Genomic DNA, 57,671 nt, shown 5'->3' on the forward strand with positions numbered 1-57,671 from the left:
ATGATATTAGCTGGACGCTGGATTATATCCTGGGCCAGGTGCTGTTATTTGGCCCTGTGGCCGGCTGGCTGCTGCTGTACTATGCTTTCATCTGCCCCATACAAAGCAGTTTTGAGCGTACTTTAAAGGTTACCCTCATAGGCGTATTGGTATTCTTCCTTTTCAGCACCTATAAGGGTAGGGTAGAGGCCAACTGGACGGTGATGGTATTTACACCCACGGCTATACTGGCCCACCAGGCTATCATCCGCCGCAGGGGCTCCTGGAAGCTGCTGCAATACCTGGGCATTGCCACCCTGGTAGTGGTGCTGGTGGCCAGGGTATACCTGGTATGGGATTTTGCGCCGGGCGTAGAGATCCGGCCGGAGATCCATCATAACAAGGAATGGGCGGCTGCCCTGCAGGAAAAAGCCGGCGACCGGCCCGTGGTATTCCTGAACAGCTACCAGCTCCCATCCAAATACATGTTTTACAGTAAGGATGGAGTGGCGTATAGCGTTAACAGCCGCTATTCCCGGCGCAGCCAGTATAATTTCTGGGATACGGAAACGCAATTATGGGGTAAACCCGTGATGATCGCTTTCCAGTCACCCTGGGAGCAACTACCGGTTACAGACAGTATCCATACCGCCAAAGGCACTTGGGAATACTATATACAACCGCAGTATTATTCCTATTCCCTGCTGCGCTTAATACCCGCTATGACCAAAGTAAAGGCCCGCCCCGGGGAGCATATGGCTTTTATACTGAAGGTACGTAACGGGTATGACCGCCCGCTGCCGGTAGATACCATGCATGAAGCGGTGCTGGGCTACGCGTTTGTAAATAAACGGGAGGGATTGCCGGCGGTAAAATCAAATGTGAGCGTGTTCAAAGCGCTGGAGCGCCATATTATCCGTATGGAAGTGGTAATGCCTGAAAAGCCGGGTACCTATCACCTTAAATTCTGTGTAATGGCGGGCGTATTACCGCCTACGCATAACAGCGATGCGATAAAAGTAGAGGTAAAACAATAACCGCAATAGTTATACAACAGAAAGGTGAATAGCGAAAGGAAATGTTCCTTCACTATTCACCTTTTTTATGTGGATGATGTTATTTATTGCTCAAACGCATTCCATCCCTGCGCAACCAGTTTAAACTTGTTGCCGCCTTTAGTCAGGATGTGCGCGCCCTCGCTGATATCCGTCATGTAACCAATAACGCTGATCTGTTCATTCAGCACCAGCTTATCATAGTCTTCCTGTTTAATGGTAAACAGCAGCTCATAATCCTCCCCGCCGCTTAATGCGCAGGCGGTAGGATCTAAACTGAACTTCAACGCCTGCTGGCGGCTTTGATCTGCGATAGGCAGCTTCTCTTCATACAGGACACAACCCAGGTTGCTTTGTTTGCAGATATGCAGCACCTCTGAGCTAAGCCCGTCGCTTACGTCCATCATGGCCGTAGGTTTTACTTCCTGTTCTTCCAGGAATTCAACGATGTCTTTGCGGGCTTCCGGTTTCAGGAGGCGGCCCAATATATAGGTCTGATCTTCCAGGTCTGGCTGCAGCTGCGGGTTTTCCTTGTAGATCTGCTTTTCGCGTTCCAGCAGGGTAAGGCCCAGGAAAGCGCCGCCCAGGTCGCCGGATACGCAGATCAGGTCTCCTTTTTGCGCGGTAGAGCGTTTTACGAACTGGTCCGGCGTTACCTCGCCCAATGCCGTTACGCTGATCACGAAACCTTTCTGGGAGGAGGAGGTATCCCCGCCTATCAGATCCACGCCGTACTTCTCACAGGCGGCATATACGCCTTCATAAAACTCATTCAGCGCCTCTACGGAAAAGCGGTTGCTAAAGGCTATGCTCATGGTGATATGCGTAGGTGTGGCATTCATGGCATAGATATCTGACAGGTTCACCACTACAGATTTATACCCCAGGTGTTTAAGCGGGGTATAGCTCAGGTCAAAATGGATGCCCTCCACCAGCATATCGGTGGTGATCACGGTCTGTTTGCCGAAATGATCTATCACGGCAGCGTCGTCTCCTACGCCTAACACGGTGCTGGCCTGCTGTATCTCGATATTGCGGGTCAGGAACTCAATCAGGCCAAACTCCCCCAGGGAGTTGATCTCTGTCCTTTCTTCACTCATAATATTGTATTTGGCGTATTATTTGCCGTTTACGGCCTGTATTAAATCGTTGTGTATAATGCCGTTGGTGGCAATGATCTTTTTCTGGTGGGGGGAGAAGCGGTTGCCTTTAAAATCGGTCACTTTACCGCCTGCTTCCTCTACGATGATGAACCCGGCGGCAGAATCCCAGGCGTTCAGTTTATGCTCATAAAACCCATCAAACCGGCCGGCTGCTACCCAGCAAAGGTCTATAGCGGCAGAGCCCAGGCGGCGCAGCGGTAAACCTTCCTTTATAAAACGGCCAAATACGGCAATGGGATCATTTTCTTCCTCTTCCCAGGTATAAGGGAAACCGGTTACCAGGCAGGCTTTGGCCAGCTCGCTTTTGGCAGATACCCGGATGGGTTTGTCGTTAAGGGTAGCGCCCGCGCCTTTCTCCGCAAAGAAGAATTCGTTCATAAAAGGATTGTATACCGCGCCCATCACTACTTCGCCATCTACTTCCACGCCAATGGATACACAGCATAAAGGGATACCGTGCGCAAAGTTCACCGTGCCATCCAGCGGATCAATGATCCATTTGGTATTGGAGGCGGTAGAAAGCTCGCCGGCTTCCTCGCTCAGGATATAATGATCCGGGAAACTGGCCCGGATGGTATCCAGGATCGCGGTTTCCGCTTTTTTATCCGCTTCCGTTACCAGGTCATTCACGGAGCTTTTGCTGTCTATCTGGAAGCTGCCATTGAAATATTCCTGTAAGATTTTTCCTCCGGCTTGCGTAGCTTTGAGTAATGTGGCTTTTAACATGCCGCAAAGTTAGGAATTTAGTCGTTAGTTGCGAGCCGCCGCCAATTGACGGATCAAATAGGAAAAATAGTTAATTCTCAATCATTTATAGGTAATAACTATCCGCTTACAACTAACAACTAATTACCGTATTTTTGCATTTCAAATAATGTGAAAGGAAATTAATGGCCATCATCGGTAATCTTATATCCAGGTCACTGCGGATCCGTAAACAGTTCACGGTTAAATTAGGGACACCACGCCAATACCAGCTCCAGGTACTGCACCGCCTGCTGGAAAAAGCCAAGAACACGCAGTTTGGCCGCCATTATAAGTTTCAGGACATCTTAGATAGTCCTAACTTTATGGCACAATACCGGGCCCGGATACCGGTACATAACTACAACAAAATGCACGGGGAGTGGTGGCATAAATGCCTCGAAGGGGACGATAACGTTAGCTGGCCCGAAAAGATCAAATATTTTGCCCTCAGCTCCGGCACCTCAGAATCCGCCAGCAAACACATCCCTGTTACCCGCGACATGCTGCGCACGGTGAAGAAAGTAGGCGTAAAGCAGCTGTACTCCATGGTTAACTTTAATATACCGCCTAAATCCTTTGAGAAAGGGATCCTGATGCTGGGTGGTACCACCTCCCTGTACGAAAAAGGCGATTATTACGAGGGCGACATGAGCGGTATACAGGCCAAGAACATACCCCGCTGGTTCCGCCGTTTCTACAAACCCGGCGGCCGCATCTCCAAAAAGCCCAATTGGGAACAGCGGATCAAACTCATTGTACGTAAAGCCCCCCAATGGGATGTGGGCACCGTATGCGGTGTGCCTGCCTGGGTACAGATCGTACTGGAAGAGATCATCAAATACCACGGCGTAAAGAACATACACGAAATATGGCCCAACCTGGCTATCTATATCCACGGGGGCGTATCGTTTGAGCCTTACCGCGAAAGCTTCCAGAAAGTGCTGGGTAAACCCATCACTTTCATAGAGACCTATATGGCCTCTGAAGGTTCTTTTGGCTTCCAGGCCCGGCCCGGTACCAAAGGCATTAAGCTGGTGCTGAATGCGGGTATCTTCTTTGAATTCATACCTTTTACAGAAGACAATTTTGATGCGGATGGGGAAGTAAAACCCAATCCGAAATCATACATGATACATGAGGTGGTGGAAGATGTGGAATATGCCGTAATGCTAAGCACCTGCGCAGGCGCCTGGCGTTATCTCATTGGCGATGTAGTGAAATTCACCTCCGTAAAGGAACACGAGATCATTATCGTAGGCCGTACCAAACAGTTCCTGAGCCTGTGCGGGGAGCATATGAGCATTGATAATATGAACAAGGCCATAGATACGGTACAGCGTAAACTGGGCATTACGGTAAAGGAATTTACCATTGCCGGTTTCCCGTATGAGAACCTGTTTGCGCACCGTTGGTATATTGGCACAGATGATGTACATGTAGATACCAATAAGGTACGTGAGATCATAGATCAAACGCTGGCAGAAGTGAATGACGACTATGCGGTGGAAAGAACAGCTGCCTTAAAGGAGATCTTTGTAGAGATATTGCCCAATGACGTGTTTATTGAGTACCTGCGTGGCAAAGGCAAGGAAGGCGCTATGAACAAATTCCCCCGTGTAATGAAAGGCGAGAAGCTGAAAGATTGGGAGCGATTCCTGCAAACCAGGACCGTAGCAAACGGCAAGTGATAGACGATACTATCCCGCCCTGGCGGGATATTTAACAATACTTAATTAAAAAAGGTGGGTAACTTTAGCGATTTAGTTACCCTTTTTTTATTACATGATAGCAGCAATCGTAGCAGGTTTAGGGCTGGGCGTATTTCTATCATTATCGGTGGGGCCGGTAATATTTGCCATCATAAAGCACAGTATCAACAATGGTTTTAAGGCGGGCATCAGCTTTGTGCTGGGCGTGTCTTTCAGCGATATTATGTTTGTATTGGTAGGTAACCTGGCCACCTCTTTTATTGAAGGGCTGGAAGATTACAAGCGCAGCATTGGCGTAGCCGGCGGTATCATGCTGGTATGTATGGGCCTGTACGGGCTGTTCCTTAAACGCGTAAAGATCAGTACCGGCGAAGAGAAACCGGAAATGTTCCGCACCCATGACTATCTGAAAATATGGCTGGCCGGTTTCCTGATGAACACCCTGAACCCCGGCGTGATCATCTTCTGGCTGGGGGTATGCGTAGCTAACAGCGCCACGCCGGCTTCTCACCGGCTTATTATGTTCACCCTCTGTCTCTCCTTTGTTTTATCCATGGATATCTTAAAAGTGTTTGTGAGTGATAAGATCCGGCATAAGCTTACCCTTAATAATGTGGAGCTCTTAAACCGTATAGCCGGCGTGAGTATGGTGATATTTGGGGTAGTGTTGTTGTATAAGGTGTTGTTTGATGTGGCGGGGCTGGTGGCGCATTGACCATCAATTTTACTAAATAAAAAGTGCTAATGAAATACCGCAATATTCCATTAGCACTTTTTATTTAGAGACATTATATACAGTCTACTATATTCATCCGCACATTACCTGATCGTCCAGGTTTCATTGCCAGACAGCAGCTTATCCAGGTTACCCGGGCCTCTTTTGGCGATCGCATCTTCGATCTGGCGGGCCATACCTTCTTCATAAGTAGGCCTGCTGGTCTGGTAAAATACGCCAAAGGGGCGGGGCAGGTGGCCTTCGATCCGCGGATCGTCAAAGATGCGGGTCAGCAGCTGCGCTTTATAGAAATCACTTTCATCATGGATCCAGAGGTCGCTGGCGCTGTATTCGCTGCCTAACTCCACTACTACCGGTTTCAGGCCATCCAGGCGGATGCCTTTGTTCTTTTGCGCGCCAAATACCAGCGGCTGACCGTTTTCCACGAAAATGGTCTCTTCCATCTTGGAGCCTTTTTCAGTAAATACCTCAAAAGCGCCATCGTTAAAGATGTTACAGTTCTGGTATATTTCCAGGAAGGAAGCGCCTTTATGGGCATGACTGCGTTTCAGCAGTTCCTGCAGGTGTTTGGGATCACGGTCCATGCTGCGGGCAATAAAAGTAGCATCCGCACCCAGGGCCAGGGCCAGGGGATTAAACGGATGGTCTATACTGCCAAACGGAGTGGATTTGGTGATCTTGTTCTCCTCAGAGGTAGGGGAGTACTGGCCTTTGGTTAACCCGTAGATCTGGTTGTTGAACAACATGATATTCAGGTCAAAATTACGGCGCAGCAGGTGAATGGTATGGTTACCGCCTATGGACAGGCCGTCCCCATCGCCCGTTACTACCCAAACGCTCAGCTCAGGCCGGGTAGCCTTTAAGCCGGAGGCAATGGCGGTAGCACGGCCATGGATAGAGTGCATGCCGTAGGTGTTCATATAATAAGGGAAACGGGAAGAACACCCGATACCTGAAACGATCACTATATTCTCCCGGGGAATTCCCAGTCCGGGCATAATGGTCTGCACCTGTTTTAATATGGAATAGTCCCCGCAGCCCGGGCACCAGCGTACTTCCTGGTCCGTTGCAAAATCCTTGGCTGTAAGCGCCTGCGGAGCGATGGTGGTTGTTGACATTGTATTATATTAAATAGTCTGCAAAATTAACTAATAATGAAGAATGTATGGCGAATAATCCCCCGGATGACTTATTATCAATTTTTGTCATCACTGCCCGTCAGCAGTTCCCAGTATTCTGCGGCCCGGCGGGTATGCGGGATCACGATGGTGCCGCCTACAATATTGGCTACGGCAAAGATCTCATACATTTCTGCGGTGGTAATGCCCTGCTCATGGCATTTACCCAGGTGATATTTGATACAGTCATCGCAGCGCAGTACCATAGAAGATACTAAGCCCAGCATTTCCTTTACTTTGGTGCTCAGCGCGCCTTCTGCATAGGTATTGGTGTCCAGGTTAAACAGGCGGTTGATCACCTTGTTCTGTTGCCCCAGGATCACTTCGTTCATCTTAGCCCGGTATTCATTGAATTCTTGGATCTGATCTGACATCTTGCTATTATTTCACTGCTAAAGCTATGAAAGGATTCGCAAATATATATTAATCTACTTTATCAGTGGACTACTGCCCGGTACTTGGGCGATAATAATAGGTTATAGGTGATAACATTTAATTATGCTTACCGGCCTGCTCCAGGAAATCCTTTAGCCCCTGTACGATCTTATCCGCCATCAGTTGCCGGAATTGTGGGTCCAGCACTTTAGCCTCATCGCCGGGGTTGCTGAGGAACAGGGTCTCTATCAGCGCATCCGGGAATTCTGTTGGATTGTTAAGGATGAAGTTAAAATTGCCATTGCAGCCAAAACCGCTAAGACCGGTTTCCAGCATGCGGTTATAGATGGCGCGGGCCAGCGGCTCGCAGAAGCGATGGCGGTAATAAGTGGCGGTACCCTTTATATCTACCGGGTTTACGGAAGAATTGAGGTGGATACTTAGTAGCAGGTCCGGGTCCTTACGGCGGTAATCGGAGAGGCGGTCTTCATTGGCTACAAACTGGTCGCGGGTACGGGAGGGCAGTACGGTAGCGCCTTCTTTTTCCAGGGCAGCCTTTAACAGCATGGCCACAGACAGGCTCAGCTCTTTTTCATAGATGCCCATATTACCCACCGCGCCTACATTGTTGCCGCCATGGCCGGCGTCCAGGCCAATGGTCAGGTTGCGTAGCTGTAAGCTGGCGGGTTGCCGTTTTACCTGTACGACAAGGGTATCTTCCTTGTAATATACGCGGTAGCCCCAGGGATAGCCATGCTGCAGGGATATGACCATGCGGAACACTTCCGGGTCTATCTGTTGCCAGGCTACCCGTTCTATTTCGCGGGTGCTGCCCAGCTGGGTTTGGAGACCCTGTTCCGCATAAGCGCCAAATACGTCTACAATGATCTTGCCTGGCTCCACTTCCTGGGTGGAGATATAAGGCAGTTTATCCGCCAGCGGTACGGCTACATAATCGTAATCATCATTCGCCCATACCCGGGCATTATTTATTATGCTGATGGGCACCAGTTCTTCCAGCGTAGCGGTGTCTACCAGCGGTTCCGGTATATAGGCGTAACGTTTGGGCGCCAGTTGTACTTTATAATAATTGCCCTCGCGGCCGGTAATGTAGAGTAGCACGCCCTCGTCCAGGTAACCCAGCTTTTCCGGGCCCAGGCGGTCGCCATGGGGGGAGATGGTCAGGTAGGTGAGGTTATCTATGGTACGCCCCACAAACCGGCCCCGGTTACGAAGGTAGGAGTAGTAGTTAGGGCTTTCCTTAATGGCGGTTTGCCCGCTGCCGTTCTGCATGGTGATCCGGATGCGGCCATTCAGCAGGCTATCGCTGTCCTGTACCACATATATGCCCTCGTAAAAGCCGGCCACGCCTTCGTTATCAGCAGCGGGTATCTCCTTCATGGGCGCATTATTGATCCAATTAGCTTTACAGCCGGGAAAGGCCTTCATGCGTATACGCAGGGTATCGCCTTCAGACACCTGTAGGTTGCCTTGCGGGCTGATGGTAAAATAATCTATACGGAAAACGGGCGTAGGGCTGGGAGGGGGCAGGGGACGGTAATAGTACATTACCTGTTTGCTTACAAACCGGCCGGTGCTGTCAGTGGCGGTGAGCACCAACCGGGTATTGCCAACGGGCAGCTCCTGTTTAATGGCAAATGCGCCGGTAGCATATACGTAAACACTGTCGTTATTGAGCTGCAGGCGGCAACCTGCACAGGTACGGCCTGAGAGGAATTGTTTGGCGCTGCTTACGTTATTCTGTTCTCTGACAGGCTGGTTCAATCGTAAAAAAGCCTGTGCCATTATCTGCTGCTGTACAAAACACAAAGTTATGATCAACAGCCCGCGGTGCATAAATCTATCTATCATGGAATAGTACGATAATGTGCTAATAGATCAATGTGCTGATGTGCTGATGAAAATGCAGCGGAATTATCCGTGTTAATCATCAGCACATCAGCATATTAGCACATTAGCACATCACCAAAGATATTTGTTTTCTGCAATCATTTTATCAGCTATCCGGCGACGGGCGTCTTTTGTATTATACGGAGCTGTTTTAGTAAAGCGTTTAAGGCCCAGCAGCATCATGCGTTGTTCATCGCCTTCTGCAAAGCTGTTAATAGCGTCTTTACCATACTTGTGAATACGGTCTGCCGTATCGGTAAGATAGGTACGCACCATATCTGCCTGCAGGGAGGCCGCAGCTTCGCCCTGGGTATCGATGATCTTTAACAGGCGTAACAGGCCGCTTTCTGCGGTAAAGGTCTCAATGGCCATATCGGCAATATTCATCAGCACTTCCTGCTCCTGGTCCAGCTTCATGCCCAGCTTTTGCACGGCGGCGCCGGCTACCAGCAGGATGGCTTTTTTCAGGCTGACGATCAGTTTTCTTTCTGTGCTGAAAGGCGTTTCATCATCGCTGCCAAACTCCGGTATGCTCATCAGTTCCTTCATTACATTCATGGCGGGCGTCATCAGGTCCAGCTTGCCTTTCATGGCGCGTTTCAGGGTCATATCCAGCGTAAGCAGGCGGTTAATTTCGTTGGTGCCTTCAAAGATGCGGTTAATACGCGCATCCCGGTAGGATTTGGAAATTACATACTCATCGCTGAAACCATTACCGCCATGGATCTGCACGCCTTCGTCCACTACATAGTCTAATACTTCTGAGCCGTTCACTTTCAGGATGGCGCATTCCACGGCATATTCTTCCGCAGCGCCTAATACCGCTTCGTTAAAAGGTTTGCCGGCGGCCAGCAGTTCCTGCTCCTGCAGTTCTATCAGCTGCGCGGTGCGGAACAGGGAAGATTCGCACATCCAGGTACGGATGGCCATTTCTGCCAGCTTATGTTTGATAGCGCCAAAATTGGCAATGGGTTGTTTGAATTGCTCACGTGTGGTGGCATACTGCACTACGCCGGTGGTAGAGCGTTTGCACGCGCCCAGGGCGGCTGCGCACAGCTTTAAACGGCCAATGTTCAGGATATTGAAGGCGATCAGGTGGCCTTTACCAATAGTGCCCAGTACATTTTCCGCAGGCACCTTAGCATCCTGGAAATAGATCTGCCGGGTGCTGGAGCCTTTGATGCCCATTTTATGCTCTTCCGCACCCAGCGTAAAGCCCGGGGTGTCTTTATCTACGATGAAGGCGGTGAATTTATCGCCGTCTATCTTGGCAAAAACGGTAAACACATCTGCAAAGCCGGAGTTGGTGATCCAGCATTTCTGGCCGTTAAGCAGGTAGAACTTGCCATCGTCAGAGAGTTTGGCGGTAGTTTTAGCACTCAGCGCATCAGAACCGGAGTTGGGCTCTGTAAGGGCATAAGCGCCCTTCATTTCGCCGGAGGCCAGTTTGGGAACATATTTCTGCTTCTGTTCTTCAGTACCAAAATACAGGATGGGTAGGGAACCTATGCCCGTATGGGCTGCCATGGCTACGGAAAAGGAGTGACCGGAGCCCAGCGCTTCGTTGATAAGGGTGGCCGTCACAAAATCTTTACCCAGGCCGCCATAGGCTTCGGGGAAAGAGGCGCCCAGCAGGCCCTGTTCGCCGGCTTTATCCAGCAGGGAAGGCATCAGCCCTTCTTCCAGCTTATCCAGGCGGTCAAGTACCGGCGTTACTTCCTTCTCTACAAACTGCTCTGCCATTTCCTTGATCATCCGTTGCTCTTCCGTAAAATCTTCGGGGGTGAACACGTCATAGGGTGTGCTTTCTTTCACCAGGAATTCGGCGCCTTTTAAAGCGGCCTTTTTATCAACTGTTGTGTCCATATATAAAACTGTTTGATGGTTAATGGTTAAAAAGTTTATAGGACCTGCCGGGTTTTTTATAACGGGGAGGTCCTAGTAATTTACTTAGTTTGGGGCAAATGGCAAAAGTTGATTAAAATTGTTGCGCTGAAGATATATGCCGTCTTTTTACCTCTCATACGCTAATAGCCGTTTTCATGGTATCCGGGAGGGTACCGGGCCGCAGTTACTGTTTTGCCTGCACGGGTTTGGCGAAAGCGCCGCTCATTTTTTACCCCTGGTAAAACATATGGGGGAACGCTTTACCCTTATTGCGCTGGATATGCCCCGGCACGGATTTACGGAGTGGAAGGAGGAACGCCCTTTTGCCCCGGCAGATCTGAAAGCATTGGTAACCATGCTGCTGGAGCAGGAGGGGCTGCAACAGTTTTCCCTGCTGGGCTATAGCATGGGAGGCCGCCTGGCCCTGAGCCTGCTCATGGAAATGGCAGCCCGTTTGCAACACCTGGTGCTGCTGGCGCCGGATGGTATCAAAAATAACCCCTGGCATTATTTTGTTACCCAAACCAGTTTGGGTAACCGGCTGTTTAAACATGTTACCTATCACCCGGAGTTCCTGTTCAAACTAATGCAATTTGTACGCAAACTGGGAGGCCTGAACGAAAGCGTATACAAGTTTGCTTTTCATAGCATGGATACGCTGGATAAACGCCTCAAGGTATACGAGGTATGGACAGATATGCGCCGCATGATGCCCAACCTTAAACGCTGCAAACAATTGCTGGCGCAGTATCATATCCCCACCTTGCTTATATATGGCAAATACGACCGTATCATCCCCGCGGTGCTGGGGCCACGGCTGGTGGATGGTTCTTTTGACGGTGAGATCCTGGTGCTGGAAAAAGGCCATCAGCTGCTATCAGAAGACCTGGGCGCGGTGATCACATCAAAAATCTAACAGAAAGCTATACTTTTGACCGCCGTTTACAGCGGAAACGTATATGACTATCTTCCTTATTATAACAGGTGTGCTGGGCGGGGCGTATGCCCTGTTGCTGATATGGTATGCAGCCGGCTGGAAACAAACGCCTTTTTTTACGCCCTCCCAACCTGTAAGCGGCCAAACCCGTGTAACGGTCATCATTCCCGCCAGGGATGAGGAACTGCACCTGCCGCCATTATTACAGGCTTTACAACAACAAACTTATCCCGCCGCATTACTACAGGTAATTGTAATAGACGATTTCTCTACGGATGCCACTGCGCAGATCGTGCAAACATTCCCCGCGCCCAATATACAATTGCTGCGGATGAGCGATCACCTGGACGCCACACAACGGCTGAACTCCTATAAGAAAAAAGCCATTGAGCTGGCTGTAGGCCAGGCTACCGGACAGCTGATCGTTACCACAGATGCGGATTGTATCATGGGGCCGCGCTGGATAGAAACCGTTGTGCAGTTCTACGAAACGCGTAAACCTAAATTCATAGCTGCGCCGGTAAGTTTTCACCAGGAGAATAATTTCTTTAAAGTGCTGCAGTCCCTGGATTTTATGAACATGCAGGGTATTACCGGCTCTGTAGCGCAGCTAAAGATCGGTACCATGTGTAACGGGGCTAACCTGGCTTATGAAAAGGAGGCCTTTTATGAAGTAGGCGGTTTTAAAGGCATTGATAATATTGCTTCCGGTGATGATATGCTGCTGATGTATAAAATATACCGGCATTTTCCTGGCAGCATCGGTTACCTGAAAAACCAGGCAGCTATTGTGAACACGGCCCCGGTAGATACATTGAGCGCTTTTATGCACCAGCGTATCCGCTGGTCTTCCAAAGCAGATAAATATGATGATAAACGCCTTACCTGGATGCTGGCCATCGTATACCTGTGGAATGCCGCTTTATTGATCATGGGTATAGTGGCCATATTTTGTCCGGTGTTATGGAGCTGGCTCCTGTATTACATGTTGTTTAAGATAGCGGTAGAATTGTATTTTATGATACCGGTGGCCCGTTTCTTTCATAAAAGCCATTTACTGGGATGGGTGATACCCGGGCAGTTTTTTCATGTGCCCTATATAGTGATAGCAGGTTGGTTGGGCAAGTTTGGGAGCTATCAATGGAAAGGAAGGAAAGTTAACTGATCGTAATAGAAAGTAAATGGGCTGGCGTAAGATAATACACCAGCCCATTTGCTATTTATGTAGCTGTGGCCTGGCTGCATCTGTCATCAGGTCAAAGATCAGCTTAAACCATATCAGGGAACAGAATACCGCTTTTACTGCATAGGGCTCCACATAAGTGCGGGCCAGCTTGTACGGAAAAATAAGGTCTGTAGAGGAGAACGAAGTACATACCAATGCCAGCAACAGCAATACCAGGTTAATGCCTTTACGCTCCTGCGCAAAATACCAGATGGCAACACCGGCCATTGCAATAATATAAGTAGGCGATTCTCCTTTATGATTAAAGATCACGATCCACAGCAGCACAGAAGCCAGTATATGCAACCGGAACAGGGGCTGGTTCCACATCTTAAAGCGTAACAACGGCAAACAGAACAACGCCGCGCCTATGAGCACAAACATATTTTTATTCATGGTAAAACCAAACCAGGTATGCCACCAGCCGTACAGGGATACGCCTACAGAGGCACTATGGTCCTGGCTCAGCAGGTTGCCCCAGCTTTTGTACAGGAACAGCAGCTGATCGGGCGAGATCACCAGCAGTGGCATAAGGCCTAATACTACCATCCAGCAGATGGTAGCAATAGCGCTGCGCCAGCGGGAGGGGTACAGCAGGCATAATGCTAAGGCCACAATACCAAAGATCTTGATGTAAAAAGTGAGTACTATGAACAGGGTGGCCCACCAGGGTTTGTCCTTTTCCAGGAAATGCCAGGCCAGTATCAGCAAACCGGTGATAAGCACATTGGTTTGTGAGCTGGTGAGCGAGATCATGGTCTCTATCAGGATAAAGAAAAGGAACACATTTAACCGCTCTTTTGAAAGCGGCAGCGTACGCAGTGCCAGCAGCAGCACTACCATATTCAGCAGGTTAAAAAGGATCAGGCCGGGCAGGTCCGGCAGCCAGGCAAAAAGCCCCATCCACATGGAAAAAGAGGGGCTGTATTTATATACGTCGTAATGTTTTTCCGGCAAGATGGTATAGATGTCCTGGTAATGCAGCAGGCGAAAAAAAGACTGTTTAAAGATCACGTAGTTGTTATACCGTGTCCACTGCGCCATATCCTGCGAGCTGCCCCAGGAAACACAGGCAATCACAGCCGCCATCAGCAGAAAGAAGATGTACATGTAGCGCACCGGTATGGATGAAAACTTTTGTCCGGTACGCTGCAGGAAATTAAGTCGCGGTGCCTGTGTATTCATAGGAATAATTATGCCTTTAGTCCGCAATGATACCCAATTGTTGCTATTTTTGAAAGGTAACGCATCCAAATTTTGACAGTCACTACCACAGTTAACATACGCTCCTCCTTTGGCCGGCAGGCCTGGAAACGGCTACAACGCAATAAAGGCGCTGTAGCAGCCCTTTGCATTATTGCATTGGCTATCCTGGTTGGCATAGCGGCCTACTGGATAGCGCCGGACGCCACGCCCTATGCCAACCGGATGACGTTGGAAATAAGCGGTCAGCGGCCGGGTTTCCGGGTTACCATGCTGGCCATGCAAAAAGAACGGCCGCCGCAACGGGCGGGCTTTTTTAGCCGTATGCTGTATGGGCAGGGGGATGGCGTAACCTATGTACCTATACGCCAATGGAAGTTTGAGGGCACAGATATCGTAGTACAAAAATATGTAGATGAGGAAACCTCCCTGCCGGAGCGTTACCCCCTGGCGGAGGTCTGGTATGGCCGTAAAGGCGCGCTGCAACAGCCTTTGCCTGTTTTACAACGCCAAACAGCAACACAGCGTATCATTACCAAAACCTACTGGCTGGGCACGGACCGTTTTGGCCGTGATATTCTGAGCCGCCTGCTCATCGGCACCCGCGTAAGCCTGAGCGTAGGCTGTATTGCCGTATTGATCTCCCTGACCATTGGCGTACTGCTGGGCGCTGTAGCCGGTTATTTCCGCGGCCGGGCAGATGATGTGGTGATGTGGCTGATCAATGTGATCTGGTCAGTGCCCACCTTGTTACTGGTGTTTGCGATCACGCTGGCGCTGGGTAAGGGGTTCTGGCAAATATTCATTGCCGTAGGGCTTACCATGTGGGTAAGCGTAGCCCGTATTATCCGCGGTCAGGTAATGAGCCTGCGGGAGCTGCAGTTTGTGGAGGCCGCCCGTGCATTGGGCTACGGTCATATGCGGATCATTGTACGGCATATACTGCCCAATATCCTGGGGCCGGTAATGGTGGTGGCAGCCAGTAATTTTGCTTCCGCCATTGTGGTAGAGGCGGGCCTTAGCTTTTTAGGCGTGGGTGTACAGCCGCCCCAGCCTTCCTGGGGATTGATGATCAAAGAGAATTATAATTTTATTATCACCCATAACCCGTTATTAGCCCTGGCGCCCGGTGTAGCCATTATGCTGATGGTGCTGGCTTTCAATCTGTTAGGAAATGGCCTGCGGGATGCGATGGATGTAAGATAAAACAGCTTATTCCGCCCTTTTTTATATGCCGTTATGTTATATCCCAACGGCCTCTTGCGTGGTATTATAAAATAATATAATTTTATGCAAATCCTTATCAACGACTATGCCTGTCAAATCATATCTTTTAGCTGGCTGCGCAATGCTGATGCTCATCTTTACAGGTTGCGGAAAAAAAAATAACCCTGGTGGCGACAATCCTCCCCCACAGGAGAAAGCAATTGAGGTAACCCTGGATGGAGTAGCGGAGAAAGCTTATACAGCCTCTCCCGGCGAAACGTATCCTTTTAAAGTGAACATCACCTCTGAGCTGCCCAAAAGCGGCGTAAGTATTACCGTTACAGCGGTAACAGACCCGGGCGGTGTTTCCGTTCCGCAGGATGAGATCCCCTCCCCGGTAACTGCCAGCACTACGATCACCATCAAGGGGCTGGAACCTATCCGTACCGTAAAAGTGACCATTACCATCAAATCCCTGGATAATCCGAATAACGTGGTGATCAAAGAATTCTGGATCACGAATAAGTCAGACAACTAATTAATGTGCCGATGTGCTAATATGCCAATGTGCTGATGATGGCAATTGTTGAATAATTAATTGATGTGCCGGTGAAGGAACGTCTTTTTAAAAGACATTTTCTCACCGGCATTTTCATTTATAGAGGGTCCGTCCCACCAGTTAGCACATTGGCATATTAGCACATCAGCACATTACCCTTACCTTTGCTCCCATGACGATTGGAGTTAGTGCGATCAACATCAGCACAGATATGCCGGCAGATACCGGCAATATAGGTACGGAGATCATCTGGCGGATGTGCCAACAGCATCCGGAGCATTCCTTCCTCTTATTTTTTGACCGGCCCGTGCCGGCGCATCTGGTATTACCCGCCAATGCCACGGCGGTGGTAGTGCCGTTAAAAGCCCCCTCGCTTTGGCGGCGTAAATGGTGGCTGCAATGGCAGTTGCCCCGTGCCTTAAAACAGCACCGGCCAGATGTATTCCTCGCCATGGATGGCCTTTTGCCCCTGCGCAGCCGGATCCCGGCCTTCCTTTTCCTGAAAGATCTTTCCTTTTTGCAGTCAGTAGCCGGTGTGCCAGTAAAATGGCAGCAGTTCCTGCAGCAGCAAACATCGAAATATATTACCCGCGCCCAGGGGATCTGGGTATTATCACCGCGCCAGGAACAGGAGCTGTTACAATATGCGCCTGCGGCGGCGGGTAAGACCAGCGTTTTACCGGCCGGCATCCATGAAAGCTATCATCCCTTACCCTGGGAGGAGCGCGAAGCGGTGAAGCAGCAGCATACCGGTGGGGTAGAATATTTTATCGTAACCGCCGCTATGCACCCGCGTAATAACATCCAACCCCTGTTAAAAGCCTTTTCCGCGCTAAAACGCAGGCTTCGCTCCAATATGAAGCTGGTACTGGTTGGTAACGTAACCCCTGCCGGCCAGGAGATAGCAGATAGCCTACGCAACTATAAGTTCCGTGATGATATCGTCTGGATCCAGCATGCGGACCAGGCTACGCTGGCCCAGCTTACCGCTGCGGCCTACGCCATGATCTACACCACCCGTTTTGATGCCGTAGCCCTGCCGGTATATGCCGCCCTCCGCTGTGAGGTGCCGGTGGTAGCCATAGACAGTGAGGCCGCCCGGGAAGCCGGCAAAGACGCCGTGCTGTACACCGATCCGGAGAACCTGGCAGACCTGGCAGATAAACTTTGCCTGATGTATAAAGACGAGCAGCTGCGCGCCCGCCTGCTGCGGAATATAGCAACCGTGGAACTGCCCGGGGGATGGGACACTGCCGCGGAGCAATGTGCTAATATGCTGATGTGCTAATATGCTAATGATGGCTCTACACGGTGGCCGCGCTTGCAATGTGTGCATTTCTCCATTAGCACATTAGCATATTAGCACATCAGCACATTAAACCCTATTTTTGCCCTCTGAAACCAGAAACAACCTTTTATGGCTAAAACATCTACCATCCAGATCCAGGTGGCGCTGGATGACAATAAAGTACCGGAAAAAATAGAGTGGAGCGCGTCAGACACCACCGCAGAGCGTATGAACAAGGCCAAAGCCATGATGGTAGCCTTTTGGGACGGCGCAGAAGCCACCGCGCTGCGCATTGACCTGTGGACAAAAGACATGATGCTGGATGAAATGGCCGATTTCTTCTACCAGACCATGATGACCATGGCAGATACCTGGCAGCGGGCCACTCCTCATAAGGAACAGTCAGAAGACCTGCGCGGCTTCGCAAAGGAATTCCTGAAAAAATTCAACGAAAAGCAAGAAGAGCAGAAATAGTCCTGCCTCGCTTGTTCTTTAGCCGGTATTATCTTATTATTACGGATTCCTGTCATACAATGGCAGGCGCCGTGGCGCAGATCACCGGCTTACAACTTTCAACCATCGATTATGTCACTGGAACTCAACATCAATGCCGCTATTAAGGCCGCTATGCTTGCCAGGAGCGAGGCAGAGCTGCGCGCCCTGCGCGCCATCAAGGCCGCTATATTGTTAGCCAAAACAGCAGAAGGCGGGTCAGGCGAATTAACAGACGCAGACGAAACCAAAATGCTGCAAAAGCTGGCTAAACAACGTAAAGACTCCCTGGAGATCTTCCGCCAGCAGAACCGTGAGGACCTGGCCAAAAAAGAAGAGGAAGAACTGGAAGTTATCGAGCGTTACCTGCCTAAACAACTGAGTGAGGCTGAGTTACGTGACGCGGTTACCCGCATTATCGCAGAAACCGGCGCTACTACCGCGGCGGATATGGGTAAAGTGATGGGCGCCGCCACCAAACAGCTGGCCGGTAAGGCAGATGGTAAAGCTATTTCCGCACTGGTAAAAGAACTGTTAACTAAATAGCCTTTAGCTTTTAGCTGTTAGCCATTAGCCAATGGCTGCGCTAACAGCTAAGGGCTAACAGCTAACCGCTCTATGATCATAGATATCCTATTTGCCATTACCCTTGTAATCGCCATTTATAAAGGCTTTATGCGCGGCCTTATTGTAGCCGTATTCTCTTTTGTAGCCGTACTGGCGGGCCTGGCCGCCGCATTAAAACTAACTACCGTAACCGCCGTTTATGCCCAGCAGCACTGGGATGTGCACTGGCGCTGGCTGCCGGTCATCTGTTTCATAGCGCTTTTCCTGGGGGTGATCCTGCTGGTGCGCCTGGGCGCCACCGCCATCGAAAAAATGGTGGAACTGGTACTGTTGGGTTGGCTTAACAGATTGGGTGGTATTTTGTTATATAGTATTATCTTTACTATCAATTATAGTATTTTGTTATGGATAGCCAACCAGCTGTATTGGCTAAGCCCGGAAACTAAGATGCAATCTATAGTGTATCCTTATATTGCGCCTATCGGCCCGGCCGTTATAAACGGGCTCGGTAGCATTATACCGGTTTTTAAAGATATATTCGCCGGATTGCAGTCTTTCTTTGATAACGCAGCCAAAGAAATGCAAGCTATCTAACTCGCTTCAAAGATTATTTGAATTAATAAAAAGAATTATTTTAGCGCAAAATTGACTTTCAAGCTTTGGCAATGGATTACGAAATCAAAACACTGGGGAAGTTTAAGTACATTGAGGAAGGAGAAGGTGAACCACTGGTATTGCTGCATGGATTGTTCGGGGCGTTAAGTAATTTCAGAGACCTGCTGGACTATTTCCGGCAGTACAACAAAGTAGTGATCCCCATGTTGCCTTTGTTTGACCTGAATATCCTGGAAACTACCGTTGGGGGGCTGGCCAAGTACGTGCACAAGTTTATTGAAACGTTAGGGTATCAAAAAGTACACCTTTTAGGCAATTCCCTGGGCGGCCATGTTGCCCTGGTATACCTCTTAAAACACCCGGAGGCGCCTATCAGGTCGCTGACCCTTACCGGCAGTTCCGGCCTGTTTGAAAATGGCATGGGAGAAACCTATCCCAAAAGAGGGGATTATGAATACATCCGCAAAAAAACAGAGCTTACCTTCCATGACCCGGCTATGGCCACCCAGGAACTGGTAGATGAAGTGTTTGGCATCGTAAATAACCGCCTGCAGGTCATCAAGATCATTGCCCTGGCTAAATCCGCTATCCGGCATAACCTGGGAGAAGAGCTCTCGGATATAAAGATCCCTACCCTGCTGGTATGGGGACAGAACGATACTATCACCCCTCCCATGGTAGGAGAGGAGTTCCACCGTCTGATACCTAATTCTGAGCTGCACCTGATCGATAAATGTGGCCATGCGCCCATGATGGAAGTGCCCGGTGAATTTAATGTCATCCTGCACGGCTTCCTCGAAAGGGTGGAAAAGCAGGTAAGCTAGTAAGCCTGTAACCGTATATGCGTATCAATAACCTCATGTGCAGCTTTTATTGATACCTGTCAACCGTCATCCGTAACCGGCCATTTGTAATTTTTATTGAGGTTGCTGCAAACTCCACGCTGTGATTAAACGTATCTTTGTAACAGATACCTGCCTAACGGTAAGGTATATTTGGCAAGGTGAAATTTGGAATATTCTTTGTTATATTGATCATACAAACACTTCTCAATCATGCTGGCAAGAGATCTCATATCAACAGTTCCGGTGCTGCATCCGATGGATTCGGGCGCCAGGGCTTTGCGCCTCATGAATGAGTATCATCTTACGCAACTGCCCATGGTCCTGGAAAACAAATACCTGGCTATGGTGGAGGAAGATGATATCTTAGATCTGGAAGATCCGGATACGCTGCTGGAGAACATGGAGTACAACGGCGTTAAACCGGCCATTCCGGAGGATGCGCATTTTTACGAAGCCCTGAAAGTTTTCAGTGACCAGAAACTTTCTGCATTACCGGTCATCACAAGAGAAAATGAATACCTGGGCATCGTTACCCGGGATATTCTGTTGGCTGTACTGGCCCAGTACAATGGCGTAAAGGAGCCCGGCGGTATCCTTTCCCTGGAAATAGAGCCACGCGACTACAGCCTCAGCGAAATTGCACGCATTGCAGAGTCCAACGATGTGATCCTGCTGAGCGTAAACACCATTACCAACCCGGTCACCGGCCGCCTGGAAGTATTACTCAAGACCAACCGCCAGGAGCTGTCATCCCTCGTAGCTACTTTTGAACGTTTTAAGTACTACGTGATCAAGTACACTATTACCGCAGAGGAAGAAGAAGACACGCTTAAAAAGAACTACGACCTGCTGATGAACTATATCAGCATCTGATCACACGCTATCGTCTGCCACATCCAGCCCCCACAGGTGGATATATGGATTCCCTTTGAAAATGAGCTACCCCCGGATACCGCGATTGATAATTGCTTAACATTCGTACGGGATATCTATGCGGAGCCATCGCCTCACAGCCTCCCCATTCGTAATTCGTAATTGACAATTCGTAATTGATTTGTAGCTTGCGGCCCGATTTAACTATTACTGTTACGCTGCATGTTCAAATTCTGTTACCTGGGGGGCATATTATGCCTGTGCTTTCTGTTGCCTTGCCGGGCGCAGGAGCCGGGACAACCCGCTATGGCCACCGTAACAGATACCAGCTACCTGGTAGTGCGTAATGTAGTGATAGCAGGCAATAAGAAAACCCGTACCCCCTTCATCATCCGCGAGTTAAGCATTACCCCCGGCGATACCATCCGCCTCAAAGACCTTTCCACCACCCTGGAGAACGGGCGGCAGCAACTCATGAATACCGCGCTGTTCCTGAATGTGATCACCAATGTAAAGAATTGGGAAGGCAACTCTGCAGACCTGGTGTTTGAGGTCTGGGAGCGCTGGTACCTGCTGGCCTTTCCCATCTTTAAGCTGGCAGACCGTAACTTTAACCAGTGGTGGGTAGAGCAGGGCAAAAGCCTGGATCGTGTGAACGTGGGCGTACGGGGCGCCCATAGTAACCTTACCGGCCGTAATGACGACTTGGATGGTATTGTGCAGATAGGTTATACCCAGCAGCTGGCCTTTACCTACAGCCTGCCCTATGTGGACAGAGGCTTCCATAACGGCCTGGGGATCACCTTCGCCTACAGCCGTAACCGGGAGATAAACGACAGCTCCGTTAACAACAAACAGCATTTTTACCGCCTGGATAACAAATTCCTGCGGCAGCAATATAGTTTTGGCTTCAGCTACGCTTACCGCCGGGCCATCAATACCCGTCACCAGTTGTTCCTTACCTACAATTACGAAAAGATAGGCGACTCCGTGGCCCTGCATACGCCTAACTACCTGGGCGCCAACCGTACCCGGGCGCAGTACCTGGATCTGCTGTACCGCTTCAGCTATGTAAAGGCAGATAACTGGATCTATCCCCTGAAAGGCTTTACCATGCAGGCAGAGCTGGAAAAACTGGGCATTATGCCTTTTGATGATCTTAACTACTGGAAAGTAAGGCTGCGCGCATCCCGCTACTGGCAGCTGTTGCCGCTTACCTACGCCGCGCTGGGCCTGCGCGCTCAGGCAAAGCTGCCCGCAGACCAGCCCTATCTGAACCAGCGGGCCATTGGTTACCAGGAAGATTACCTGCGCGGCCTGGAGTATTATGTAGTGGATGGTACCAGCTTTTTTATCCTCAAATCCACCCTGCGCCGGCAGGTATATGCCTTTAACGTTAAATTGCCCTGGATACCGCAAAAGTTCAATACCGTGCCGGTGCGCCTGCTGCTTAAAGCCTACAGCGATGCCGGCTACACGTACAGCAAAGCGCCTGTTACCGGTTTCCTGAACAACCGCATGCTATACACCTGGGGCATAGGTATGGATATTGTTTCCTTTTACGACAGCTGTGTTCGTGTAGAGTACAGCGTGAACCAGTTAGGCGAAAAAGGGCTATTTTTACATACTAAAATTGATATATGATAAACAGCTTTTAGCTGTTGGCCGTTAGCAGTTAGCTAAATGCCTGCAACTAAAAGCTAACTGCTAAAAGCTAATAGCTTATTTCTCCATGCATATTGCGATCTATAGCCGCGGATTTATAACGGAAGACCTGGCCAATATCCAGCAGTTGCTGGATGAGCTGTTACGGGAGGAGATCACCGCCGTCATATACGAGCCATTTTATCATACCCTGCAGCCGCATATCCGGTTCGATGCGGAGCCGCTTACCTTTACGCACCCGGAAGACCTGAACAGTCTTACCATAGACTGTCTGGTGAGCCTGGGAGGGGATGGCACCCTGCTGGATACCGTGTTTTATGTGCGGGATAAGAATATACCGGTGCTGGGCATCAACTTTGGCCGCCTGGGCTTTCTGGCCAGCATAGGTAAGGAAGACATCTACGCCGCCGTGAAGGCGCTCAAACAGCGCACCTATGTGGTGGATAAACGAACCCTGCTGCACCTGGACGCCAATATTCCGCTGTTTGGCGATGTGCCCTACGCCCTTAACGATTTCACCATCCATAAAAAGGACACCTCCGCCATGGTAAAGATCCATACTTACCTGAACGGGGAGTTCCTGAATACTTATTGGGCAGATGGCCTGATCGTAGCCACCCCTACCGGGTCTACCGGCTACTCCCTTAGCTGCGGCGGCCCGGTGGTATTTCCGGAGGCCGGCAGTTTTGTGATCACGCCCGTAGCGCCGCATAACTTGAACGTACGGCCCATTGTCGTACCAGATAACAATATTATCTCCTTTGAGGTAGAGGGCCGCAGCGATCAGTTCCTGTGTACCCTGGACAGCCGGATGGAGACCATAGACAACACCGTACAGCTGGCGGTTAAGAAGGAAGACTTCACCCTCAGCCTTTTACGCCTGGATGACAGCAATTTCCTGCACACCCTGCGGCATAAATTGCTCTGGGGGATAGACGCCAGGAACCGGTGGAAATAAATGTGCGGATGCGCTAATGTGCTGGCGCGCTGATGAAGTAAACAATTTATTGATTATCAGTGTTTAGTTGTCAGCAAATGACGTCGTTGGCACATCGGCACATTAGCATATGAGCACATTATTCTATACATTTGTATAATCACTAATACCAAAAGCTGGAATTATCGCGTTTAAGAAGGACCGAAATTTATGCAAAGACCTATTTTTACTCCTAAGCGTATCATTACTTCCGGCCTTGTCGTGTTGGGAATGTTATTTACCCTGCCGGTATTGGCGCAGAATGAACTGCAGTACGTAGGGGAGCTCGGCTTATCCGTAGGCGGCGCACAATACTTTGGCGACCTGAATCCCAGGGCCGCGATCAATACTGTTAAACCGGCCTTTGGGGTGTATTACCGTAAATATCTCAATGATTATGTGGGCGTAAGGGCGCATTTGCGTTATGCCCGCCTGGGGTATTCGGATATTTATAACGACAATGAATTCCAGCGCAGGCGTAACCTGAGCTTTAATACGGATGTGTATGAGCTGGACCTGCAGGGGGATTTTAACTTCTTCCGTTTTGAGCCCGGCAGCTACCGGTACCGTTTTACCCCTTATTTTACCGGGGGCGCCGGTCTGTTCTACTATAATCCATTCGCTTACCTGAACGGCAAAAAATATTATCTCCAGCCTTTACGTACAGAAGGGCAGGGCACTGCCGAGTACCCGGACCGGAAACCTTACAGCCTGGTATCTTACGCCTTTTTGCTGGGTGGTGGCTTCAAATACAATGTTTCCCGCTCCGTGAACATAGGCGTGGAGCTCCTGTACCGTTTTGCCCAGACAGATTACCTGGATGATGTGAGCAAGACCTATGCGGGCGCCAATTTATTCCCGACCAAGCCTAACGGGGAAAATACCGTGGCTTACCTGCTGCAGGACCGTTCCTATGCCACCGGCGACCCGATTGGCGTAGCCGGCCGCCAAAGGGGCAATAGCCGGGATAAAGACCAGTTTGTGTCCCTGGAGTTCACCATCAGCATCCTCTTTACCACCTACAAGTGTAAATTTTAATTGGCAGTTGCCGCCCGGCAATTGGCAGTCATAGAACGGCTAACCGCAGATTTACCCTCCCTGCCAGCCGGAATTGGCCGTTTACCCCCTTACTTTAGTGGTTCCGGAAGGGCCGTAGCTAAACGCAAACATCACACTGGCGTGGGATTTCGCTGTTAAAACTACGTTAAAACGCCTGTCCGTACTTTGCCGCAAAAGGCATATATCTATTTTTGTATCTTTGCACACTTTTAGTAAATCTGTTATTCTGTTATAATTATACGCCTGAAACACTCATGAGTTTGAAGGACAAATTAGACTTACAACGGTTGCCGCGCCATATAGCTATTATTATGGACGGAAATGGCCGTTGGGCAAAGGAAAAGGGGCAGGACAGGCTTTACGGGCATCACGAAGGGGTCGAAAGTGTGCGTACCATCGTGGAGGCTTGCGCAGAGCTGGGCATAGGGTATCTTACCCTGTATGCCTTTTCTACAGAGAACTGGGACCGCCCGGTGTATGAAGTGAATGGTATCATGGAATTGCTCGTGAATACCATCCGTAAAGAGGTAAATACCCTTACCAAGAATAATATACGGCTACATGTGATTGGGGACATGAATATGCTGCCACCGCAGGCCCAGCGCGAAATGGAAGAAGCTGTCTCCATAACCAGCGCCAATACGGGCCTTAATCTTGTGATGGCCCTTAGCTACAGCGCCCGCTGGGAAATTGTGAATGCCGCCCGCAAAGTGGCGGAGGATGTAACCGCGGGGAAACTCAAACCTACTGATATAACCCAGGATGTTTGGCAGCAATACCTATGCACAGCTGCATTACCGGATCCGGAGCTCATGATCAGGACCAGTGGAGAATGCAGGATCAGTAATTTCTTATTATACCAGTTGGCTTATGCGGAGCTATACTTCACAGATACCCGTTGGCCGGATTTCCGCAAAGAGAATCTTTACGAAGCCATCTTAAATTACCAAACAAGAGAACGGCGCTTTGGCAAAACAAGCGAACAAATTCAGCAGAATGAAGAAATTATTTCCTAAGAGCCTACTGGCCATCGCATTATGTTGCAGTGCAGGCATTCGTGTATCCGCCCAACAGAAAGATACCATTCCTGTACCGGTAACTACCCAGCCAGACATGCCGGCGGCTTTGGGAAATCCGCAACAGTACGAGATTGCAGAAATCACCGTTACCGGCACCCAATACCTCGATAAGTCCCTGTTGATCTCCCTGTCAGGCCTTAACGTAGGCGATAAGGTAGTATACCCCGGCGGCGACCAGTTTGCCAAGGCTATCCAAACCCTCTGGGGCCAGCGCCTGTTTGCCAATGTGGCCATTTATGTGACTAAAGTAGACGATGGCAAGATCTGGCTGGAAATAAACCTTACAGAAAGGCCCCGCCTCGCTAACTACATCTTCCGCGGCGTTAAGAAGTCTGAGGGCGAAGACCTGGCTAAAAAGGCCGGTCTCCGCAAAGGCGGCGTGATCACGGAAGCTATGAAGCAGAACGTGACCTCTGTGGTACGTAAGAACTATGAGGAAAAAGGCTACCGCAGCGTAACCACCACCATCACAGAGCGTACGGATACCTCCCAGGTAAACTCCGCAGATGTGATCTTTACCATAAACAAAGGCAGTAAAGTAAAGATCAACGATATTAATATAGTAGATAACCGTAACATAGGAGATTCCCGGATCAAGAAGAAAATGAAGGGCACCAAGGAGCGCACCCGCTTTACCCTGCACCCCGATAAAGAACAGGCATACGAGGATACCGTAAATATTCCATCAGATTACTGGAAAACTTTCGGTTTCCTGGTCCCTTCCCGTACCGCAGAAGAGCTGGATCCCTATTTCCGCTTTAAACTGTTCACCTCTGCTAAATTTAACGAAACCAAATACCTGGAAGATAAAGAGAAAGTGATCGCTTTCTACAACTCCCAGGGTTACCGCGATGCAGTGATCACCAAAGACACCACTTACTTAACCCGTCGTGGTGGCCTGAACGTGGACATGGCAGTATCCGAAGGCCGTAAATACTATTTTGGCGATATCAGCTGGAAAGGTAACACCCGTTATAATGACTCCCTGCTCACCCGTGTGCTGGGTATCAAAAAAGGCGATACCTATAACCTGGAGCTGCTGGAAAAACGTATCGGTAAACAACTGTCACCGGAAGGCGGCGATATCAGTGGCCTGTATATGGACTATGGCTACCTGTTCTTCCGTATTGACCCGGTAGAAACTGGCATCCACGGAGATACCATCGACTACGAGATCCGTATTACCGAAGGCCCGCAGGCTACCATCAAGGAAGTGCGTATAGCCGGGAATGATAAGACCAACGAGCATGTGATCCGCCGTGAGCTGCGTACGCTGCCGGGTGAGAAGTTCAGCCGTGCTGACCTGATCCGTTCTCAGCGCCAGATTGCCAACCTGGGTTATTTTAACCCGGAAAAGATCGGCATCAACCCGGTGCCTAATATCCAGGACGGTACCGTGGATATCGACTATACCGTAGAGGAAAAAGCCAATGACCAGCTGGAGCTGTCTGCCGGCTGGGGCGGTTATATCGGTCTGACCGGTACCCTGGGCGTAACGTTCAACAACTTCTCCCTGCGTAACATCTTCCGTAAGGAAACCTGGGACCCGTTGCCCAGCGGCGACGGTCAGAAACTGTCCGTAAGGGTATCCTCAAACGGTAAGGCTTACCGCTCTTACAACTTCTCCTTTACGGAGCCGTGGCTGGGTGGTAAGAAACAGAACCAGTTCTCTGTTAACTTCTACAGCAGCTACCAGAACCCGAGCGCTTATAATGAATATATATATGGTACCACTACCGGCTCCGATACCTACTTTAAAGTATTGGGCGCCTCTGTTTCCCTGGGTAAACAGCTGAAATGGCCGGATGACTACTTTACGCTGATCTACGCGCTGAACTATCAGCAGTATAAGCTCAAGAACTACGATTACTTCAACGTAGGTTTTGCAAATGGTACCTCCAATAACATCAGCGTAAAATTGACACTGGCCCGTTCTTCTGTGGATCAGCAGATCTTCCCCAGAAGCGGTTCCAACTTCCTGATCAGCGGCCAGTTCACACCACCGTACTCCCTGTTCAATCCTGAAAAGGATTATACCAAGGAGCCGATCGCCGATCAGTTCAACTTCATAGAATACCAGAAATACCGCTTTAACGCAGAATGGTATGTGCCGCTGAGCAAACCCAAAGGCACAGAGAACAAATCCTTTGTGCTGAAGGTGGCTGCCAAATTCGGTTACATCAGCCGGTATAATAACCGTACCACCCTGTCGCCCTTTGGCCGCTTTGAGCTGGGTGGCGATGGTCTGAGCAACTTCGCGATCTATGACCGTGATATCATCTCCCAGCGCGGTTACCCGGTTTATTATACCAGCAATCCTAAGCTGAACCCGGAAAACGGTCAGCCTGTCGGATATGAAGGGTTCACTATCTTCAATAAATATGTAATGGAGCTGCGTTATCCGTTGAGCCTCAACCCAAGTTCCACCATCTTTGGTCTGGCGTTCCTGGAGGCAGCTAACGGTTACCGCGATTTCAACGAATATAACCCGTTCCGCCTGCGCCGCTCTGCAGGTCTGGGTATGCGCTTCTACCTGCCTATGTTTGGCCTGCTCGGGTTTGACTATGGCATAGGTTTTGACCGTCTGACCCCTGGAAACGGACTCAAGGACGCAGGTAAGTTTACGTTTATGCTTGGCTTTGAGCCGGAATGATGTTAATACAATTTTTATATTTTATATTGCGTTTTCGTTGCGAACTAAATTAATATGGATATGAAAAAACTATTTATCACATTAGCGGTTATCCTTGCTGCCACCTTTGCAGCCAATGCGCAGCGCTATTGTGTGATAGACACAAAATATATTTTGGAAAGCATTCCTGATTATAAGGATGCCCAAACGAAACTGGATGCAATAGCGGAACAATGGCAGAAAGAGATAGACGCCAAGTTCCAGGATATAGATAAGATGTACAAAGCCTATCAGGCAGAACAGGTGATGCTGACAGACGAGTTGAAGACGAAAAGGGAAGATGAGATAGTAGCCAAGGAAAAGGACGCAAAGGACCTGCAGCGTAAGCGCTTTGGATACGAGGGGGACCTGTTCAAGAAACGGGAAGAGCTGATAAAACCGATACAGGATAAGATCTACAATGCGGTGCAGAAAATGGCTGCCAGCAGGATGTATGATTTTGTACTGGATAAATCAGGGGGCATTACCGTTATTTTCTCAGACCCTAAGCTGGACAAAAGCGAAGATATATTGCGCGCAATGGGCGTAAAGAAGTGAACCATTTTTTAACCGATAAGTTTTAAATTTTTTTCAAAACACAGACAACATCATGAAGAAGTTCGTAATTATCGCTTTTGTAGCAGTAGCTGGCTTATTCAGTGTAAATGCAATGGCGCAGGCTAAAATAGCTCACATTAACACTCAGGCATTACTGGATGCCATGCCCGAAACGAAAACCGCACAGGGCTCCCTGCAAACCTATGCCCAATCCCTCGAAGCAGACGGTAAAGGACTGGTAGATGAGTACACTCGTAAAATGAAGGATTTTGACTCCCTGGCTGCCAGCATGACCGATAACATGAAAGAGATCAAAGGAAAAGAAATACAGGATATACAGCGCCGTATTGAAGAATACCGTCAGTCTGCTGATCAGAAGATCGACGCAAAACGCCAGGAAGTGCTGAAACCTATCTACGACAAAGCCCGTAAGGCAATCGAAGACGTAGCTAAGGAAAAAGGTTACGGCTATGTACTGGATAGCTCTGTAGGCGTATTGCTGGTATCTCCTGCTGGTGATGACCTGCTGCCGGCGGTTAAGACCAAACTGGCGCTTAAATAATTTATAATAAGCAGTTGTGATGATCTTTTATAGCTGCAAAACAGAAAGCCTGCCACACGGCAGGCTTTCTGTTTTAACAGGGGATTAGCCCATTGCACTCATTTCCCCATCAGCATCAGCGAGCGGCCCCGGCGGGCTGGTGTATGGCTGGCGTCCACACCCTGGCACACTAAACACGCCGTTCCGGCGATTTACACGCCTTCCCCGGCAGATGGCATGCAGGCAGGCCAGCGCATCGCCCTGGCGCACTAAACACCCTGTTCCGGCGATTTACACACCCACCCGGACACGCCGGCATATTGCCAGCCAGCGCACCCGTCCCGGGCTTACCAGCACATTATTCCCACCTCTTTCCCGCATCAAATTTTTTTCTTTACATTTAAAAAAATTTCTCCTACCTTTGCCTTCCATTTTGAAAACAGGTAATACTTGTTTCAGAGGGATTTAAGTATAGTACAGGTAAAACATAAAAGAAAATGAAACGTACTTTTCAACCGCATAACAGGCGCAGAAAGAGCGTCCATGGCTTCAGAAAGAGAATGGAAACTGCTAACGGCCGTAAAGTATTGGCATCCCGCAGGGCTAAAGGTCGTAAGAAGCTGACGGTATCCGACGAGCGGAAGCTGAAATAAGATCGTAAAAATCAATACGCTATAAAAACTTATTCTTTTAGAAAGGAAGAAAGGTTAAAGAGCAGGAAACTGATTGAAACGCTTTTTCGGGAAGGAAAAGCGTTTTCTGTTTTTCCATACCGGGTTATTTATATGCCCGTAAAGCTGCCTGCAGAGGAATATCCTGTGCAGGTAGGCTTCAGTGCGGCCTCCCGCCACTTTCCCCGCGCTGTAGACCGTAACCGTGTAAAGCGTCTGGGCCGTGAAGCCTGGCGCCTGCAGAAACAGGTCCTCTATGACCACCTACGCCAGCACTCGCTACAGCTGGCTATTTTCCTCATTTACACCGACAAAAAAATAGCCCCTTTTCCTACCCTGCACCATAAAATTTCGGTAATTTTAGAGCGTTTGAAGAAAGCAACGGAGCCTAAAGAGCCGCTGAATGAAGCGCAGCAAGGTGAAGTTCCGTGAGACCACTGAAAAGACTGATTTTGACGAACGAAACAACTACTTGATGGGCAGACTCGTGAAAAATCCATCCATCCTGGTTTGGCTGGGTTATCCATTTATTGGTTTGATCAGGATTTATCAATGGGGTATCTCGCCGTTACTGGGCGCCAAATGCCGTTATACGCCTTCCTGCTCGCAATATGGTATCACAGCACTCAAAAAACACGGTATATTCAAAGGGGGCTTTCTGACTATTAAACGTATCCTGTCCTGCCACCCATGGGGCGGACATGGTTATGACCCGGTTCCATAGCAAAACACGCAGCCCGCAACCCGTAGCCCCACCGCTGCGCGTACCCGCTGCCACCCATAGCAATAACGAACAGAGTAACTAACCACCTGATAAAGAGACAGCTAATGGCTAAATGCCAGGAGCCAACAGCTAAATGCTAACCGCTAACAGCTAACAAACAAACATGCGAAACATCTTTCATAAAAAGGGAAAAATCCTGCTCCTCGCACTCGTGCTCCTGGCAGGCGCCGGTATACTGGCTTTTAACGAAAATGATAAGTACTTCCAGATAGCCAAGAACATGGACATTTTTGCCGCTTTCTACCGCGAGCTCAATACTTACTATGTAGACGACCTTTCGCCGGAAAAAGTGATGCATAAGGGCATTGAGGCCATGCTGGAAGAAACAGACCCCTATACGGACTTTGTGCCGGAAGAGAACCTGGACGATCTTAAATTCATGGCTACCGGTAAATATGGCGGCGTAGGCGCTTCCATCAACACCAACGGAGATACCACCGTGATCACAGACATCTACGAAGGCAGCCCCATGCACCGGGCCGGCGTAAAACCCGGCGATCTGCTCCTGTCCCTGGATGGTAAGCCCACCAAAGGCATGGACCAGGAAGAAATAAGCCGGCTTCTGAAAGGCGCTCCCGGCACCTCCCTGGATATGGTGCTGCAGAACCCCATGACAGGCAAGGATGTCACCAAAAAGATCGTAAGGGAAGAGATCAACGTAATGCCCGTAAGTTATTCCGGCATGGTGAATAACGACATAGGCTACATCAAAATGGTGCAGTTCACAGAGAACAGCGGCGCACAGGTGCAGATGGCCTTCGAAAAGCTGAAACAACAGCAACCGGCCATGAATGGCGTGATCCTGGACCTGCGGGGCAATCCCGGCGGCCTGCTGGACGAAGCCGTGGCCGTATCCAATATCTTTATTGATAAGAATAAGCTCATTGTAAGCACCAAAGGCAAGGTAAAGAACTGGGACCGGGAGTATAAGACGCCCCAGGCGCCCGTAGATATGAATATCCCCCTCGTGGTGCTCACCAACCGCTCCTCCGCCTCGGCCTCAGAAATAGTGGCCGGCGCCGTGCAGGACCTGGATAGGGGCGTGGTCATAGGCCAACGTTCCTTTGGTAAAGGACTGGTACAAACTACCCGCCCCCTGCCTTATAACGCCAAATTAAAAGTAACTACCGCCAAATATTATACGCCCAGCGGCCGCTGTATCCAGGCTATCGACTACTCCCACCGTAATGAGGAAGGGGAAGTGGATTATGTGCCGGATTCCATGCGCCGTGCGTTTACCACCGTGGCCGGCCGTAAAGTAAAAGATGGCGGCGGCATAGAGCCGGATGACCAGGTAGAGCCGGTGTTCCTGAGCCAGGTGGCTATTACCCTGCTGCGCCGGCAATACATTTTCGATTATGCTACCCAGTACTACTATGCGCATCCTAAAGTTCAGGATGCCGGTACCTTCGAAATGACAGAAGACGATTTCTCAGACTTCCTCCGTTTCCTGGATGGCAAGGACTACAGCTATAAAACCCATAGCGAAGAAGCGCTGGAAAGCTTTGAATCCACCGCCCGCAAAGAGAAGTATTACGATGCCGTGTCAAAGGAATTTGAAGCCCTGCAGCTAAAAATGAAACACGACAAAAAACAGGACCTGCTCAAAAATAAGACAGAGATCAAACGCCTGTTGGAAGAAGAGATCATGAACCGCTACTACCTGCAGAAAGGCCGCATAGAAAAATCGCTGGCCTGGGATAACGAGGTGAATGAAGCCGTAAAAGTGCTGCATGCGCCGGATCGTTACCACCACCTGCTGCAATAAGCAAAAGCTGTTATAACAACAATATAAAGGATGCCGCATCCCTGCGCCAGTTTATCTTTCAGGGGAGCGGCATCCTTCTTTTTTACTATTAGAAATCTATTTTTTTTATTAGTTTGGAAACAGAAAAGGGGACCTGATTTCACGTTATACACGAAAGGCTGTACTGTTTTGACCGGATTTTTCTTAATTATAACATAACATAGCCGCTAGGTCATTATTGATAATTTTACGTTTTTCCTGGCAATGTGATGAATACGCAACAACATATAGATCCTGCTATCTGGGAGGCTTGCAAAGAGGGAGATAAGGCTGCTTACGCACATATCTATAAGTTGTATTATCCCCGGTTGTACAATTATGGTTGTAAGTTCACAGTAGATGCTGCCCTCATAGAGGACAGTATACAGGAGATCTTTGTGCGTTTCTGGACCAACCGCGAAAAGCTGCTCGCAGTGCGGGAATTAAAGAGTTACCTCTTTGTTTCTTTCCGTCATCATCTCTTAAAATTACTGGCGCAATATAGAAGGAACAGGGAAGATCATATACTTGCAGATGGTTATGCGTTTGACCTGGAGATCTCCGCAGAACAGCAGCGGGTAGCCATAGAAGAACAACTGGAGCAGGTAACGGTATTAAATAATGCCCTGCATCATTTAACCCAGCGCCAGAAAGAAGCCGTTTTTTTCCGCTTCTACGAAGATATGAGCTATGAGGAGATTGCAAGTATTCTTAATATATCCGTTAAAGCCACTTATAAATTAGTTGCCCGCGCCATTGTTATGCTGCGCGATGCTTACCATAATGCCCCGCTGGTAAAGGCCCTGGTGACCTTAGCCCCATTGATTGCCGCACTGGGCAGCCTGCAGCTGTCCGTATTGATCTGCGCACAGCAATTGCCGCTTCATTTCTAATTATTTCTTCCTTTTTAAATTGCCGCCTGTCCCCGTCTGTGGCGGTTTTCGCATATTAACTGCCACTCCATTTCTAAATATTTTTCAACTATTTAAAAAAAACTGCTGATCCCGTGGGGTAAAAATCATCACCCGGAACTCCTGTAAGGGTAATAACAACAAATGGAGTTTCCTAACGACTACGATCACTACGATAGCAATGACTTTATTGCGGATGACTATTTCCTGCAATGGGTAAAATCGCCCGATGCAGCAAGCGAGGCCTTCTGGCAGCATTGGATAGCCACACACCCGCACCGGCAGGAGCAGGTAGCGGCAGCGCGCGCCTTTATTATTGGATTGCGGTTTAACGAAACCACCCCATCACCGGCCGCCGTGGAAGCGGCATTACAGCGTAACCTGGCCATGTTGGAAGCCTTACCGCAGGACCACCAGCCGGTCGTAAAACAGAAAAGCCTGCGCAAAGTATGGTGGTGGGCGGCCGCTGCCGTAGTAACCGGCGTAATGGCCCTGGCAGGCCGCCAGCTATGGCTGAAACCGGCTGCAATGATACAATATAGCGGTCTTGCAGATGGCATCCGCAAAATAACGCTACCGGATAATTCTGAGGTGATCCTGAATGCCAACGCCGCCATCTCCTTCCGTAAGGACTGGTCCGGCGCAGACCAACGCGAAGTATGGCTAAAAGGCGAAGCCTTCTTTGATATAAAGCAGGTAAAAGCCGGCGATCAACCTGCGCAGGCGTTCATTGTGCACAGCGGTAATATGGACATTGATGTACTGGGCACCTCCTTTAATGTAAAGGAAGGAAGCGCTTTTACCAACGTAACGCTTAATACCGGTAAAATAAAGATCCGCTTCAGCAAGTTGCCGGAAACCCCGTTTTACCTGGCGCCAGGCGATTTTGTACGGTACTCCGCAAAGGATAATAAGATCACCAAGAAACGCGTAAATGCAGACCTCTATGCCGTATGGAAAGAAGAAGGACGGCAACTGCAGAATGTTACGCTGAAAGAAATGGCGGTATATATAGAAGATATCTATGGATATCATGTACGCATCAGTAACAGTGAACTGGCCCAGGAAAAGCTCTCTGGTGGCCTGCGCGTAAAGGATGAGCACCTGCTGCTTGAAACGCTGGCCTTTGCGCTGAATGTGCAGATAGATAAGAAAGCAGACACACTCTTTATACAACCGAAAACTAAAAAATAAAATTCCCTGATATGCTGACAAATGTACCTTTTAAAACGGTAGGTGGCTATGCACTGCTATGTGCTGCCTGCCTCATAGGGCCTTCCCTACAGGCACAGGACCTGGCCATGGCCGGCGGTCCGGTGCGTGATGCCTATGCTTACCAGGTGGAGCGTAAACAGCTGCAAACACTGGGAGAGATCTTAACAGATATCGAAAAACAACACGATGTAAGTTTCATCTGCAGATCAGAATTGCTGCAGCTGAGGATAAACACCGGCAAGGAAAATTTCAAAAAGAAAACATTTGTGCCTTCCCTCCTGTCCGTTATAAAGCCCTACGGGTTGGATCTGAAGCAGATCACCGCACAGCAGTTCGCTATCTCATCCGCCAGCGAAGAGGAAGAAGGAAACACGCCGGAAAGTAAGAACAATGACCAGCCGGATGGTGAGCTAAAGATGCTGGGGCAAAACATAAGCGCCGTAAACAGTACTGCTTTTGATACCTATGCTTACAGCATACGGATGCAACGCATCGGCGGTATAGTAAGGGGCGCAGGTAATATGCCCCTGCCAGGCGTAACCGTTACTGTAAAGGGTACCGGTAATGGCACCGTTACAGATGCCGATGGCAGGTATGAGATCAATACCACCGGCGCCAATGCTATACTGGTGTTCACTTATGTAGGCTACCTCTCCAAAGAAGTATTTGTGGCAGATCAGCAGCAGATAGATGTGGTGCTGAATGAAGATACCCGCCAGCTGAACCAGGTAGTGGTAGTAGGTTATGGTACACAAAAGAAAGTGAACCTCACCGGCGCTGTGGCGCAGGTAGGGGAGAAGGAGCTGGCCGGCCGGCCGCTTACCTCGGTAACTGCAGGGTTGCAGGGTTTAGCGCCGGGCCTGACCGTTACCAGCAATACCGGTTTTCCCGGGGATAATATGGTGAAGATGCGTATACGCGGTACCGGCACCACCAATAATGCCGATCCGTTTACTTTGATAGATGGCGTACCGGGCGATATTACTTTCCTGAACCCGGGCGATATAGAAAGTGTTTCTGTGCTGAAAGATGCGGCATCCGCTGCTATCTACGGTTCCCGCGCTGCCAACGGCGTTATACTGGTTACCACTAAAAAAGGCCGCCGCAACCAGAAACCTACGGTAAGCTATAATGGCTACTACGGTTTACAGCAGCCTTATTCATTGCCTAAGATGGTAGGCTCTACGGAATACATGGAAATGTTGAATGAGGCCCAGCGCAATGTAGGCCTGCCTGAGACATTTACCGATGCAGATATCCAGAAAGCAAAAGACGGTACAGACCCCAACTATTTCGCCAATGTTAACTGGCCCAAAGCCCTGTTTAAAAATACAGCGCCGCAGCAGGAGCATAATCTGAGCCTCAACGGCGGCGGGCAGGATGTTACCTATTACCTGTCTTTTGGCCGGCAGGATCAGAAGGGCCTGGTGACCGGCGACCAATATAACGCCTGGCGTAATAACCTGAGGGCGCGCATCAGTGCGTTGCGCCTGTTTAATATTGTAGACCTGGACGCTAACCTGGGCTACCTGGACCGTATGCAGAACCAGCCAGCCGGCGGTACAGATGAGAACACAGGCCCTATCTATTCAACGCTCACCATCTCGCCCCTCACGCCTGTGAAGTTTACAAATGGTCAGTGGGGTTATGGCGGCGGTTCCAGTAATCCTGCAGCCATTGCTACGGATGGAGGTTATAATAATCTCCGCTCACAGGAAGTTACCGGCAACGCGTCTGCAAAGGTGCATATCTGGAAAAACCTGGACTTCACCGGGCAGTACGGCACCAATATCATTAACCAGCGGCGGTCCACTTTTACCCGTAAAATAGACTACTACCGCCCGGAAACCGGCGCGCTCTGGTATTCCAACTCCACCAGCAACAAACTGGAAATGCGGGATATCACCAGCCGTATGCAGAACATTTCCGGTATACTTAACTATTCATTTTCCCTGGGTAAACATAATTTCAAGGCACTGGCAGGCTACCAACAGGAAACTTTCCGGTATGAGACCTTTTACGCCAGCAAGCAGAATTTTCCCAGTGATGATGTACCGGTATTTAACCTGGGCTTTGATAATCCCAATGCCACGGGCGATGCCTACCAGTACGCCCTGCGTTCCTGGTTTGGCCGCGTGAACTATGACTTTAACGAAAAATACCTGCTGGAGCTGAATGTACGCTACGATGGCTCTTCACGCTATGAGCAGGACCGCCGTTATGGTACTTTCCCCTCCGCTTCCGCAGGCTGGCGTTTTACACAGGAAAATTTTATGAAACATGCAGGCCTGTCCCGCTGGTTAAACGAGGGTAAGGTGCGCGTTTCTTACGGCAGCCTGGGTAACCAATATGGCGCGGATGGAACCGCTTATTCTGAATGGTATCCTTACCAGCAGGTACTTACCGGTGTGGCTACCATGCCTATAGGTAATATCCTCACAAGGGGCGTGGCACAGACCAACCTGGCCAACCCGCTGCTGCGCTGGGAAAAAGTGAACATGTTCAACGTTGGTATCGACCTTGCCTTCCTGAAGAACCGCCTTTCCGTTACCGCAGACTGGTTTGATAAACGCACCATGGATGTACAGCTGAAAGTGCCGCAGCCGGATGTATTAGGCCTGGAAGTTCCGGACCAGAATGCCGGCGATATCTCTAACAAAGGCTGGGAATTGGCGCTGGGCTGGTCAGACCAGATAGGTGAAGTATCCTACGGGATTAACGCCCAGCTGTCTGACGTAAAGAACAAAGTACTGAACCTGGGCGGCGCACCCCCCACCCTGGCAGATAAGATACGCCAGGTAGGTTACCCGATAGATGCATTCTATGGTTACCTGACAGATGGCCTGGCACAGGAAAGCGATTTCACAAAGGATCCCACCACCGGTAAGCTCACGCCTAACTTCCCCATCTTTGATGCGGATAAAGGAAAAGTAGCCCCCGGTGACATTAAATACCGCGACCTGAACGGTGATAAAATGATCACCGCAGACAAGGACCGTACGGTAATAGGCAACGCATTCCCGCGTTATACTTACTCTTTCCGTGGTAATGTGGCCTGGAAAAATTTTGACTTCACCGTATTTGTACAGGGTGTAGGCAAAGGTAACGGGTATGTCAGTGGCATCGGTATCCATGCCTTCCAGGCAAATGGCGCCTTCCCCCAGGAAGTACACCGTGATCACTGGACGCCGGAGCATACAGACGCCTGGTATCCCCGCTTCACCTACCTGGATACCCGCAACTCCGGAAGGCTATCAGGCTACTGGTTACAAAATGCCGCTTACCTGCGTCTCAAAAATATACAGCTGGGTTATACCCTGCCCGCCACCTGGACCAGCAGGCTGCGCATAGAAAGGCTCCGCGCTTATGTTTCCGCGGATAACCTGTTCACAAAAACAAAATTCTTCTACGCGTATGACCCGGAAACCGTTACCACCAGCGGTGGTAGCTATCCGCAGGTGAAAACGTTCGTATTTGGTCTTAACATAACCTTTAAATGATCACTGCCATGCAGCAACAACATATATTCCGTTCAATACGTATGGCCATATGGAGCATTACAGGCATAGTGGCACTGGGCCTTGCAGGCTGCTCCAAAACCTTCCTGGACCGCGATGCGCTGGATGCCATCCCTAATGACCAGTTCTGGAAAACGGAAGGTCAGCTGAAGCTGGCGGCAAACGCCTGCTATGATTACCTGAAAGGAAAGAATGTGGTAGATATGGAGAATATGGGCGATAACACCATTTATCCGCCTATGACAGATTACCTGGCCATTGCCACAGGCAACTTTGATTTTACATTGGGCACCCTTAACTCAGAATGGGCGAACCAATACGCAGGCATCCGCCGCTGTAATCACTTCCTCGAAAACTATCAGAAGGCCGAGGGAATACAACCGGCCAAGCTGGCACAGTATGCCGGCGAGGTGCGTTTCCTCCGCGCTTTCCTGTACAGTTATATCAGCTTCTTCTTTGGGGATGTGCCGCTGATCACCAATACCATCGACATTGGAGACGAGCAGGTAATGGGTCCGCGTAACCCGCGTGCACAGGTGGCGGACTTTATATTGCAACAACTGGATTCCGCAGCTGCAGAACTGCCTGCTACCTACCCGGCGGCAGATCTGGGCCGTATTACAAAAGGCGCCGCCCTGGGCTGGAAAGCACGTGTGGCGCTGTTCTACGGTAAGTACGATGTGGCGGAAGCTGCCGCTAAGGCGGTAATGGACCTGAATGTTTACCAGTTATATACCGGCGGCGGCGCAAACAGTTATAACGAACTGTTTACACACAAGGGGAAATTGTCTAACGGCGTTAACAAAGAAACCATGCTGGCAAGACTCTACCTCATAGATGTGATCATGCACAATATGAGCCGCGAATGCCAGGTACCGGATCAGGGCGCCCGTTTCTGCCCCACTAAATCGCTGGTGGATGCTTACCTGTGTACAGATGGTATGCCTATCGAAAAATCCCCTCTGTATAATGAAGGTGCACAACAGGCATATGGCGATGTATTTAAGGATCGTGATCCCCGCATGTCACAGACTATCCTGGCGCCGGGCGCTACATGGGGTGGCCAGGATGATGGCGACCAGGACGATAAACCTTCCGCTATCTTCAACCTGCCCAAATTCAATGCAGACAAAAAAGGTTGTGTAACCGCTACCGGCTATTACTTTACCAAATATGTGCAGGTATCGGCAGTGGCCACCTATAATAAGGATCCTAACGATATACATATCATGCGCTACGCAGAGGTGTTGCTGACGTATGCAGAAGCCCGCGAAATGCAGGGTAAGCTTACGCAGGCAGACCTGGATATCTCGATCAATCTGCTGCGGGACCGGGTAGGTATGCACCACATGATCATCTCTGAGTTGGCTGCCTGGGGCATGGACCTGCGCCAGGAGATCCGCCGCGAGAGGCGTGTAGAGCTGGCCCTGGAAGGACAGCGTTATTTTGACCTGCTGCGCTGGAAACAGGGCAACCTGCTGGCGGCAGATGTGAAAGGCATGAAAAAATCCTTCCTGCCGGCTTATATGCAGCCATATGTGGCCAGTCTCAAAGTGGATGCAAACGGCTATATGATCGTAAATACAGACAGGCGCTTCCAGGATCCTAAAAACTACCTGTGGCCCATACCATTGACCCAGTTCCAGCGTAACCCGCAACTGGGACAGAACCCGGGCTGGCAATGATAAATAATTGTATATAAACACGCAAACAGGGGTTGATCAAAAATGGCGTAGCCCTGATCAACCCCTGTATGTATTTTAACAATACCATGTTTATGAAACAGATACGCACGCTTGCTGCCCTGGGTTTGTTACTGACAGCCTGCAGCACTAACAAAAACACCACCGGAACTGCCAGCCAGGCGGCAGATACCATCCGGGTAATGAGCTATAACATCCATCACGCCAATCCGCCTTCCCGCAAGGACTTTATTGACCTGGACGCCATCGCGAAGGTCATTAACCAGCAACACCCGGATTTTGTGGCCTTACAGGAAGTGGATGTGCATACGGGCCGCTCCGGCCGTAATGTGCACGAGGCAGAGGCGCTGGCAGCAGCCACAGGCATGCACGCTTTTTTTGCAAAAGGTATTCCCTATGATGGAGGGGACTATGGCATAGCCGTATTATCCCGGGAGCCCATACTGGAAGGCCACGCCTACCAGTTACCCTCCGCGCCGGAGCTTAAAGGAGAGCCCCGCGCCTTATGCACGGTAACGGTGAACAGGAACGGGCGGCGGATGTTGATGGCCAGCACCCATCTGGATGTAACCAGGCCGGATACCAACCGTTTACTGCAGGTACGCGCCATTGCCGGCATACTGAGCAAGGCCGGAATGCCCGTAATACTGGCGGGGGATTTTAACGCCAAACCCGGCAGCCCGGCCATACAGGTGCTGGATAGCGCTTTTACGCGCACCTGCGATAGCTGCCCGTTTACCATCCCGGTAGAGCATCCAAACCGTACCATAGACCTGGTAGCTTTTAAGCCTGCAGGGGCCTTTAAAGTACTGGACCACCAGGCAATCCCGGAACGGTATGCATCAGACCATTTGCCGGTAATAGCAACACTGTTGCTGAAAAAATTATGATTTCCGTTTTTTTAATTATAAATTGACAATGTACTAGCAGTCAATGTTATTCGTCAATTCATACTAAAACTTAACCTGGATAAGCATGCCAAGATCAAATCAGGATTCACGTCGTGGCTTCATTAGTAAGATAGCTAAGGGAGTAGTGGGAGCGTCTTTGTTTCCCAGTATCATTACCGCGGCAGACAAGAAACGTAACCTGGAATCATTATCGCGCAGTAATGAAAAATACAGCGCCAATGACCAGATACAGGTAGCGCTCATAGGCGCTGGTGGTATGGGCACCGCAGATACCAATACCGCTATCACCGTACCGGGCGCTAAGCTCATTGCTGCCTGCGACCTGTATGACGGCCGCCTGGCGGGCGCAAAAAAGAAATGGGGCAGCGATATCTACACCACCCGCGACTATCGCGAGATCCTGGAGCGGAAGGATGTAGACGCCGTGATCATTGCCACGCCGGACTTCTGGCACAGGGAGATCTCTGTGGCCGCTATGAACAAAGGCAAATCCGTGTATTGCGAAAAACCCATGGTGCACGACATTACAGAAGGCCCCGCCGTGGTGGAAGCCCAGCAGAAGAATGGCAAGGTGGTATTCCAGGTGGGTAGCCAGGGCATGAGCTCACTGGGTAATGAGAAGGCCCGCCAGCTGTTAAAGGATGGCGCTATCGGCAAGCTCAATTATGCAGAAGGTTTCTGGGCCCGTATGTCGCCTACCGGCGCCTGGCAGTATCCCATCCCGGCAGATGCGTCTCCCAAAACAGTAGATTGGGACGCTTACCTGGCACACGCGCCTAAACGCGAGTTTGACCCGCTGCGTTTTTTCCGCTGGCGTAACTACAGGGACTACGGTACCGGCGTTTCCGGCGATCTGTTTGTACACCTGTTCTCCAGCCTGCACTTTGTAACCGGCTCCATAGGGCCTAATAAGATCATGGCTACCGGTGGCCTGCGCTACTGGAAAGATGGCCGCGAAGTGCCCGATATTATGCTGGGTATGTTCGATTACCCGGAAACAGCGGCACACCCTGCCTTTAACCTGTCACTACGCGTAAACTTTGTAGATGGCACCGGTGGCACCAACTACCTGCGTATGGTAGGCAGTGAAGGCTCTATGACCGTAGAATGGGATAAAGTGACCCTGTACCGTAACAAGCACGAAGTAGATGCCAATGATCCGCTGGCGCAGGGCAATAAAACCGCTGATGCCTCTAAACAATACGTGTACGAAAGAAAAGATATGCTGCCGCCGGATAAGCTGGAGTATGTAGCAGAAGAGGGCTACAAAGGCGCGCATTTCGATCACTTCTATAACCTGTTCAATGCCATGCGTACCGGTGGTAAAGTGCATGAAGATGCGCTGTTTGGCTACCGCGCCGCTGCGCCTGCCCTGCTGTGTAATGATAGCTATTTCCAGAATAAGATCATGCAGTGGGATCCGCAACAATTAAAACAGATCAAGTAATTAAAAAAGAAAACACCATGAGAAAATTATTTGTGCCGGCATTGTCTGCGCTAACAGTGTTTGCGATGTCATGTGGTAATGCGCCTACAAATGAAAATACAGCTGATTCTACGGTGGTGACTGCTGATACCGCTGCGGCTGCAACACCCGCTACCAGCGAGGTAGATTCAACCGCCAACACCCTCACCGATGCTGAAAAGGCGGAGGGATGGAAACTGCTGTTCAATGGCCAGAACCTGGACGGCTGGCATATCTATAAAGGCAAGACCTCCAATAGCTGGACTGCGGAAAACGGTACCCTGCACTGCATGGGTAGCGAAAAGGATAAAAGCGATAAAAGGGCGGATCTTACCTCCAACGATACCTACGAGAACTTTGAGCTGCAAACAGACTGGAAGCTGACCCCTAAGGGCAACAGCGGCCTTATCTACCTGGCTTCAGAAGATGAAGACGCCGCTTACCTGAGCGGTCCGGAATACCAGATGATAGACGACAAGGACTTCCCGGAGAAGCTGGAAGACTGGCAGAAGACCGGCGCCAACTACGCCATGGGCGGCCCGCTGGTAGCAGCCGCTAATCCCATTGGCGAATGGAACCATACCCGTATAGTGGTGAACAAAGGCCATGTAGAGCATTGGCTCAATGGTCAGAAGACCGCAGAATATACTTTTGGTTCTCCGGAATGGAAAAAGCTGAAAGAGACCGGCAAATGGAAAGACGCCAAGAACTACGGCAAAACCAAGAAAGGCCATATAGACCTCCAGGATCATGGCAGCGAAATATGGTTCAAGAACATGAAGATAAAAGAGATCAAGTAAGCGCTTTCAAAGTTTGAAGCAATAAAAAAAGAGCCCTGTTATTTAACAGGGCTCTTTTTTTATTTGCATAAGCTAACAGCTTATTTCTTCGCTGCTTCATAATGTTTGCTAACCACATCCCAGTTAACAGCATTCCAGAAAGCCTTCAGGTATTCCGGGCGGCGGTTCTGGTATTTCAGGTAGTAAGCATGTTCCCAAACGTCAACGCCCAGGATGGGAGTGCCTTTTACTTCAGCAACGTCCATCAGCGGGTTGTCCTGGTTAGGGGTAGAGGTTACCTCCAGTTTGCCATCCTTTACGATCAGCCAGGCCCAGCCGGAACCAAAACGGGTAGCGCCCGCAGCGTTCAGCTTTTCCTTGAACTCGTCAAAAGAGTTAAAAGTGCTCTTAATAGCATCGGCCAGCGCGCCTTTGGGCTCGCCGCCTGCATTGGGGCCCAGGATCTGCCAGAAGAAGCTGTGGTTCCAGTGACCGCCGCCATTGTTCCTAACAGCAGGGCTGATCTTGCCGGCGCTTGCTACCAGCTCTTCCAGGGATTTATTTTCATGCTCAGTACCAGCGATCGCTTTATTCAGGTTATCTACATAAGCCTGATGGTGTTTGCCATGGTGGATCTCCATGGTGGTTTTATCAATATGCGGCTCCAATGCGTCTGTAGCGTACGGTAAGTTCGGAAGTGTAAATGCCATAACTCAATTTTTTTATGGTTAAGTAATAGAGTATTTATTACGGGTCCCAAATTTACTGTCTAATATGGGAAATATCAAACCGGGTTACCCCCTACAAATTAACTTGCTCATATAGGATTTTATTCTAAATTTACAGATAAGTGTTGCAACAGCTTTTCATATGCGGATTATTTCGTATGTACTGAGGCGTAGCAACGGATTTTCACTATTGTTTGTTTAAAACTATTACGTATGCAGACAGAAGACGCGGGCCGGAAACCAGAGTTATCCCTCGCAGCCCTGCAAAAGGAGCATGAACTACTAAAGGAGCGCATACAGTGGCTGGAAACCATTCTGCATCACATACCGGCCATGCTTTATACCGCAGACCCCAATCGCGATACTATCAGCTGGTGCAATCATAGCATGGAGCATATAACCGGCTTCTCATTACAGGAAATGAAGGCCCTTGGGCCGGAGTTCTTCCGTCAGCTCATTCACCCGGATGATTACGGGCTTACCAGCATAGCCCTGCAATCTTTTAAGGATAATAAAGAAACCTTTGGCGGGGTAACCCGTATACGCCGTAAAGGCCGCCAGGAATGGCACTGGCTCATAGGCCTGGCCATGCCCTTTAACCGCGATGAGCAGGGCGGTGTCAAGGAGGTGATCTGTGCCTTCCTGGACCTTACCATGACCACAGATACCCATGCCCAGCTTGCTGACGCCATGGGAGAGGTGTTACGCCGCCAGAACGAATCCCTCCTGCATAAGCTCACCGCCCGTGAAAAGGATGTAATGGTGCTGGCCGTACGGGGCCTTAACAATAAAGAGATCGCGGAACAGCTTAACCTTAGCCGTTATACGGTAGAAACACACCGTAAGAATATCCGTCTCAAATTAAAGGTCCGCAATACCACGGAACTGGTTACACTGGCCCGGAAAGCCGGTCTGCAATAGTCCCCCGTTTTAACATTTTTTTGAGAAAAATACCCAAGCTTGGGTATTTGAAGCCCAAATAAACACCACTATTTTAGTGAAGTGATTATATCGTCTATATGCCCGTACCTCCCTGACAGCCAGAAAAAAAGCACCCCTGGTATACCAACTTAACATTATTCAATTCTTCATTCGTTGTCCTTTTAACTCAGCGCATCCATTGTTTGTCTTCTCTTAATATATGCATTCAGGATTTTAACTATATTTATACCTTGAATTTTAATCCCTAAAGAACCTGACATGCAAAATTTTGTATTAATTCCGGTTATACTCCTCATCCTTTGGGTTGTTTTTTCTTCTTTTGTTACCGTACAGCAAGGTAGCATTGCAGTAACTACCATCTTCGGTAAGTATAACCGCATCCTGTTCCCTGGTCTTAATTTTAAGATCCCGTTAATTGAAAAGATCTTCAAACGGGTATCCATCCAGAACCGTTCCGTGGAGCTGGAATTCCAGGCTATTACCATAGACCAGGCTAACGTATATTTTAAGGCCATGCTGTTATACGCCGTTTGGAACCAGGAAGAAGAGACCATCAAGAACGTAGCGTTTAAGTTTATGGATGAGCGTAGTTTCATGCAGGCGCTTATACGCACCATCGAAGGCTCTATCCGTGGTTATGTAGCTACCAAGCGCCAGTCAGAAGTACTGGGCCTGCGCCGCGAGATCACAGAGAACGTAAAGGAGCAGATCGACAAGACCCTGGAAGGCTGGGGTTACCACCTGCTGGATCTGCAAATGAACGATATCACCTTCGATGACGCCATCATGAAATCCATGGCGCAGGTGGTGGCCTCCAATAACCTGAAGGCAGCGGCAGAGAACGAAGGTCAGGCGCTGCTTATCACCAAAACCAAAGCCGCAGAGGCGGAAGGTAATGCTATTAAGATTGCCGCAGAAGCAGAACGACAGGCAGCCCAGCTGCGTGGTATGGGTGTGGCCCTGTTCCGCGAAGAGGTGGCCAAGGGTATGTCTATGGCGGCTAAAGAAATGCAGCAGGCCAACCTGGATACTTCCGTGATCCTGTTCTCCATGTGGACAGAAGCTATTAAACATTTTGCGGAAAATGGCAAAGGCAATATCATCTTCCTCGATGGTTCATCAGAAGGTATGGAACATTCCATGCAGCAGATGATGGGTTTGAATAAGCTGATGGAACCAAAGAAATAGATCGTAACAAACGTATAAAACAAAACAGGCTGTATCACTACGATACAGCCTGTTTTGTTTTATGCTGACGATCGTCAGCTTATCATAATTTTCTCCGTTGTTCAAAGAAAGCCTTTACCAGCTGCAGGCTCTCTGTTTCGCCGGGTCCTTGTTCCAGCTTGGTCTTGGGATGAAAGGGAGATTGCTCTCCCGTAGAGCGCCGGTAACTGTGTTTATCATCCCGCGCAGCATATACTATGCGCCCTATCTTGCTCCAGTACAATGCGCCGGCGCACATCAGGCAGGGCTCCAGCGTAACATACAAGGTAGCGTCCATCAGGTATTTAGCGCCCAGGTGATTGAATGCTGCTGTTAATGCCAGCATTTCCGCATGTGCGGTACAGTCATTCAGCCGCTCTACCTGGTTATAACCCCTGCCTATTACCTGTTTGTTCGCCACTACTACGGCGCCTATCGGCACCTCGCCATCGTCAAAAGCTTTCCGCGCTTCTTTCAGCGCCTGTTGCATAAAATAAGTATCGTCCATTGCTGATCTTAAATAGTAATGTTCGCCAGTTTTATAAACTCATCCTCTGTTAGTATCCGGATGGTATTGATCTTTTTGGCCTTTTCCAACTTGCTGCCCGCCTCTTCGCCTACTACCAGGTAATTAAGCTTGCTGCTTACGCCGCTCAGGATCTTGCCGCCCTGCTGCTCTACCAGCTCTTCTGCATCGCTGCGTTTCAGTTTGGTCAGCGTGCCGGTGAACAGGAAGGTTTGCCCATCCAGGCTGCCGCCGGTTTCCTGTGTGGATTTGTTATTACGCAGGTTCACGCCCAGCGATTCCAGCTTTTGCAGTACGGCTATATTATCTGCATTGGCAAAGAACTGGCTGATGGAGCCGGCCACTTTGGGGCCTATATCTTCCAGCTCTAATAATTGCTCTGCCGTCCAGCCCTTATAGTCCAGCAGGTGATGGATGGCATTGGCCAGTGTTTTAGCGGTGGTTTCCCCTACATAACGGATACCCAGGCCAAATATAAGGCGGTGTAAGGGCTGGGCTTTGGATTGCTCAATGGCCGCCTGCAGGTTAGACAATGATTTTTTGCCAAAACCTTCCAGCTGTTCCAGTTTACCAAAATCCAGCTCATAAATGCCGGGAATATCTTTCATGAGCCCCAGGCTATAGAACTTGCGTACATTGCTTTCGCCCAGGCTGCGTATATCCATGGCGTCTTTGCTCACAAAATGGATCATCCGTTCTATTACCTGCGCCTCGCAGTTAATATTGGGACAGCGCCACACGCTTTCCCCCTCCGGCTTTTCCAGTTTGCTGTTACAAACAGGGCAGTTGGTAGGGAATACAATATCCTGCTCAGAACCGTCGCGCAGATCCGCTACAGATTTAACGATATAGGGGATCACATCGCCTGCCCTTTCTACCAGTACGGTATCGCCTATTTTCAGGTCTTTTTCCCGTACTACATCTTCATTGAACAGGGATATAGAGCCTACCGTTACCCCGCCAATGGGCACAGGATCTATCTTGGCCACCGGCGTAATGGAGCCGGTACGGCCCACCTGGAACTCTACTTTACGCAGCTTGCTGGTAGCCTGTCTTGCCTTGAATTTATAGGCCATGGCCCAGCGGGGATGGTGCGTGGTCATACCAAGTTTATCCTGCAGGGCATAATCATTCACTTTTATCACCATGCCGTCTATTTCATAAGGCAGGTTATCCCTTTCTGTTTCAAAGGCATGGCAATAGTCTACTACCGCTTGTATGCCTTTTACCACTTTCTTTTCTTTGGCCGGGCTGCGGAAACCCAGTTTAGACAACATGTCGAGCGTATTGCTATGGGTCAGTATCTCCTTAGGCTCTTCCTTGCCGCGTTCCATCACATGGTAGCTCATATGATATACAAAAGCTTCCAGGCCGCGTTTGGCCACCTCTTTAGGATCTACCATCCGCAGGGAGCCGGAAGCGGCATTCCTGGGGTTAGCCAGTGGCGGCAGGTTATTAGCCGCGCGCTGATCGTTAAAGGCCTTGAAAGTATCCTTGTTGATCAGCACTTCGCCCCTGATCTCTATGGTCTGGATATCGTATTTGCTAAAATTCGCTGTATCAGGAATGAATTTTATCTGGCGGATGTTCACCGTAATATCTTCCCCGGCCACGCCGTCGCCACGGGTAGCGCCCCGTGTGATCTTGTCGTTCTCGTAGATCAGGGAGATACTGGCCCCGTCAAACTTGGGCTCAATACAGTATTCAATATCCGTAAGGCCGGATTGTTCCCGCACCTTGCGGTCCCAGTCTACCAGGTCATCTGCATTATAGGAGTTATCAAGGCTCAGCATAGGCACCAGGTGCTGTACGGTGGGGAATGCCTTGGTGGCGCCTTCCGGCGCTTTGCCGGCAGCAGTGGGGGTAGCGGCAGCGGCAAGGCCCTGCGCTACTTTTTGGGTAGGGGAGTCTGCGCTTACCAGGTGCGGGTTCTCCTGCTCCAGTTGTTTGAGCCAGGCAAACAGCTGGTCATATTCATAATCGCTCAGCACAGGATCGCTCTGTACATAGTAGCGCCAGTCATTATAACGGATCACGCGTTGCAGCGCTTCCATTGTCTCCTCGGGATTATTCAGCAGCAGCTGTTTAGCCAGCTTGGCCAGCAGCTCTTTCGCCAGTTTGGCAAGGGTTAATTCTAGTTCCTTCGTGTACATAATTATTCAATAACTGTGTGTAAATTTAATCTTTATACATAATACTCTCCCATGAAACAATTATTACCAGCTTGCTGTATCGCCCTCCTCTGCTGGAGCTGTAGTACCAAACAAAAAGTAGATCTCATCATCCATCACGCCGTTATCTATACCGTTGATAGTGCATTCAGCCAGGCGCAGGCCGTGGCGGTAAGCGGCGGTAAGATAGTAGCCCTGGGTACGGACCAGGAAATCCTGCAGCAATATACGGCCCCGCAGGTACAGGATGCCGCCGGCCAATTTATATATCCCGGTTTTATAGACGCCCATGCGCATTTTGTACAATACGGCCTTGGTCTGCAACAAGTGGAGCTGGTAGGTACCCAAAGCTGGCAGGACGTTATTGACCGCGTAAAGGCATTTACCGGCAGCCGCCAGCTGCAACCGGGGGAGTGGATCCTGGGCCGCGGCTGGGACCAGAACGATTGGCCGGAAAAGAATTTCCCGGATAAGACCCGGCTGGATAGCCTGTTCCCCAATACGCCGGTATTATTGGGCAGGGTAGATGGCCATGCCGCTATTGCCAACCAGGCCGCCCTGGACGCTGCCGGCGTAAAACCCGGACAAACCCTTACCGGCGGCGTGATTGAAACAAAGAACGGTAAGCTTACCGGCATACTCATAGATAATGCGGTGCGGCTGGTACAGGGCACGGTACCGCATCCTACGGCGGCTTACTTCCAGAAAGCCCTGCAGGATGGCGCGGCCAATTGTTTTGCGGCAGGCCTCACCACCATAGCAGATTGCGGCATCATGAAGCAGGAGGCCCTGTTCATTGACAGCCTGCAAAAGCAACACCTGTTTAAAATGCGTTTATACGTGCTGTTAAGCGATAACCAGGAGAATTATGACTACTTTCTGCCTAAAGGCCCCTACCATACAGATTATCTGAATATAGCCGGCTTTAAATGTTATGCGGATGGCGCCCTGGGCTCACGTGGGGCATGCCTGCTGCATGACTATACGGACAAACCAGGATGGAAAGGTTTTCTCCTGAAGGATAGCAGCTATTTTGCCGCCAAAGCCGCACAGCTCATCAACACAAAATTCCAGCTGTGCACCCATGCCATTGGCGACTCTGCCAACCGCGAGATCCTGCGTATATACGGCGCAGTGCTGAAAGGTAAGAACGACCGCCGCTGGCGTATAGAACATGCGCAGGTGGTGAACCCGGAAGATATGGCCATGTTTGGCCATTACAGCATTATACCCTCCGTACAGCCTACACACGCCACTTCAGATATGTACTGGGCCGGCGAGCGCCTGGGGTCGGAACGTATTAAACATGCCTATGCCAACCAGCAGCTGTTGCAACAGAATGGCTGGCTGCCGCTTGGCACAGACTTTCCCGTAGAGGACATTAGCCCGCTCAAGACCTTCCTGGCGGCCGTGGCCCGCGTAGACGCCAAAGGTTATCCTGCCGGCGGCTTCCAGCACGAAAATGCATTAACGCGGCAACAGGCCTTACAAGGCATTACCTTATGGGCTGCCAAAGGCTGCTTTGAAGAGACCAACCGCGGTAGCCTGGAACCCGGTAAGCTGGCGGATCTGGTGATACTCGATAAAGACCTGATGAAGGTGCCCTTTGAAGACCTGCTTAAGACCAAAGTAATGGCCACTTTTAGCGGCGGAGAACAAGTCTATAACATAAGCAAGGCAAAATAAATAAGCCCTGCTTTGATCTTTTTACAGAAAAAGATGCTAACTTTTTAGCATCTTTTTTGCGTTTTGGCCATCCTGCGAGAACTGATACACTGTTACACGTTTTATTATTCCACGTTTATAATAGCTTATGCAGGCAAAGAACATCAATGTGCACTATACCGAGATCCAGCACTATTTTAAGATGGCTATATCAGTAGACTGCGTGATCTTCGGCTTCGATGATGACGAGCTGAAAGTATTGCTGATAAAGTCTGATCTGAATGAATTCAAGGGGCAATGGTCGCTGCTGGGCGATATTGTACGCCCGGAAGAAGAGCTGGACGAAGCCGCCTACCGTATCCTGAAATCCCGTACCGGCCTGGATCAGGTGTATATGGAACAGGTGCATACCTTTGGCGCTGTACACCGCCATCCCGCAGGCCGGGTCATTACCGTTGCTTACTACTCGCTTGTGAACATAGAGCAAAACATATTGCGCAAACATAGCAACGAATTGCAATGGCATGCAGTTAAGGATGTAAAGGATATGGCCTTTGACCACCAGGATATCCTGCTCAGCTGCTACGAACGGCTAAAACATAAAGTGATAGAGCAGCCCGTGGGTTTTAACCTGCTCCCCAAAAAATTCTCCCTCCGCGAACTGCAAAACCTATACGAAGCTATACTGGATGTAAAGCTGGACCGGCGCAACTTCCGTAAAAAGTTCCTTTCCATGGACCTGCTGGTGGACCTGAATGAAGATGAAAAAGATGTAAAACACCGCCCGGCCCGCCTCTATAAATTCAATTTCGAAAAGTTTGATCAGCGTAAGAGAAGGTACTTTGGTATTGGTTTCTGACTGGCAGGCCCTGCTAAAGGAGCCATGACTGTGATGGCCTTGTACAGAAAAGCGTAACATGTACGCTTAAAAAAAATACAGCCAAATGTTTTTTTTTAACAAAAATTTAGGCTAAGATTGTGTAGCAGTTACACACCACTTGTTTAGATACCAGTGGGACCTATTTTCGAAGTGACTAAACCAAACTCTGAATCGTTTTAAACAAACTTGTTTATTCATCTTTTTTGAAAACTTAGAACCTTTTTGTTTAATCCGTGATGCTCAACCAGAAGACGCTATTAGAACAATAAAGTTATTTACCGCATTATTTTAGTGCAACCAGATCAATCGATTTTAAGAACAACACATATAGCTGTTTATAATTCCACGTCGTGAAAACTGCGGGTCTTCTCCGCAATTTTGCAGAGTCTTGTTATTCTACTTTCCCTTGTGCAACATGTTTGTGCAAGGGAAAGTTATTTCGTCACATACTCCTCCTGTACTGCCCGCCCACTTCGTACAATGCATGCGTGATCTGTCCCAGGGAACAATGTTTCACCGTCTCCATCAGCTCCGCAAACAGGTTACCGTTATTGATAGCCACTTGCTGCAGTTGCTTCAACGCTGCGCTGCTTTTGGCCGCATGCCGTTCCTGGAAGGCTTGCAAAGTAGTGATCTGGAACTCTTTCTCCGCAGTGGTAGAGCGTATCACTTCTGCGGGTATGATAGTAGGAGAACCGTTTTTATTCAGGAAAGTATTTACGCCTACGATAGGGAATTTGCCTTCGTGTTTTAAGGATTCATAATACAGGCTTTCTTCCTGGATCTTATTACGCTGGTACATCCGCTCCATAGCGCCCAGCACACCGCCGCGCTCTGTAATGCGGTCAAACTCCAGTAGCACCGCTTCTTCTACCAGGTCTGCCAGCTCTTCTATAAAGAATGATCCCTGTATGGGGTTCTCATTCTTAGCGGTGCCCAATTCCTGGTTGATGATCAGCTGAATGGCCATAGCCCGGCGTACGCTTTCTTCCGTGGGCGTAGTGATAGCCTCGTCATAGGCATTTGTATGCAGGGAGTTACAGTTATCGTAAATAGCGTACAGCGCCTGCAGCGTGGTGCGGATATCGTTAAAATCTATCTCCTGCGCATGCAGGCTGCGCCCGGAGGTTTGTATATGGTATTTCAGCTTCTGTGAGCGGTCATTGCCTTTGTATCTATACTTAATGGCTTTGGCCCAGATACGGCGGGCTACGCGGCCTATTACGGCATACTCAGGGTCCATACCGTTGCTGAAGAAGAAGGAGAGGTTGGGCGCAAAATCATCTATCTGCATGCCCCGGCTCAGGTAATACTCCACATAAGTAAAACCGTTGGCCAGCGTAAAGGCCAGCTGGGTAATGGGGTTGGCCCCGGCTTCTGCAATATGGTAACCGGATATACTTACGGAGTAAAAATTGCGTACCTGCTGCCCAATGAAATATTCCTGCACATCCCCCATCAGCTTCAATGCAAATTCTGTGGAGAAGATACAGGTGTTCTGCGCCTGATCTTCTTTTAAGATATCTGCCTGCACGGTGCCGCGTACCGTGCTTAAAGCATGGGCTTTTATCTTTTCATATACTGCCGGCTCCAGCACTTCATCGCCGGCAATGCCTAACAATTGCAGGCCCAGGCCATCATTGCCTTTTGGCAGATCGCCGTTATAATGCGGCAGGGGATAGGCCTTGAATTTCTCTTTGATACGTGCCTGTACCTGCTCCGTTAACCCGTTTTCTGCAATGTATTTTTCACACTGCTGATCAATGGCGGCATTCATAAAGAACGCCAGTATGATAGGCGCCGGTCCGTTGATCGTCATGGATACGGAGGTCTTGGGATCGCAGAGGTCAAAGCCGCTGTATAACTTCTTGGCGTCATCCACCGTAGCGATGCTTACGCCGGAGTTGCCCACCTTACCATAGATATCCGGCCGGTAGGCAGGATCCTCCCCGTACAGCGTAACGCTGTCAAACGCGGTGCTCAGTCGTTTTGCCGGCTGGTCCAGGGATACATAGTGGAAACGTTTATTGGTGCGTTCCGGTCCGCCTTCTCCGGCAAACATACGGGTAGGGTCTTCGCCCTCCCGTTTCAGCGGAAATACGCCGGCGGCATAAGGGAACTCGCCCGGCAGGTTTTCCGTTAGCTGCCAGCGCAGTATATCGCCCCAGTCCTTATACTGTGGCAGGCTTACCTTGGGTATGCGGGAGTGGGAGAGGCTTTCTGTAAACAAAGGCAGTTTGATCACTTTATTCCTTACCTGGAACTCATAGTGGTCTGCCTTGTATTGTTGCTGCAGCGCCGGCCACTTGCTGATCAGCTGCTGACAGGAGGCGTGGAGTTGTTGCTGCAGGTGTTGCTGAATATTAAGCAGCTCTTCCTTGCCTTTCAGGTCTTTAATGGCCAGCACGCCTTCCAGCTGATAGAGCTGGCTGGCCAGGGCGCATTGCTCATTTACCCATTTGCCGTAATCATGTATCGCTTCTGTGATCTCTGAAAGATAGCGTACGCGGGCCGGCGGAATGATCTGCGATTTAGTGGTGGTATCCTTGGGGCGCTCATGGGCAAGCGTACCAAAGGTGATGCCTTTCTTCTCTTCGATCACATGCATCACCTTTTCAAACAGCTGGTTGATACCCGCGTCATTGAACTGGGAGGCAATGGTGCCTACTACCGGCAGGTCTTCGTCCCTAGCCGTCCACAGGCTGTGATTGCGTTTATACTGTTTGCGCACATCATGCAGAGCATCCAGTGCGCCGGCTTTATCAAATTTGTTAATGGCAATGGTATCCGCATAGTCCAGCATATTGATCTTCTCCAGCTGGGAAGCGGCGCCGTATTCCGGCGTCATTACATACAGGGATACATCGCAATGATCAGTGATAGCGGTATCGCTTTGTCCAATGCCGGAGGTTTCCAGTATGATCAGGTCAAAGCCGGCATGTTTACAGATATCTACTGCTTCCTGTATATGTTCGCTGATGGCCTTATCGCTTTCGCGGGTGGCCAGGGAGCGCATATAAGCCCTGGGGTGGTGGATGGAGTTCATGCGGATGCGGTCGCCCAGCAGCGCGCCCCCGGTCTTTTTCTTGGAAGGGTCTACGGATATAACGGCTACGGTCTTATCCTCGAAATTATGCAGGAACCGCCGTACCAGTTCATCCGTTACGCTGCTTTTGCCCGCGCCCCCAGTACCGGTAATACCCAGTACGGCCGTGTTGGCGGAGGCTTCTGGCGCCCATTCCGGCAACTGGTCATTTTCCGCAATGGTAATGGCCTGCGCAATGATCTTGTATTGTTTGTCCGCCAGTTTCTGCAGCTGCCCGTTCAACACAGGCACGGTCTGGAAATCGCACTGACGTATTACATCTTCTATCATCCCCTCCAGTCCCATATGCCGGCCATCGTCCGGGGAGTACAGGCGGGTAATGCCATAGGCATGCAGCTCTTCTATTTCAGTGGGCAGTATGGTGCCGCCGCCGCCGCCAAAGATCTTAATATGCCCGCAGCTTTTTTCCTGCAGCAGGTCATACATGTATTTAAAGAATTCTACGTGGCCGCCCTGGTAAGAGGTGATGGCAATGCCCTGGGCGTCTTCCTGTATGGCGCAGTCCACGATCTCTGCCGCGGAGCGGTTATGCCCCAGGTGTATCACTTCGGCGCCTTTGGATTGCATAATGCGCCGCATGATGTTAATGGCCGCATCATGGCCGTCAAATAAGGAAGCTGCTGTTACGATCCGTACTTTATGTTGTGGTGTATAAGACATAATATCAGTTTTCCGGTAAGCCCTATGGCCTACCCTGCAAGGTACGAAAATAGGTACTGCCCGGCTTTCAGTAAGACCGGGCAGCAATAATTAGAGGATGTTAAAGAGGGCTATGCAGCTATTGCAAATTATTTAACAGGAACTAAGAATGGTTGGATAAATATCCAGGTAAAGGCCCCTTTATTCCGACCGGAGGCTCTTTACCGGGTCCAGGAACGCGGCTTTAATACTCTGCAGGCTTACCGTCAGCAAGGCAATACCAATGGTCACCGCCCCGGCCATCGCCAGCATCCACCATTCCATATGGATCTTATAGGCAAAATCCTGTAGCCAGTGGCTCATTGTCCACCAGGCAACCGGGAAAGCGATCAGCATGCCCAGCAGTACCGGTTGCAGGAAATTACCGGCCAGCAGGGTAACGATATTAGCTTCCGTAGCCCCCAGCACCTTTCGCACGCCTATCTCCTTAGTGCGTTGTGCGGCGGAGAAAGTGGCCAGTCCAAACAGCCCCAGGCACGAAATAAAGATCGCCAGCAGGGCAAAATAGTTGGTCAGCGTGCTTACGATCTGTTCGCTTTTATAGAGTTTATTATACGCTTCGTCAGAGAACTGGTAGCTGAAAGGAAAAGTAGGATTCAGCGTTTTGCATAGTTTCTCCAAACCGGCAATAGCGGTGGCCGTTCTGCCGGCAGCTGTGCGCACCAGTATGGTGCCCCATTTCTGGTTTTCATCAAACCGGATCACCAGCGGCTCTATGGCCTCATGCATGGAGGTGAAATGAAAGTCTTTCAGTACGCCTATAATGATCCCGTCTTTACCGTCTAAAGAGAACGGCTGCCCTACCGGATTTTCATATCCGGTTACTGCTACCGCGGCTTCATTTAGCAGGTACCCTGCCGTGTCCGTGCCAAATGTTTTGGTAAAATCGCGCCCATCCTTTAACCGCAGGTGCAGCGTTTGTACAAAATCATATCCTACCGCCGCATCCGCAAAGGATACCGTAAGGTTGGGATCTTTACCTGCCCAGTGCATACCGTTTTTATGATGGCCTATTACCGTAGGTGTTTCCTTCATCTTGGTAATGCTTACAATGCCCGGCAGGTTAGCTGCTTCCGCTTTGAACAACGGGTATTTGGAGATCAATTCCCCTTCCAGCGGAATGTATACCAGGTTCTCCCGGTTATAGCCCAGGTTTTTGTTTTGCACGTACTGCATCTGTTGGTATATAACGATCATACCAACAATGAGGATGATGGACAACGCAAACTGGAATACCACCAGGCCTTTCCTGAAATAAACCCCGCCTTTGCTGAAGCGCAGCGTGCCTTTCAGTACCCGTATGGGATGCAGGGATGACAGGAATAGCGCCGGATAGCTGCCTGCTATAAACCCGGTTAGCAATAACAGCCCAATGAGCACGCCCCAGAAAGCAGGCTGTCCCACAGGTAACAAAAGCTGTTTGCCGGTAAGTTGGTTAAAGGCAGGCAAAGACAGCGCTACCAGTAGAAAGGCAATGAGCATGGCAAACGAGGTGAGTAGCAACGCCTCCCCAATAAACTGCCCTATGAGCATGCCGCGGCCTGCGCCCACTACTTTGCGTACGCCTACCTCCCGGGCCCTTTCTGTAGAGCGGGCGGTAGACAGGTTCATGAAATTGATACACGCTATCAGCAGCACAAACACGGCTAATATGCTAAAAAGACGTACGTATTCAATACGTCCGCCGGCGGGGATGCCTTCTTTAAAAGTAGCATGCAGGTATTGATCGCCATAGGGCTGCAGGCCCAGTTCCGTAAAATAGGCTGGGTCTTTATCCCGGTAGTGGTAAATGAAGTCTTTTATCCGCCGCCCCACCTTATCCGCATCAGCCGTGGGCTGCAGCTGGATAAAAGTATGCGGGCTGGTACTGGTCCAGGTCTTTGCCCAGGCATTATCCCGGGTAAAATCTTCCCAGTTGCGGAGGTAATCAAACTGGCGGGAGGAGTTGGCGGGTATCTCAAATACCGCTGTTACCAGCAGGTCTTCTTTGTTCTCATAGCGGATAGTTTTGCCCATGGCCTGTTCAACACTGCCAAAGAACAGGTTGGCCATCTTACGGGAAATAGCAATACCACCGGGTTTGCTTAGCGCTGTTTGGGCATCGCCCTGTAACAGGGGATAGCTGAACATGCGGAAAAAATCGGCCCCGGCATAAGCGCCTTCCTGTTTTATGGTCTTATCCCCCGCCTGGAACACCAGTGGCGGATATTGCTCAAACCCTGCGGCATACTGTATTTCCGGGATCTCTTTTTTTAACCCGGCAGCCAGCGGCCCTTGCGTAAGATAACCGCCATCTGTCTGGCCTTCGTGATGCAGCTGCTCATATACCTGGTACAGCTGTGCGCCATTTGCATGAAATTTATCCACGCTGCGCTCGTCCTGTACCCATAGTATGATCAGCAGGCTGCAGGCCATACCCAGCGCCATTCCCAGTATGTTAATGGCGGAAAATGCTTTGCTGCGGATAAGGTTACGCCAGGCAGCTTTGAAATAGTTCTTTATCATGAAATATGTTTAGTAGCGCTATCAAAATATTACTCCATCTTCAGGCTTTTCACCGGGTTCATAAAGGCCGCTTTCATAGCCTGTACGCCCACGGTGAGCATGGCCACCAGTATGGCCAGTATGCCTGATAATGCAAAGATCCAGATATCAATATGGATGCGGTAGGCAAACCCATTCAGCCAGCGGCTCATGGTCCACCAGGCCAGCGGCCAGGAAAGCAAGGTAGCGATGAGCACCAGCAGCATAAAATTGCCGGACAACAGCACCGTTACATTGTACGTAGAAGCGCCCAGTACCTTGCGGATGCCCACTTCCTTAACACGCAGCTGGGCGGCGTAGGCAGACAGTCCAAACAATCCCAGGCAGGAAACAAAGATGGCAAAAAAGGAAAACGCTTTGAA

General features: G+C 49.8%; 48 protein-coding genes (2 of these 48 only partly in view). 35 read left to right on the forward strand and 13 right to left on the reverse strand.

Annotated elements, in window-relative coordinates:
- A protein-coding gene (locus F0L74_RS04780) for an ArnT family glycosyltransferase (RefSeq protein ID WP_149836672.1) crosses the window boundary here: on the forward strand, window positions 1-1,016 show its 3' portion. 670 nt of this gene lie to the left of the window's left edge; 1,016 of the gene's 1,686 nt are visible here — the last part of the coding sequence; its start codon lies beyond the left edge, outside the window; it ends in the stop codon at window positions 1,014-1,016.
- Between the two features lie 83 nt (window positions 1,017-1,099).
- Here F0L74_RS04780 and thiL read toward each other — a convergent pair whose 3' ends face one another.
- Together thiL and F0L74_RS04790 are read right to left on the reverse strand one after the other, a co-directional pair.
- Entirely contained in the window at window positions 1,100-2,134 is a 1,035-nt protein-coding gene (gene thiL / locus F0L74_RS04785; protein ID WP_149836673.1) for a thiamine-phosphate kinase, read from the reverse strand.
- Window positions 2,135-2,152: 18 nt separating this feature from the next.
- Window positions 2,153-2,923 carry an inositol monophosphatase family protein gene (locus tag F0L74_RS04790; RefSeq protein ID WP_149836674.1) on the reverse strand — a complete coding sequence of 257 codons (771 nt, stop codon included), beginning with the start codon at window positions 2,921-2,923 and terminating at the stop codon, window positions 2,153-2,155.
- Between the two features lie 164 nt (window positions 2,924-3,087).
- Between F0L74_RS04790 and F0L74_RS04795 the strand changes: the two genes are divergently transcribed.
- Together F0L74_RS04795 and F0L74_RS04800 are read left to right on the forward strand one after the other, a co-directional pair.
- Entirely contained in the window at window positions 3,088-4,632 is a 1,545-nt protein-coding gene (locus tag F0L74_RS04795) for a GH3 family acyl-acid amido synthetase (RefSeq protein WP_149836675.1), read from the forward strand.
- A 94-nt stretch (window positions 4,633-4,726) separates the two neighbouring features.
- The gene (locus F0L74_RS04800) at window positions 4,727-5,368 is read left to right on the forward strand and encodes a LysE family translocator (protein WP_149836676.1); all 642 of its coding nucleotides are present in this window, start codon (window positions 4,727-4,729) and stop codon (window positions 5,366-5,368) included.
- A gap of 104 nt (window positions 5,369-5,472) precedes the next feature.
- On the opposite strand, the gene F0L74_RS04805 is transcribed toward F0L74_RS04800, so the two are convergent.
- The 4 genes from F0L74_RS04805 to F0L74_RS04820 form a co-directional block, all read right to left on the reverse strand.
- Window positions 5,473-6,507: a 2-oxoacid:ferredoxin oxidoreductase subunit beta gene (locus F0L74_RS04805; protein WP_149836677.1), complete on the reverse strand. Its 1,035-nt coding sequence runs from the start codon at window positions 6,505-6,507 to the stop codon at window positions 5,473-5,475.
- 77 nt (window positions 6,508-6,584) lie between these two features.
- Window positions 6,585-6,941 carry a carboxymuconolactone decarboxylase family protein gene (locus F0L74_RS04810; protein ID WP_149836678.1) on the reverse strand — a complete coding sequence of 119 codons (357 nt, stop codon included), beginning with the start codon at window positions 6,939-6,941 and terminating at the stop codon, window positions 6,585-6,587.
- Window positions 6,942-7,059: 118 nt separating this feature from the next.
- Window positions 7,060-8,814, reverse strand: a complete 1,755-nt coding sequence (locus tag F0L74_RS04815) for an N-acetylmuramoyl-L-alanine amidase (protein WP_149836679.1) — start codon at window positions 8,812-8,814, stop codon at window positions 7,060-7,062.
- A gap of 111 nt (window positions 8,815-8,925) precedes the next feature.
- Window positions 8,926-10,719: an acyl-CoA dehydrogenase FadE gene (locus F0L74_RS04820; RefSeq protein ID WP_149836680.1), complete on the reverse strand. Its 1,794-nt coding sequence runs from the start codon at window positions 10,717-10,719 to the stop codon at window positions 8,926-8,928.
- A 136-nt stretch (window positions 10,720-10,855) separates the two neighbouring features.
- Between F0L74_RS04820 and F0L74_RS04825 the strand changes: the two genes are divergently transcribed.
- Both F0L74_RS04825 and F0L74_RS04830 read left to right on the forward strand, forming a co-directional pair.
- The gene (locus tag F0L74_RS04825) at window positions 10,856-11,656 is read left to right on the forward strand and encodes an alpha/beta fold hydrolase (protein ID WP_149836681.1); all 801 of its coding nucleotides are present in this window, start codon (window positions 10,856-10,858) and stop codon (window positions 11,654-11,656) included.
- 43 nt (window positions 11,657-11,699) lie between these two features.
- Entirely contained in the window at window positions 11,700-12,842 is a 1,143-nt protein-coding gene (locus F0L74_RS04830) for a glycosyltransferase (protein ID WP_149836682.1), read from the forward strand.
- Window positions 12,843-12,893: 51 nt separating this feature from the next.
- On the opposite strand, the gene F0L74_RS04835 is transcribed toward F0L74_RS04830, so the two are convergent.
- Window positions 12,894-14,087 (reverse strand): glycosyltransferase family 87 protein, encoded by a 1,194-nt coding sequence (locus F0L74_RS04835; RefSeq protein WP_149836683.1) that lies wholly within the window; start codon window positions 14,085-14,087, stop codon window positions 12,894-12,896.
- 72 nt (window positions 14,088-14,159) lie between these two features.
- Here F0L74_RS04835 and F0L74_RS04840 point away from each other — a divergent pair, with 72 nt between their 5' ends.
- The 26 genes from F0L74_RS04840 to F0L74_RS04965 all read left to right on the forward strand — a co-directional run bounded on the left by F0L74_RS04840 (window position 14,160) and on the right by F0L74_RS04965 (window position 42,863).
- Window positions 14,160-15,311, forward strand: coding sequence for an ABC transporter permease (locus F0L74_RS04840; RefSeq protein ID WP_188315863.1), 1,152 nt, complete (start codon window positions 14,160-14,162; stop codon window positions 15,309-15,311).
- 106 nt (window positions 15,312-15,417) lie between these two features.
- Window positions 15,418-15,849, forward strand: coding sequence for a hypothetical protein (locus tag F0L74_RS04845; protein WP_149836684.1), 432 nt, complete (start codon window positions 15,418-15,420; stop codon window positions 15,847-15,849).
- A gap of 193 nt (window positions 15,850-16,042) precedes the next feature.
- Window positions 16,043-17,158 (forward strand): glycosyltransferase, encoded by a 1,116-nt coding sequence (locus tag F0L74_RS04850; protein ID WP_149836685.1) that lies wholly within the window; start codon window positions 16,043-16,045, stop codon window positions 17,156-17,158.
- Between the two features lie 129 nt (window positions 17,159-17,287).
- The gene (gene gldC, locus F0L74_RS04855; RefSeq protein WP_149836686.1) at window positions 17,288-17,632 is read left to right on the forward strand and encodes a gliding motility protein GldC; all 345 of its coding nucleotides are present in this window, start codon (window positions 17,288-17,290) and stop codon (window positions 17,630-17,632) included.
- 111 nt (window positions 17,633-17,743) lie between these two features.
- Entirely contained in the window at window positions 17,744-18,196 is a 453-nt protein-coding gene (locus tag F0L74_RS04860) for a GatB/YqeY domain-containing protein (protein ID WP_149836687.1), read from the forward strand.
- Between the two features lie 72 nt (window positions 18,197-18,268).
- Entirely contained in the window at window positions 18,269-18,811 is a 543-nt protein-coding gene (locus tag F0L74_RS04865) for a CvpA family protein (RefSeq protein WP_149836688.1), read from the forward strand.
- 71 nt (window positions 18,812-18,882) lie between these two features.
- Window positions 18,883-19,656, forward strand: a complete 774-nt coding sequence (locus F0L74_RS04870; protein WP_149836689.1) for an alpha/beta fold hydrolase — start codon at window positions 18,883-18,885, stop codon at window positions 19,654-19,656.
- A 231-nt stretch (window positions 19,657-19,887) separates the two neighbouring features.
- Entirely contained in the window at window positions 19,888-20,550 is a 663-nt protein-coding gene (locus F0L74_RS04875) for a CBS domain-containing protein (RefSeq protein WP_149836690.1), read from the forward strand.
- A 222-nt stretch (window positions 20,551-20,772) separates the two neighbouring features.
- On the forward strand, window positions 20,773-22,194 hold the full coding sequence (locus F0L74_RS04880; RefSeq protein ID WP_149836691.1) for a POTRA domain-containing protein: 1,422 nt from the start codon (window positions 20,773-20,775) through the stop codon (window positions 22,192-22,194).
- A gap of 88 nt (window positions 22,195-22,282) precedes the next feature.
- Window positions 22,283-23,173, forward strand: coding sequence for an NAD kinase (locus F0L74_RS04885; protein ID WP_149836692.1), 891 nt, complete (start codon window positions 22,283-22,285; stop codon window positions 23,171-23,173).
- A 189-nt stretch (window positions 23,174-23,362) separates the two neighbouring features.
- Window positions 23,363-24,229 carry a type IX secretion system protein PorG gene (gene porG, locus F0L74_RS04890; protein WP_149836693.1) on the forward strand — a complete coding sequence of 289 codons (867 nt, stop codon included), beginning with the start codon at window positions 23,363-23,365 and terminating at the stop codon, window positions 24,227-24,229.
- Between the two features lie 275 nt (window positions 24,230-24,504).
- Window positions 24,505-25,266: an undecaprenyl pyrophosphate synthase gene (gene uppS, locus F0L74_RS04895; protein ID WP_149836694.1), complete on the forward strand. Its 762-nt coding sequence runs from the start codon at window positions 24,505-24,507 to the stop codon at window positions 25,264-25,266.
- Window positions 25,247-27,982: a BamA/OMP85 family outer membrane protein gene (locus F0L74_RS04900; protein ID WP_149836695.1), complete on the forward strand. Its 2,736-nt coding sequence runs from the start codon at window positions 25,247-25,249 to the stop codon at window positions 27,980-27,982. Before uppS ends, F0L74_RS04900 begins: the two co-directional genes overlap by 20 nt.
- A 60-nt stretch (window positions 27,983-28,042) precedes the next feature.
- Window positions 28,043-28,558 (forward strand): OmpH/Skp family outer membrane protein, encoded by a 516-nt coding sequence (locus F0L74_RS04905; RefSeq protein WP_149836696.1) that lies wholly within the window; start codon window positions 28,043-28,045, stop codon window positions 28,556-28,558.
- A gap of 52 nt (window positions 28,559-28,610) precedes the next feature.
- Complete coding sequence (locus F0L74_RS04910; RefSeq protein WP_149836697.1) at window positions 28,611-29,120, forward strand: OmpH/Skp family outer membrane protein; 510 nt, start codon at window positions 28,611-28,613, stop codon at window positions 29,118-29,120.
- Window positions 29,121-29,596: 476 nt separating this feature from the next.
- The gene (rpmH, locus tag F0L74_RS04915) at window positions 29,597-29,752 is read left to right on the forward strand and encodes a 50S ribosomal protein L34 (RefSeq protein ID WP_012788729.1); all 156 of its coding nucleotides are present in this window, start codon (window positions 29,597-29,599) and stop codon (window positions 29,750-29,752) included.
- A gap of 21 nt (window positions 29,753-29,773) precedes the next feature.
- On the forward strand, window positions 29,774-30,202 hold the full coding sequence (locus F0L74_RS04920; protein WP_149836698.1) for a ribonuclease P protein component: 429 nt from the start codon (window positions 29,774-29,776) through the stop codon (window positions 30,200-30,202).
- Window positions 30,174-30,494, forward strand: a complete 321-nt coding sequence (yidD, locus tag F0L74_RS04925; protein WP_246197622.1) for a membrane protein insertion efficiency factor YidD — start codon at window positions 30,174-30,176, stop codon at window positions 30,492-30,494. The genes F0L74_RS04920 and yidD overlap by 29 nt, the downstream gene beginning before the upstream one ends.
- Window positions 30,495-30,657: 163 nt before the next feature.
- On the forward strand, window positions 30,658-32,322 hold the full coding sequence (locus F0L74_RS04930) for a S41 family peptidase (RefSeq protein WP_149836699.1): 1,665 nt from the start codon (window positions 30,658-30,660) through the stop codon (window positions 32,320-32,322).
- Window positions 32,323-32,570: 248 nt separating this feature from the next.
- Window positions 32,571-33,233, forward strand: coding sequence for an RNA polymerase sigma factor (locus tag F0L74_RS04935; RefSeq protein WP_149836700.1), 663 nt, complete (start codon window positions 32,571-32,573; stop codon window positions 33,231-33,233).
- A gap of 162 nt (window positions 33,234-33,395) precedes the next feature.
- Window positions 33,396-34,445 (forward strand): FecR family protein, encoded by a 1,050-nt coding sequence (locus tag F0L74_RS04940; protein ID WP_149836701.1) that lies wholly within the window; start codon window positions 33,396-33,398, stop codon window positions 34,443-34,445.
- An 11-nt stretch (window positions 34,446-34,456) separates the two neighbouring features.
- Window positions 34,457-37,966: a SusC/RagA family TonB-linked outer membrane protein gene (locus tag F0L74_RS04945; RefSeq protein ID WP_149836702.1), complete on the forward strand. Its 3,510-nt coding sequence runs from the start codon at window positions 34,457-34,459 to the stop codon at window positions 37,964-37,966.
- 8 nt (window positions 37,967-37,974) lie between these two features.
- Window positions 37,975-39,669: a RagB/SusD family nutrient uptake outer membrane protein gene (locus F0L74_RS04950; protein WP_213086891.1), complete on the forward strand. Its 1,695-nt coding sequence runs from the start codon at window positions 37,975-37,977 to the stop codon at window positions 39,667-39,669.
- Window positions 39,670-39,761: 92 nt separating this feature from the next.
- Window positions 39,762-40,577, forward strand: a complete 816-nt coding sequence (locus F0L74_RS04955) for an endonuclease/exonuclease/phosphatase family protein (RefSeq protein ID WP_213086892.1) — start codon at window positions 39,762-39,764, stop codon at window positions 40,575-40,577.
- An 85-nt stretch (window positions 40,578-40,662) separates the two neighbouring features.
- A complete protein-coding gene (locus F0L74_RS04960; protein ID WP_149836703.1) occupies window positions 40,663-42,045 on the forward strand; it encodes a Gfo/Idh/MocA family protein in 1,383 nt (460 codons plus the stop codon).
- Between the two features lie 17 nt (window positions 42,046-42,062).
- Window positions 42,063-42,863: a 3-keto-disaccharide hydrolase gene (locus tag F0L74_RS04965; RefSeq protein ID WP_149836704.1), complete on the forward strand. Its 801-nt coding sequence runs from the start codon at window positions 42,063-42,065 to the stop codon at window positions 42,861-42,863.
- Between the two features lie 80 nt (window positions 42,864-42,943).
- Here the strand turns inward: F0L74_RS04965 and F0L74_RS04970 are convergent, their stop codons facing one another.
- Window positions 42,944-43,552, reverse strand: coding sequence for a superoxide dismutase (locus tag F0L74_RS04970; RefSeq protein WP_149836705.1), 609 nt, complete (start codon window positions 43,550-43,552; stop codon window positions 42,944-42,946).
- Between the two features lie 231 nt (window positions 43,553-43,783).
- Between F0L74_RS04970 and F0L74_RS04975 the strand changes: the two genes are divergently transcribed.
- Window positions 43,784-44,491 carry a LuxR C-terminal-related transcriptional regulator gene (locus F0L74_RS04975; protein WP_149836706.1) on the forward strand — a complete coding sequence of 236 codons (708 nt, stop codon included), beginning with the start codon at window positions 43,784-43,786 and terminating at the stop codon, window positions 44,489-44,491.
- A gap of 279 nt (window positions 44,492-44,770) precedes the next feature.
- Entirely contained in the window at window positions 44,771-45,700 is a 930-nt protein-coding gene (locus tag F0L74_RS04980; RefSeq protein ID WP_149836707.1) for an SPFH domain-containing protein, read from the forward strand.
- 82 nt (window positions 45,701-45,782) lie between these two features.
- Here F0L74_RS04980 and F0L74_RS04985 read toward each other — a convergent pair whose 3' ends face one another.
- Window positions 45,783-46,226: a nucleoside deaminase gene (locus F0L74_RS04985; protein ID WP_149836708.1), complete on the reverse strand. Its 444-nt coding sequence runs from the start codon at window positions 46,224-46,226 to the stop codon at window positions 45,783-45,785.
- Between the two features lie 8 nt (window positions 46,227-46,234).
- Window positions 46,235-48,397: an NAD-dependent DNA ligase LigA gene (gene ligA / locus F0L74_RS04990; RefSeq protein WP_149836709.1), complete on the reverse strand. Its 2,163-nt coding sequence runs from the start codon at window positions 48,395-48,397 to the stop codon at window positions 46,235-46,237.
- A 51-nt stretch (window positions 48,398-48,448) separates the two neighbouring features.
- Between ligA and F0L74_RS04995 the strand changes: the two genes are divergently transcribed.
- On the forward strand, window positions 48,449-50,101 hold the full coding sequence (locus F0L74_RS04995; RefSeq protein WP_149836710.1) for an amidohydrolase: 1,653 nt from the start codon (window positions 48,449-48,451) through the stop codon (window positions 50,099-50,101).
- Between the two features lie 127 nt (window positions 50,102-50,228).
- Window positions 50,229-50,939, forward strand: coding sequence for an NUDIX hydrolase (locus tag F0L74_RS05000; RefSeq protein ID WP_149836711.1), 711 nt, complete (start codon window positions 50,229-50,231; stop codon window positions 50,937-50,939).
- 463 nt (window positions 50,940-51,402) lie between these two features.
- On the opposite strand, the gene F0L74_RS05005 is transcribed toward F0L74_RS05000, so the two are convergent.
- The 3 genes from F0L74_RS05005 to F0L74_RS05015 all read right to left on the reverse strand — a co-directional run.
- Window positions 51,403-54,726, reverse strand: coding sequence for a methylmalonyl-CoA mutase family protein (locus tag F0L74_RS05005; RefSeq protein WP_149836712.1), 3,324 nt, complete (start codon window positions 54,724-54,726; stop codon window positions 51,403-51,405).
- 180 nt (window positions 54,727-54,906) lie between these two features.
- The gene (locus F0L74_RS05010) at window positions 54,907-57,270 is read right to left on the reverse strand and encodes an ABC transporter permease (protein ID WP_149836713.1); all 2,364 of its coding nucleotides are present in this window, start codon (window positions 57,268-57,270) and stop codon (window positions 54,907-54,909) included.
- Between the two features lie 29 nt (window positions 57,271-57,299).
- Window positions 57,300-57,671: the 3' end of an ABC transporter permease gene (locus F0L74_RS05015; RefSeq protein WP_149836714.1), read on the reverse strand. The gene runs 2,037 nt beyond the window's last position; the window shows 372 of its 2,409 coding nt (coding positions 2,038-2,409); its start codon lies off the right edge, out of view; the stop codon is at window positions 57,300-57,302.

The sequence above is a fragment of the Chitinophaga agrisoli genome (genome assembly GCF_008386695.1).
Classification (GTDB): Bacteria; Bacteroidota; Bacteroidia; order Chitinophagales; family Chitinophagaceae; genus Chitinophaga; species Chitinophaga agrisoli.

What these genes read in the sequence shown, in the direction of transcription:
- F0L74_RS04945 (WP_149836702.1), top strand. Translation starts at nt 34,457, where the DNA reads ATGCTGACAAATGTACCTTTTAAAACGGTAGGTGGCTATGCACTGCTA.
- F0L74_RS05005 (WP_149836712.1), bottom strand. Translation starts at nt 54,726, where the DNA reads ATGTCTTATACACCACAACATAAAGTACGGATCGTAACAGCAGCTTCC.
- F0L74_RS04940 (WP_149836701.1), top strand. Translation starts at nt 33,396, where the DNA reads ATGGAGTTTCCTAACGACTACGATCACTACGATAGCAATGACTTTATT.
- F0L74_RS04815 (WP_149836679.1), bottom strand. Translation starts at nt 8,814, where the DNA reads ATGATAGATAGATTTATGCACCGCGGGCTGTTGATCATAACTTTGTGT.
- thiL (WP_149836673.1), bottom strand. Translation starts at nt 2,134, where the DNA reads ATGAGTGAAGAAAGGACAGAGATCAACTCCCTGGGGGAGTTTGGCCTG.
- F0L74_RS04880 (WP_149836691.1), top strand. Translation starts at nt 20,773, where the DNA reads ATGTTCAAATTCTGTTACCTGGGGGGCATATTATGCCTGTGCTTTCTG.
- F0L74_RS04960 (WP_149836703.1), top strand. Translation starts at nt 40,663, where the DNA reads ATGCCAAGATCAAATCAGGATTCACGTCGTGGCTTCATTAGTAAGATA.
- F0L74_RS04860 (WP_149836687.1), top strand. Translation starts at nt 17,744, where the DNA reads ATGTCACTGGAACTCAACATCAATGCCGCTATTAAGGCCGCTATGCTT.
- F0L74_RS04790 (WP_149836674.1), bottom strand. Translation starts at nt 2,923, where the DNA reads ATGTTAAAAGCCACATTACTCAAAGCTACGCAAGCCGGAGGAAAAATC.
- F0L74_RS05010 (WP_149836713.1), bottom strand. Translation starts at nt 57,270, where the DNA reads ATGATAAAGAACTATTTCAAAGCTGCCTGGCGTAACCTTATCCGCAGC.
- F0L74_RS04965 (WP_149836704.1), top strand. Translation starts at nt 42,063, where the DNA reads ATGAGAAAATTATTTGTGCCGGCATTGTCTGCGCTAACAGTGTTTGCG.
- F0L74_RS04975 (WP_149836706.1), top strand. Translation starts at nt 43,784, where the DNA reads ATGCAGACAGAAGACGCGGGCCGGAAACCAGAGTTATCCCTCGCAGCC.
- uppS (WP_149836694.1), top strand. Translation starts at nt 24,505, where the DNA reads ATGAGTTTGAAGGACAAATTAGACTTACAACGGTTGCCGCGCCATATA.
- F0L74_RS04810 (WP_149836678.1), bottom strand. Translation starts at nt 6,941, where the DNA reads ATGTCAGATCAGATCCAAGAATTCAATGAATACCGGGCTAAGATGAAC.
- F0L74_RS04820 (WP_149836680.1), bottom strand. Translation starts at nt 10,719, where the DNA reads ATGGACACAACAGTTGATAAAAAGGCCGCTTTAAAAGGCGCCGAATTC.
- ligA (WP_149836709.1), bottom strand. Translation starts at nt 48,397, where the DNA reads ATGTACACGAAGGAACTAGAATTAACCCTTGCCAAACTGGCGAAAGAG.
- F0L74_RS04905 (WP_149836696.1), top strand. Translation starts at nt 28,043, where the DNA reads ATGAAAAAACTATTTATCACATTAGCGGTTATCCTTGCTGCCACCTTT.
- F0L74_RS04865 (WP_149836688.1), top strand. Translation starts at nt 18,269, where the DNA reads ATGATCATAGATATCCTATTTGCCATTACCCTTGTAATCGCCATTTAT.
- F0L74_RS04825 (WP_149836681.1), top strand. Translation starts at nt 10,856, where the DNA reads ATGCCGTCTTTTTACCTCTCATACGCTAATAGCCGTTTTCATGGTATC.
- F0L74_RS05000 (WP_149836711.1), top strand. Translation starts at nt 50,229, where the DNA reads ATGCAGGCAAAGAACATCAATGTGCACTATACCGAGATCCAGCACTAT.
- F0L74_RS04950 (WP_213086891.1), top strand. Translation starts at nt 37,975, where the DNA reads ATGCAGCAACAACATATATTCCGTTCAATACGTATGGCCATATGGAGC.
- F0L74_RS04875 (WP_149836690.1), top strand. Translation starts at nt 19,888, where the DNA reads ATGCTGGCAAGAGATCTCATATCAACAGTTCCGGTGCTGCATCCGATG.
- porG (WP_149836693.1), top strand. Translation starts at nt 23,363, where the DNA reads ATGCAAAGACCTATTTTTACTCCTAAGCGTATCATTACTTCCGGCCTT.
- F0L74_RS04805 (WP_149836677.1), bottom strand. Translation starts at nt 6,507, where the DNA reads ATGTCAACAACCACCATCGCTCCGCAGGCGCTTACAGCCAAGGATTTT.
- F0L74_RS04900 (WP_149836695.1), top strand. Translation starts at nt 25,247, where the DNA reads ATGAAGAAATTATTTCCTAAGAGCCTACTGGCCATCGCATTATGTTGC.
- F0L74_RS04850 (WP_149836685.1), top strand. Translation starts at nt 16,043, where the DNA reads ATGACGATTGGAGTTAGTGCGATCAACATCAGCACAGATATGCCGGCA.
- F0L74_RS04985 (WP_149836708.1), bottom strand. Translation starts at nt 46,226, where the DNA reads ATGGACGATACTTATTTTATGCAACAGGCGCTGAAAGAAGCGCGGAAA.
- F0L74_RS04795 (WP_149836675.1), top strand. Translation starts at nt 3,088, where the DNA reads ATGGCCATCATCGGTAATCTTATATCCAGGTCACTGCGGATCCGTAAA.
- F0L74_RS04995 (WP_149836710.1), top strand. Translation starts at nt 48,449, where the DNA reads ATGAAACAATTATTACCAGCTTGCTGTATCGCCCTCCTCTGCTGGAGC.
- F0L74_RS04835 (WP_149836683.1), bottom strand. Translation starts at nt 14,087, where the DNA reads ATGAATACACAGGCACCGCGACTTAATTTCCTGCAGCGTACCGGACAA.
- F0L74_RS04930 (WP_149836699.1), top strand. Translation starts at nt 30,658, where the DNA reads ATGCGAAACATCTTTCATAAAAAGGGAAAAATCCTGCTCCTCGCACTC.
- rpmH (WP_012788729.1), top strand. Translation starts at nt 29,597, where the DNA reads ATGAAACGTACTTTTCAACCGCATAACAGGCGCAGAAAGAGCGTCCAT.
- F0L74_RS04910 (WP_149836697.1), top strand. Translation starts at nt 28,611, where the DNA reads ATGAAGAAGTTCGTAATTATCGCTTTTGTAGCAGTAGCTGGCTTATTC.
- yidD (WP_246197622.1), top strand. Translation starts at nt 30,174, where the DNA reads ATGAAGCGCAGCAAGGTGAAGTTCCGTGAGACCACTGAAAAGACTGAT.
- F0L74_RS04800 (WP_149836676.1), top strand. Translation starts at nt 4,727, where the DNA reads ATGATAGCAGCAATCGTAGCAGGTTTAGGGCTGGGCGTATTTCTATCA.
- F0L74_RS04935 (WP_149836700.1), top strand. Translation starts at nt 32,571, where the DNA reads ATGAATACGCAACAACATATAGATCCTGCTATCTGGGAGGCTTGCAAA.
- F0L74_RS04970 (WP_149836705.1), bottom strand. Translation starts at nt 43,552, where the DNA reads ATGGCATTTACACTTCCGAACTTACCGTACGCTACAGACGCATTGGAG.
- F0L74_RS04845 (WP_149836684.1), top strand. Translation starts at nt 15,418, where the DNA reads ATGCCTGTCAAATCATATCTTTTAGCTGGCTGCGCAATGCTGATGCTC.
- F0L74_RS04955 (WP_213086892.1), top strand. Translation starts at nt 39,762, where the DNA reads ATGAAACAGATACGCACGCTTGCTGCCCTGGGTTTGTTACTGACAGCC.
- F0L74_RS04830 (WP_149836682.1), top strand. Translation starts at nt 11,700, where the DNA reads ATGACTATCTTCCTTATTATAACAGGTGTGCTGGGCGGGGCGTATGCC.
- F0L74_RS04885 (WP_149836692.1), top strand. Translation starts at nt 22,283, where the DNA reads ATGCATATTGCGATCTATAGCCGCGGATTTATAACGGAAGACCTGGCC.
- gldC (WP_149836686.1), top strand. Translation starts at nt 17,288, where the DNA reads ATGGCTAAAACATCTACCATCCAGATCCAGGTGGCGCTGGATGACAAT.
- F0L74_RS04870 (WP_149836689.1), top strand. Translation starts at nt 18,883, where the DNA reads ATGGATTACGAAATCAAAACACTGGGGAAGTTTAAGTACATTGAGGAA.
- F0L74_RS04980 (WP_149836707.1), top strand. Translation starts at nt 44,771, where the DNA reads ATGCAAAATTTTGTATTAATTCCGGTTATACTCCTCATCCTTTGGGTT.